This is a genomic window from Micromonospora radicis (assembly GCF_003583405.1).
GTDB lineage: Bacteria > Actinomycetota > Actinomycetes > Mycobacteriales > Micromonosporaceae > Micromonospora > Micromonospora radicis.
Map to the genome: position 1 here is coordinate 1 of NZ_QXEC01000022.1, position 57,671 is coordinate 57,671.

The window sequence follows — 57,671 nt, forward strand, 5'->3', positions numbered from 1 at the left end:
GCCCCACGCGGAAGACCACGCCCCACGCGGAAGACCACGCCCCACGCGGGAGATCACGCCCCACGCGGGAGATCACGCCCCACGCGGGAGATCACGCTCGATCCGGGATCGAGTGGCTACCGAAGCACGGTGAGGCCACTCGATCCCGGATCGAGCGTGATCATGGTGGGGCGCCTCCCGGTGATCGTGGTGGGGCACCTCCCGGTGATCATGGTGGGGCACCTCCCCCGTAGAGAATGGTGGGGCACCCCCCCCGGTGGAGAGCAGACGGGTGACGCCCTACGAAAGTCGCCGGCATCAGCGGCTGGTCAGAGCTGCCAGGTGACCGGGGTGGCCGGCAGGTACCGGCAGGCGGCCCCGGTGGACACGGTCTCCCGCAGGTGGGCGGCGAGGGCCGGATGCCGCTGGTCGAGGCGCCGCAGGGTGTCCCGGATCCGGGCGGTGACCGTCTTGCGGGCCCGTTCGGCCTCGTCACCGAGGCGGCGGGTACGCCCGGCCAGCCCGGCGGCCGAGCGCAGTTGGTCGAGCAGGGCGCGCCGCTCGGCGTCGAGCGCCGCCACCTTCGCCTCGTCGGCGCGGGTGGCCGCCCGGTCGATCTCGTCGTCGAGCCGCGCGAGGTGCCGCCGGTAGCGGAGCTTCGCCTCGTCGTCGAGGATCTCGTCGCCGCCGAGCCGCCGGGCGGCGACGAGTTGCGGCCCGGCGGCTGGGTCGAGCAACTCCACCGCGGGCACGTCGACACCGGGACGACCGAGCAGTAGGCGCAGGTCGTTCAGCCCCTTCGCATCGGGCAGGTACGCGGTGGTACCGGCATAGGTGAGCCGCCAGACCGCGCCGTCGCGGCAGAACTCGTACGCCGCAGGAGCAGCGCCCACCGACCGACCGACCACCGGCTGAACACCATTCACCGGCCCACCGACCGCCGACGGATCACCGACCACCAACGGCCCACCGACCGCCGAGGGATCACCGACCACCGACGGATCACCGACCACCGGCCTATCGGGCGCCGTCGTAACCGAGGCCGACCCAGCCGGCCCCGCCGCACCGCCGGCCACCTCCGCCAGCCCCGACCCCGACGGCAACAGCGAAGGCGAGCCCGAACCCGAAGACGAACCCGAAGACGAACCGGACCACGGAGGCGAGCCCGACCCCGAAGACGATGCCGACCCCGAAGACGAACCCGACCCTGAAGACGACAGCGGCCGAGACCCGTGCGTCGACGGCGATGCCGGGCCGAGCGACGTTTCGGCGAGGCGGGCGAGTACCTGGCGCAGGTCGAGGGCGCGGGCCTCGGGCTCGGCCTCGGCGCGTAGGGCCGCCGCGGTCGCCGCGTCGCCCGGTCGGTCGCGGGCCGTGAGGGCGTCCGCGAGTGCGGTGCGGGCCAGCAGGGACCAGGGCCGGGAACCCATCCGGTCGGCGTTGGCGCGGGCGGCGGAGAAGCCGGCGACGGCGTCGTCCCAGCGCTGCTCGGCGGCGTCCACCACGGCCAGCCAGTGGTCGACCGGGCCGCTGACGTCACAGCCGAACATGGCGACGAGCCACTGGCCCCGGTACGGCAGCAGGGCCTGTCGGACGGCGGCACAGCGGGTCGGGTCGGCGACGGTGGCCTGGGCTCGCAGGCGCAGCCAGAGCGGGCTGATCGGCGTTGGGTACGTGGTGCCGGCGGCTTCCAGCCGGGCGACGGTCCGGGCGGCGGTGGCGTGGTCGCCGCGTTCGGCGGCGGTGACCGCGTGCAGCAGGTCGAGGAACTGGTGCTCGGCCGGGTCTAGCCCGTCGAGCAGCGCCTGTGCCTCGGCGAACCGCCCGCGCAGCAGTTCCAGCGCCCAGCGCAGGTGATGCCCCATGAACAGGTGGTCCTCGTGCTCCCACTCGTCGAGGCCGCTCAGTCGGAAGTAGCAGGAGTCGGCGGCGGCGAAGTCGCCCCGGAAGGCGCTGACGATCCCGTTGTCGATCTCGGCGCCCATCTGGTGCCGGGGTTTGCCGGTGCGCCGGCCGGCGGTCACGAAGGCGGTGTGCTCGTCCAGGTAGCGGGGGTCGCCGATCTCCAGCAGCGCGACCCAGCGCAGCGAGGTGGCCCACAGCTCGGTTTCCTGGTCGGCGCCGCGCCGGGCCAGGTCGCGCAGCTCGGCGGTGAGCGCCACCCGGTCGGCCGCCGTGCCGAGGCCCCAGTGGCTGTCGTGGCGGGCCCACAGGCTGAGGCTGAGCGCCTCGTCGTCCCGCTCGCGTCGGGCCAGCTCCTCGGTGGCGGCGATCAGGCCGGCTTCCAGGGTGTCGATCGCGGCGTCGGCGGCGGGCTCGCCGATGAGCCGCCGGTACGCCTCCCGCACCAGCGCCTCGGTGTCGATGCTGAGCCGGGCGTTGAGTTGGCAGTGCCGGTGGACGCTGAGGGCGAACCGGGCCAGCAGGGCCGGTTCGTCGACCGCCAGCGCCTGCACGGTGGTCTCGGCGAGCAACTGCCGCGCCTCGGCCCGGTCGCCGGTGTGGAAGAGCCGGTCGGCCAGCTCGATCATGATGCGGACGCGTTGCGTCTCGTCCCGGCTGACCACCAGGGCGCGGCGCAGGTGCACCGCCGACTCCTCGATCGCCAGCCGGCAACTGGCGTCCCGGGCGGCGGCCTGCAACAGGTTGGCGCGGCGGTAGGCGTCGAGCCGGTCACCGGCGAGCCAGGCGTGCCGGGCCAGGTCGGCGGGGATCAGCCGGTCGGCGAGCGCGGCGTGTTCGTCGACGGCACGGACGACGGTGGCGTGGTGCTCCCGGCGGTCGTCGGCGGCGAGGCCGTCGTAGAGCGTCTCCCGGACCAGGTCGTGCGCGAAGGCGTACCGGCCGTCGCCGTGGCCGAGCACCAACCGCGCGCCCACCGCGACGTCGAGGAGTTGGTCGACCCGACCCGGCGGCAGACCGGCGCCGGCCGCGAGGACCGCCCCGTGGAACTCCCGCCCGAGTACGGCGGCGACCCGCAGCGCGTCGACCACGGCGGCAGGCAGATGGTCGAGGCGCTTGCGCACCACCTCCCGTACGCCGGGAGCGATGCTGCTGACCTTGCCGTCGATGTGCCAGAGCCGGGCGGTCTGCTCGACGAAGAACGGGTTGCCGCCGGTGCGCCGGTGGACGTCGTCGACGATCTCGGCGGTGGGCTCCGCCCCGGTGGTGCGGGCCATCAGCACGCCGACGTCGTCCCGGGACAGGCCACCGAGGGTGATCGTGGTGGCCTTGGCCACCAGCGACATCAGCAACGGCCGGAGCGGATGCTCACCCGCCTCGACCTCGGCGTCGCGGTAGGTGCCGACGAACAGCAACCGTTCGAACCAGGTGTGCTGGGCGACGAACTGCAACAACCGCATCGACTCCGCGTCGGCCCAGTGCAGGTCTTCCAGGAGCACCACGACCGGCCGGCGCTGGGAGACGGCGACCAGTGCGGTGGTGACCGCGTCGTAGAGGCCGAACGCCTCCTGCTCGGCCGGGTCACCCACGTCGGTCGGGCTCTCCGCGCCGTGCCGGGTGAGGGCGCTGGGCTTGCCGTGCAGCAGGGTGAGCGCCGGTTCGGCGGTGTCCCGCGCCACCGCCCAGTCGTCGGGCGACCGGCGCAGCCCGCGCAGCACCTGGAACCACGGCCAGTAACCGGGTGCGCTGGCCGAGTCCCAGCAGGCGGCGCCGAGCACCAGCGCGCCCTGCCGGCGTGCCTCGTCGGCCGCGGCGGTGACCAGGGTGGTCTTGCCGATCCCCGGCTCGCCGGTGACCAGCACGAGGCCGCCGTGGCTGGCCGCGGCCCGCTCGACCTCCGCGGCCAGCAACCCGGTGGGATGCGCTCGCCCGATCATGGCTTCCCGGGATCGCGCGCTCATGGCAACCGACGGTAGCCGACCGGGCCGACAGTCTCAGCCGGGTATCGCGGGAACGGGGTGGAATCGGGCCGGTGCTGGCCGGGGCGGACCGCCGTGGCCGCGAGGTGGGCGAGGATGGCCTGGTTGGCCTCCCAGCCGTCGGGGAAGCGTACCGGCACGTCCAGCTGCGGCACGTCGGTCGAGGGGTGGGCGTCGAGCAGCTCGCCGATGCCGGCCCGGGCCACCACGACGCAGGCCTGCCGGTGCCGGGAGGCGAGCACGCAGAGCCGCCCCGACTCCAGGTGGAAGGCGGTCGCGTCGCGCCGGCCGGAGAGCGGGTGCAGCACGATCGTCACGTCGTACTCCCGGCCCTGGAGCCGGTTGGCAGTGTCCACCGTGACGCCCGCGCCCACCTCGCCCAGCTGGGCCCGGATGGCCGCCACCTGGTCACGGTGCGCGGCACCGACGGCGATCCGCGCCGCGCTCACCGGCGCGCCGTCCGGCGCCTGCTCGCAGACCGCGACCAGGCCGCGGGCCAGCACCCGCAGCGCGAGCGCGGCGCACGCGGCGGTGGCTTCGCCGTCGGTACGCGGGGTGTGCCGGGCCGGCAGTTCGTAGAGCGCCCAGCCGGTCTCCGTCGCCAACTCCACCGCCCGGTCCACGGCGTCACCGCGCCCGGCGCCGGTGATCCGCAGTACCCGGTCGGCGGGCGCGGTGCCGGCCCGGAAGCCGGTGAACGGGTAGAACGCCCGGGAGACCAGCGGGGCGGCCGAGGCGGGCAGCCGCCAGGACACCGGCAGCCGGTGCACCGGCAACTGCGGGTTGTGCCGCAGCAGCACCGACACCGCCGACTGCATCGGATCCCAGGTCAGCCCGGCCCAGCGACCCACGTCGACGGTGGAGAACGGGTCGAGCTGCCCCGGATCCCCGACGAACAGGGCCCGCTCGAACCTGCCGGCCACCCGCAGCAGGGCGTCCGAACGCATCTGGTACGCCTCGTCCACGATCGCCCACGGCCAGCGTCCCTCGGTGACCGTGGCCCACTTGGCGGCCGTACCGATGACGACGGCCGAGGCGGCGAGGTCGGTGACCTTCGCGGCGACCCGGACCTGCTGGTGTGCCCGGACCCGAGGCGAGGGCCGGTAGTCGCTCGCGGAGAGCCGGCCGACGCGCAGCTCCGGCGCCTTGCGGGCGAGCCGGTCGATCAGGTCGTCCACCTGCTCGTTGGTCTGCGCGATGACGATCAGCGGCTCACCGGTGCCGGCCAGCTCGACGGCGGCCCGGACCACCAGCGTCGACTTGCCCGCGCCGGGCGGCGAGTCGACCACCACTCCGCGATGGTCACCGGAGCGCAGGTCGGCCAGCACGGCGGTGATCACCCGATCCGCCTCGACCCCTGGCGGCACCGCCAACTCGGTCCGCATCGCCCACCCCTCGCCCGACGGTCCCCGCACCCTACTGCGCGGCTATGTCAGTTCCGCGCTCGCGCTGCGCTGGGCGGCGGTGATCGTGTCGATCGGCAGGTCCAACACCCACAGCACCGCCGCCAGGTAGTCCAGCACCCGCCAGTGCTGCTCCTCGGTCAACCCCAACCGCCGCCATCCGCCGCCGCCCGGTCGGTGTGCCCCGGCCGGACCGCCCAGGGCCGTGGTCAGCTGGGCCGCGAGGTGGGTGGCGAGTCGGGGCCGGTCGATCCCGAGCAGGTACGGCGCCAGTTCCGCGTCGGCGGCGACCAGGCGCATCCAGCGGTGCACCACGCCACGTACCCCGGCCGGTCCGAGCCAGTCGAACGCGTCGCGCGGGCAGGTCACCAACTCTGTCGTCCGCATGGCCATGGATACGGACCCGGCTACTTGATCAGTTCAGCACCGCGCGCCGACCGTGACCGGGCTCCGGCCGCGCTACCCGCCGGGTCGCTGCCCCGCCACCTCGTGCCGGAAGTACGCCTCGTAGGGCTCGGCCTCCTGGAGCAGCGACTCGACCTGCACCCGGCAGGCCCGCACCACGCCCGGCTCGACCACCTTCCGGGCGCCCACCGGGGTACCCGCCGGGTCGTACATCACCTCGTAGAGCACCCGATCGCCGAGCACCATCAGCTCGGGGATCCGGCCGTGCTTGTCCTCGAAGCCGGTCAGCCGTTCCGCCCCGAGCACCCGGATCCGCTCACCGGCCTGCGCCCGGTGCCGCAACACGTGCAGCTCCCACAGCAGGTACGCGCTGAGCGGACGCTCCACCACCCGCAGCCGACGCAGCCCCGAACCGGCCTTGTCGAGCTGGTCGAAGAACCGGACCGTCTCCGGGTCCGGCTCGGCCGCGAGCCGCAACGCCTCGTCCCAGCGCCCCTCGGTGAACGCCTCCCAGGCCGGATTACCCGGTTCGCGCAGCGTCTGCAACCGCTGCGTACGCAGGATCGGGCCGTCGACCGTAGCCACCGCCGCGGCGAAGTCCGCGTCGTACGCGACGAGCCCCAACCGCTCCCCCGCCGCCGATCTGAGCAGGTCACGCATTCGCTCTGCACCCAACCCTCGCCGTCCGGCCTGATCGAGCAATCAGGATATGACAACTTTCCGCGCACGGCCCGTCACGCCACGCCACGTATGATCGCGCCGACAACGGGTAGCCGCGGTCCGGCGACCGAGGTGACACCCAGGCGGAAGGCGGTCCCGGGATGGCGAAGTTCCTGCTCTCCTCGACCTACACGATCGAGGGCCTCAAGGGGCTGGACAAGGACGGCGGCAGCGTACGCTCCGAGATCGTCCGCTCGCTGGTGGAGAACCTCGGTGGCCAGGTGGACGCCTTCTACTTCGCCTTCGGCGAGTTCGACACGTACGTGATCTGCGAACTGCCCGACCACGTCACCGCCGCCGCCATCGCGATCACCGTACGGGCCACCGGCGCGGTCAACCTCCAGGTCACCCCGCTGCTCACCCCGGAGCAGGTCGACGCCGCCACCCGGACCACGATGACCTACCAACCGCCCGGCCGCTGACGTGCCCGAGCGCCTCGCGTAACGCCACCCCCAGTTCGACGGCCTCGTCCAGGCTGGTCAGCGTCGTCGGCGGGTGAACGATCCAGCGCTGCGCCGGCACCGCGACCACCGACCGTCGCGCCCCCCGGCGGGAAGTCCTCCACCTGCGCCGGGTCCAACCCACGCCGGTCGAGCACCCGACGCCCCTACCGGTGCAGCCGGCACGGATGCGGCGCCCGGCCGTTGCGGCAACGCGGCCCCTCCGGCCACTGCTCGGCGGCGTGCACACTCAACGCCCACACGGCGAAGCCGAATCCCAACGCCGCTAGGCGCTCGGGTACAGCCAGGAACGTCTGGCCGACCTTCTCGGTATGGTGTGATCCACTGTGGTGCGCTGGGAGAATGCGGATACCGATCCGCAGCCGTGGCATCGGAACCGGATTGCCGCCGCGTTGGGAGTTGCGCTCGAACAACTCGACGACATGCTCGTCGACGTGGCGGTGGCAGCACACCGAGGGCAGGCCGTGAAGGACATGGAGCGTGATCCCGTCTCCCCCGCCGCCCGGCCTGATCTCTTGGCCGGCCTCCGAACCTTCCTCACCAGCTATCTCGTGGACGCCGCACCGGCACCCTCGCTCGTCGAGGTGCGGCGCGCCGTGGGCCGGGTGCACAACCTCTACCAGCGGGCGAGCTATACAACGGCTGCCCGCTTGATGCCGGATGTGCTCGCCCAAGCAACGGACCTGAGCCGCAACGCCCCCGGTGCACATCGCAGCAGTGTGTGGACAGGCTTCGGTCCGACGAACGTCGTCATCCACGCGGTGTCGGCGGCCATGCGAGGAGGCCACGCGGAACAGGCCATGGAGATCGGGACTCGGCTCGACACGGCACGGCTGCCCACCGTGCTGGTCGGCCGGAGGGCCCAGGTGCACGTCGACCTGGCCGCAGCGGCCGTGATGTCGTCCGGTGACAGGTCGGTCGCCGTGCTGCACCTACTCGAAGCGGAACGGGTGGCTGCCGAGATGAGGTACGCGAACCGGCAAGCCCGCGAGCTACTGCTCGACCTGTTGGCGAAGGAGCGCCGGGCCGCGACGCCGGGGCTGCGACCGCTCGCGGAGCGCGCCGGGCTACCGGCACGACCCACCAACGAGTTCTCGCCCTGGTCGTCTGCGCGGCGCGCGGATCCATGAGCTGATCGATCTGCTGCAGGAAGGCGGCTGGACCGTGTGTCTCACCGCCACACCGACCGCCGCAACCTGGATCGGCCGGGAATCGCTTGCCGCCCAGACCGGCTACCCGGTACGGGTGAGACGGCGAACTGTACGGCCACCAGGAGCCCGGCGTCTTCGTACCAAGTCGGCGAGACTTCCGAGAAGCGCGGACGAGGGGGCTACTTGTATACGGGTCGACGGTTGCCGCCGTGGTGGGAGCAGGATCCGGGGCGCCCGCCGGACATGCTGACCATGCCGTCGTTGCACTGGATCATGTAGCCCTTGCCGTTGCTGAAGTTGCCAATGCAGGAGAAGTACTGGCAGACGCCAGCTGCGGGCGCATAGATGTATGAGCCGCCACAGAAGTTGTAGCCGAACGGATTCTGCGGTGCGCCACAGAGGTCGACCTTCTTCGGGGCGGGCGACTTCGTGGTCGGTTTGGGCTTGGGCGGTGTGGTGGTCGGGGCGGGTCGGGCGGTGGTCGGCGTGGGCCGTGGCGTGGCGGTGGTCGGCTTGACCGCTGGAGCCCGGGTCGGTTTCGGACTCGACCCCGACGTCCGTGGCGCCTCGGACGTCGACGGCGAGGCCGACGCCGAGGATTCCGTCACCCCGGCGCCCGCCGCCGAGGCCGAGGGAGCGGCGGTCCGCGCCTCCTCCCCCACGTCCCCGGACGGCGGTGACGGGTTACCCGTACCCGGCGCGGACGAGACTTCGGGTAGGCCGCTCGCCGCCGGGCTCACCTCCGCGACCTGCCTCGCCGGGGGATCGGAGACGACCTGGATCAAGCCGCCGAAGGCGCACAGCGCGAACAGCAGCATCACCGCGATGCTGAACATCCCACCGGGCACCCGCGCCGTCACCGGCGCGTCGGCGGCGGCGACGCGGGCGGGCGGCACCGGCTGCGCCCGGTGATGTTCCGCCAGCATGCCGTCGAGCTGGGCGACCAGGGCGGGCCGTTGCATTCGGGCATCGGCCAACGCCAGGGCCAGGTTGAAGCGGAAACCCGGCGCGCTCGCCGACGGAAGGTAGAGGCCGGAGATCCGCTGCCGGTTGACGACGTGCATGAGGGTGTACGGCGAACTGCGGTCATGCAGCAATCCGACCAGCTTGGGGTACGCCCATTCACGTTTACCCCGGGCGCCGAGAAAGACCACCCGACGGTCCGTGATCACCACGGTGCCGGCGTCCATCACCCGAAAGCCCTCCGGCAGCGGTCGGCGGAGGGCCTCGGCCGGACTCGCCACCAGGTCGGGCGTGATCGCCGGCAGGTTGGCGAGCTGCGGCGCCTCGATCATCTGAGCGGCGGGGGTGGTGTGGTACACCGTCTCGCCCCGACGAAGGTCGATCAGTACCCCCGCAGGCGCGTGCGACAGCGGTCGATAGTTCGCCGCCGCCGCACGCATGCTCGTAAGATCGGTGTTCCGCCGGTCCCATGCCTGCGCCATCGTGTGATGGGCGCTCTGCCGCCGGGCGTTCTCCCGTTCCGCCCAGCGCGATCGCCAACCTGGTGCCGTGTTCGGCCGCTCGGTCATCCGCAGTCCCCTCCAACGAACCCGCCCGATGTCCCGCGATCGTGGCGGCCTTTGGCACAATGCCGCACCTGAGCTGGCCGGGGGTTCGGCTGAATGGTCCGGAAGGTGGCCGGGTTTCGGATGGGCCACCGACAACGGACGAGGTTTCATCGATCGGACGGGTCCGGTTATGGCCCGGTCGGCGCATAGACGCGAGCCGAACAGGGAGAGCGCGAATCGCTCGACTGCCGGTCGAGCACCGCACGCGACAGATCCCAAGCGCGACATTCACGGACGCCAACTCAGCAAACGGCTTGTCAGCCGAGCTGACGGCGCTCCCCGTACCGGTTCGACCGACCGTGCCGCCCGGTCGGGTGACCGGGCGGCGCGGCGACGTGCTCAGTTGCCGGTCAACCGGTACGCCCGGATGACCCTCTGATCGACGGTGTTGCCCTGCTTGTCGGTGGCCGAGGTACGCAGCGAGACGTACCCACCGCCCCGGGAGTGCTGGACCGTCGCGGTCCAGCTCTTCCCCATCGCCTGCACCTTCGCCGGCTGCCAGGTCCTCGATCCGCGCCGCGCTGCCCCCGGGGTCCGCAGCAGCGCCGGCCCGAGCGGTGCGACGTTCCAGGTGTCCTGGTAGGAACTTGTCAGCAACCGGTACCGAGAGCGCGGAGGTCCACCCGTACACGCCGTCGAACTCGGCGGCGACGTCGCGCTCCACGTAGTTGTCGAGCCGCTCGCCACGGATCTCGTGCCGGACGGTCGCCAACTCGGCACGCTTGACGTTCCGGTGGTATCCGGTGGGCAGCCGGCCCGGGAACCCCTCGCCCAGGTGGTAGACGTACGGGATGCCGGTGAAGCCGCCGTCGCCGTCCGGCCTGCCCCACTGGTGCGACACGTAGCCGTTGACGTGTTCGGCGGCCCCACCGCCACCGAGCTGGCCCGAGTAGAGAGTCCCGAAGTCGCCGGCGGTGATGTCGAACTTGCCCGGTGGGCTGTCGAAGATGTCGGACAGCACCCCCACCTCGACCTTCATCGGTCGCGCGGTGCGATCCGGCGCGGTCGCCTTGATCGGCTTGGCCTTCCGGGCGTCCACGCTGATCGTCAGATCCCGGGTCACCGCGATCTCCGGCCGGTTCAGCAGGCTGCTGCGCTCCCGCTCGCCGAACTCGTCGACGACACTGCTCACGGCGTAGCGGCCGGTGGGCAGCCGGACGGTGGCGGTGCCGCCGGCCGCGCTGTCGACGGCCTCGATGGCCGGGCCGTCGATACCGGTGAGCACGGTGAAGTGCGTGTCGCTCGGCGCGCCCATCGAGTCGAGGTGCTCGACCGTCACGTCGTAGCTCTCCACCTCACGGTGCACCCCGATCGGTACCACCGTGCGGAACTCACCAGCGGTGGCGACCAGGTCCCACTGAAGTAGCCGTCCACGGCGTCGACGCGGGTGTCCACGGTCGCCGCCACCTCGGCGGTGCCGCCGGCCGGCACGGTGAGCCGGGTGACGGAGGTGCGGAACATGCCCTCCGGCGCCGGCCGGCCAGCGGCGGACCGTCACGGCGTGCGGCGACCCCGTCCGGGTACGCCACGATCAGCGGCAGCCGATCGCTGGCCGCGTCGTGGTAGCCGTACTCGATCAGCTTGTCGATGTTGAACAGCCGCCGGTCCAGCACACCGGAGCCGATCAGCGGCACCGCGTCCACGGGCACCACGTGCAACTCGCCGTTGATCTCTTAGCTGCTGAACCGGACCTTCGCTCGGTCCGTCGCCGGGCGGATCGTCACCCGGCCGCCCCGATCGCGGGTGATCCGTCCCCGGTGACGAGCGTGACCGTGACGGCCTGGTCGGCGGCGCCCACCGGGACCGCCGCGCCCCGATCGACCCCACTACCGCCGCCGGGTGTGGCCCAGCCGGGTTGCCCCAGGCCCAGGACCAGAGCAGCGGCCAGCCCGGCCGCACCGACCCGTTTGTGTTTCCTCACCAGACCTCCCATGGATGATCAAGCACTACGAGCATCATCCGGAGACCCTCTGAGGATCCTGTTAGGACTCGCATCGGACGGCACATCTCGCTTCGGGTCCAGCGGCGAGTCGCCGTAGACGACATTCATCCAGATCTTGGACAGTTTCCGTCAGCGGCTGACGGGAACTGTCCAAGATCTCCAGACGCTCGCGCAGCCGCCGCCCGGCCGCGCAGGGAACCGGCCGCGCTGGCTAGCGAGAGGGACAGCACGATCGACGACCGCCTCACCGGGCACGGTGACCGCCGGTGCCGCGATCCGCGGTGTTTGTAGAAGCCCTATCGCGGGTGGGAGGCTGCCCGGGGTGCCGGAGCACCACCAAGCGCGCCACGGGGTCAGCCTCGCCCACGGCCGGTAGGTGTTGACGGTGGCGCCTCCGCCGGTGCTGCCGCCGTGCGGCACGGGGTCGACCTGATGCGTACCGAGATCGAGCTCTACCGGCGCCCCTGAGGTCGGGACGAGCCGACCGGTCGGGAACGCGGCCGGATGCGGCCGGGACGAGCCGACCGGTCGGGCCCTGGCCCTGCTCACCGGGGATGCTACCCGCGGGCTACCCGGTCGAGGAGTACGAGCCGGTCCAGCAGGTGGCCGCTGCGCACCTGGACACCGCGCGCTGGCCATGGCCGGCGCCCACGGGCCGGCACGGATCGACATCCCGATGGACTTCGCGGCCAGAAACGTCCGGCGGCCCCGCCCCGTCCGCCTGTGACCACCTGCCGAGTCTCAAGGCGCGGGCCGAAGTAGACCACACGCAGCCACCACATTCTCTTCGTCACCTGGCAGGCGTCGCACCTCGACCAGGCCGATATGCGGTGCAGTGACGTGAACTTCGTCTGATCGACGAAGTTCGACGCGCTCGACGCGCCGCCGGCCCAGGACCTTGGCCTCCTGGGCCGGTGGCGTGTTCTCGCGTAGCCCGTGTCGACCAGCGCGGGACGCGTGCCCCTTGCCTGATCGATGTCGGTGTGTTGAGGTCACGATTACGCTCAATCAGCGTGCGTAGATCCACCGATGCCTGCTCGACCTCGATCGGGTGCCGGTCGGATCTTCCATCGATGAGGAGGTTCCATGGCACGTCGCCGCTTTGCGGGGATAGCAGCAAGCGCCATCGTCCTACCCTTGCTCTACGTCGTCGCCCAGCCGGTGACCGCGTCAGCTGCCCCCGGCCCGGCTTCGGCATCGACCGCCGCCGCCCCGGACACCGGACTCGCCAGCGACATCCGCGAGCTGACCCGTAAGGACTTCACCTTCAACGGCAAACCCGTCGAGGTGCCGACCCAGTACCAGCCGCAGGCGCAGGCCCGCCGGACGCAGGCCGCCGCCGAGACGCCGCCGGTCGGGACGGTACGCAACTGGCTGGCGCTCGACGACTACCAGGGCATCATCTACCTGAAGCCGTACACGCTGCGGGGGGTGGGCGACAACATCGAGGTGTGGGTCGCCAACGACACCGAGTTCCCGGAGGGTGACTGCCGCCGGCAGATCCCGAACTCGACAACCGTCACCAACGAGCAGGTGGCGCACCTGGTCAACGAGTTCGACACGAACATGTACCCGAAGTCGATCGCCGCGTTCAGCACTCCGCCGGAGCGGGACGGCAGCAACGCGCAGATCGCCGGTGACTACACCGGTTCCGGCAACCGGACGGTCACCCTGGTCGACAACGTCCGGGACGACAACTTCTACGACTTCCCGGCCGCGCCCAGCTACATCGCCGGGTTCCACTTCTCGCTCTTCAACGAGCTGCTCGACCGCAACATCATGACGGTCGACGCGTACGACTGGGCGCACCGTACCGGCGCGAACCCGCCGAACGAGCCGACCGACGACCTGTGCACCACCCGGCCGGCGCGCCCGAACCTGTACGAGGGCACGTTCATCCACGAGTGGCAGCACCTGGCGCACTACTACGCCGACCCGTTCGAGACCACCTGGCTGAACGAGGGCCTGTCGGACTTCGTGCAGACGCTCGCCGGTTACGTCGACGCCCGCGCCCGGGTCGACCAGCCCGGCACGGACAGCCACATCCACTGCTTCCAGGGCTTCGGTACGGTCCAGACGGACTACAACACCAATCCACGTGACTGTGGCGGCCCGGAGAACTCGATCAACCTGTGGAACGAGGGCAGCACGTCGAGTGGGGTGCTCGCCGACTACGGCAACGTCTACTCGTTGATGCTCTTCCTCTACGACCGCTACGGCCTGGACTTCATCTCCCGGCTGCACCGCGACGGTGAGCTGCAGGGGCTGGCCAGCCTGGAGGCGGCGCTCAAGGACGAGGGCGTCAAGGACATGTACAAGGTGATCCACGACTACCAGACGATGAACCTGGTCGACCGGGTCGTCGGCAACTCGAAGCTCGGCATCATGCTCGGTGTCGACAAGCGTCGGGTCACCTCGGCCAGCCTGAACGCCACGGTCAACCTGGCCAACCCGGCCTCGTACGCGGCGCCGGGCGCGGCACCCAACGGCGCCGACTACGTCCAGCTGCGCAAGGCCAACGGCACCCCGCTGGGCCGGGGTGACCTGCGGACGGTGAAGTTCGCCGGCGCGAAGACGCTGCCGGCGATCCCGCTGGCCTGGCGTACGGTGACCGACGACCCGGACCGTCCGGGCAACTCGGTGCTGTGGTCCGGCAACGGCAACAGCCTGGACGTCGCGGCCGTCACGCCGGTGACGGTGCCGGCCGCCGCCCCGACGCTGACCTTCCTCGCGAAGTACGGTGCCGAGGCCGGCTACGACTACGGCTACGTCAGTGTCTCCACCGACGGCGGTAAGTCGTACACGCCGATCGCCGGTGACAAGACCGTCGCCGGTCCGTTCGGCCCGGCGCTCAACGGCACCACCGCCGGGTTCGAGCCACACTCGTTCGACCTGTCCGCGTACGCCGGGCAGAGCATCCTGCTCAGCTTCCGGTACGTCAGCGACGGCGGGGTCAACGAGGGTGGCCTGCTGGTCGACGACATCACCGTCGGCGGCACGCTGGTCAGCGACGGGTCGAGCCTGGCTCCGTTCGACTCACCGTCGGAGATCTCCCCGACCCCGGTGGCGAACTGGAACGTCCGGTTCGTCGGCCTGGACGAGAAGAACAAGATCGCCTACCAGTACGAGGTGAACGGCAAGTCGAGCTTCACCCTCGGTGCGGCGCCGACCCTGGCGCTGCTGGCCTTCCCGAAGGTGGTCGCCATCGTCGCCTACGACGAGCCGACCGAGCAGGTGACGCAGTACGCGCCGTACACCCTGACGGTGAACAACGTGGTCCAGCCCGGCGGCGCCCCGCTGAGCTGACCCACGACCTGAGGTGGACTCCCGGTGCCGCGGTCGCGGCACCGGGAGTTCCCGTTCCGGGGACCGACGCCCGAACCGGCGGCGTGCGCCCGGCCCGCTGCCTACCCTGGTGGTCGAGGGCATCGTCGGGGGCAAGCTGCCGGAGGACACCATGACCAACGCGATCGGTGACGCGCTGTCGGGCGTACGCGAGGTCGAACTGACCGTGACCGGTCGCCGCAGCGGCCGGCAGATCGCCCGGCCGGTGTGGTTCGTGCTCGACGACGACAACGTGTTCCTGGTGCCGGTGACCGGCTCGGACACCCAGTGGTACAAGAACGTCCAGCAGACGCCGATGGTGCGGCTGGCGGTCGACGGCACCGCGTTGAGTTCGAGCGCCACCCCGATCACCGACGCCGGTCAGGTCCGGCACATCGTGGCGATGTTCCGCGACAAGTACGGCGCCGACCAGTTCGAGTCGTACTACCCGAAGCACGACGTCGCGGTCCAGGTGCCGCTCGGCTAGCTCTCCATGGGCGCTCGGTGCCACCTTCCTCCTCCTCGGCGCGGCGTTGCTGCGCACCGACGAACCGGGGCTCCTGACGGCCGTGGTCGCGGTGCTCGCGCTGGCGATGGGTGGCCGGATCGTCGCCCAGCGGCTCCGAGCGTTCCGGTCCGGATCGGTGCCGACGGGCTGGTGCTGCGGGTCGCCGGTCTCCGCCGGACGGTGCCGTGGGCCGAGATCGACACGATCGTGCTGGCCGGGCCGGCGGGTACCGGCCCGTCGGCGTCGGTGCTGCTGGTACCGGCGCCGGGGGTCGACCTCGGCCGTCCGCTGACCAGTCACAGCCCCGTCGACCTCGCCGGCCTGAGTCACCGGCGGCGGGCCAGGGTGAGCACCACCAGCAGCGATCCGGCGGCGGCCCCGGTCACCACCACGGCCATCGGCAGCGCGCTGCCCTCGCCGCCGATGCCGACCAGCGGCGCGGCTCCGGCCGCGACCACGGCCTGGATGCCGCCGAGCAGCGCCGCCGCGGTACCGGCCCGGTTGGCGTGCCGGTCCAGGGCCAGGGCGGTGCCGTTGGGCATCACCATGCCGAGCGAGCCGAGGAAGACCACGAGCGCGACGACGACCACTGGCAGGGCGTCGAGCAGTGCCCCGGTGACCAGGGCGAGGCCGGCGAGCAGGCTGATGCCGAGGCCGCCGACGAGCAGCGGGCGGGGGTCGTACCGGTCGAGCAGCCGGGCGTTGAGTTGGCCGACGGCGACGAAGGCGAGCGCGTTCACGCCGAAGACCAGGCTGAACGTGCCGACGGAGAGGCCGAAGACGTCCTGCAGGACGAACGACGAGCCGGAGAGGTAGCCGAACAGGGCGGCGAAGGCCAGGCCCTGGGTCAGCGCGTACCCGAGATAGACGCGGTCGGTGAGCAGGGCGTGGCCGGCGCGGGCGGTGGCGGCCGGGCCGCCGGTGTTGCGCCGCGCGGCGGGCAGCGTCTCCGGCAGCCGCCACGCGGCGGCGGCGGCGAGCACGACGCCGATGCCGGTGAGCGAGAGGAAGATGCTGCGCCAGCCGCCGATGCCCAGTACCAGGCTGCCGAGGGCGGGCGCGACCATCGGGGCCAGGCCGAAGATCAGTACGAGTCGGGAGAAGTACTTCGCGGCGGCGCGCCCGGCGTAGAGGTCGCGGACGACGGCGCGGGCGACCACGGTGCCCATGCCACCGGCGAAGCCCTGGAAGAACCGGGCCACGGCGAGGGCTTCGGCCGACGGCGCGAGCGCACAGAACACCGAGATCAGCGCGTACGCGCCGACCCCGATCAGCACCGGCCGGCGCCGGCCCCAGCGGTCGCTCAGTGGGCCGGTGACCAGTTGGCCGAAGGCGACGCCGATCAGGCAAGTGGTCAGGGAGAGCTGGATCTGTGCCTGGCTGGTGGCCAGGTCGCGGGTCATCTCGGGCAGCGCCGGCAGGTAGGTGTCCAGCGACAGCGGCCCGATCGCGGTGAGGCTGCCGAGCAGCACCAGCAGGCCGAGGGCGGCGCGGCCGGTGGGCGGGGCGACCCGGTCCGGCGCGGCGGCGGGGGACACGGCGGTCTGCGACATCCGGCTACGATAGCTCTGCTATCAGAGGCATTGGACCGGGAAGGGTCGCCCTGTGACGGACGAGACGCTCGGCGAACTCAGCACAGCCCTCGGCGACCTGCACCGGGTGCTGCGCCGCCGGGCCAGCCAGCGGTCGGGCCGGGTGGCGTTGCCGGACGCGCAGGTGGAGGTGCTGCGACTGGTGCAACGCCAGCCCGGGATCAGCGTCCGGGAAGCCGCCGAACGCCTCGGCACGGCCGCGAACACGGTGAGCACCCTGGTCGGCGAGCTGACCGCGGCGGGGCTGTTGAGCCGGGAGCGGGATCCGGCCGACCGGCGTACCGTCCGGCTGGGACTGACCGACGCGGCGCGGGAACGGATCACCGCGTACGGGCAGCACCGCCGCGACCTGCTCGGCGCGGCACTGGCCGAACTGGACGCCGGGGAACGGGAGCGGCTGCTCACCGCCGTGCCCGCACTGGCGCGCCTGGCGGACCGGGTCGCGCAGCGGCGCTGAGCGGGTCGCGCAGCGGCGCTGAGCGGGGTTGTCGCCCCCGGCCCATAGGCTCGGCGTAACCGGTCGGTCACCCGGCCCCGGGCAGTAGCCCGTCCGGTCAGTCACTTCGGCCAGTCAGTCACCCGTCCACGCGGAGGAACCAGTGCTCGACCATCTCGGCATCCAGGTCCGCGACCTCGACGCCAGCATCGCCTTCTACGACGCTGTCCTGGCCCCGCTCGGCGCCCGCCGGCTGCTGCAGTATCCGGAGGCTGTCGGCTACGGCGGCGACAAGCCGGACTTCTGGCTCAGCCCGGCCGGCGAGGGCGCCGGGCACGAGAGCCACATCGCGTTCACCGCCGACGACCGGGCAGCGGTCCGGGCGTTCCACGACGCGGCGGTGGCGGCGGGCGCCGAGGTGTTGCACGCCCCGCGGGTATGGCCGGAATACCACCCGGCCTACTTCGGCGCGTTCGTCCGCGACCCGGACGGCAACAACGTCGAGGCGGTCTGCCACGCACCGGGGTGAGCCCGGCACCTCGGTCAGCGCTGCGGTGACCCAGGCGGCACGCCGACAGGGCCGGGCGGACTGAGGCGGGCCTCGGCTCGTCGGCCAGCAGCAGCATCCTCGGCCGAGGTCAGCCCGAGACGGTGCGGCGGACGCCGCCGTGCAGGCCGCACGCCCGGGGACTGCCCCCGGCCCGGCTGAACTTGCCGTTCTCGCACTGCACCAGGTATCCCCGGCCCTCCCAGAAGCCGGGCACGCAGTCGAAGTGGTCGCACACCCCGGGGTCGGGTTCGCGGACCTTCTCCCCGCCGCAGAAGTCGTACCCCATCGGGTTGGCCGGGGCACCGCAGCGTCGCTCCGACGTCGGGCCGGCCCGGCCCGGCGCGGGCGAGTTCGCCGCCCGGGGGGCCTTGGTCGCGCCGGTGGCGGCAGCCGGTGCCGGGGTGGCGGCCACCGCGCTCTCCTGCCGGGTCGGGTCCGACGGGCCGGCGTTGACCAACGCCAGTGGCACCAGCACCGCCAGCGCCGCGGCGACCACCGCGGTACGCCGACCACCGGGGATCAGCGCCGACAGCCGGGCCTGCCCCGGCGTGGCGATGCTCGGCCGGGACGGTCGTTCCTGGGCGTGCTCCGCGATCAGCTCGTCGAGCTGGGCGACGACCGCCTCCCGCTGCTCGATGGCGTCGGCGAAGGCCAGGGTGAGCACGAACCGGAACTCGGCCGCCGCGTCGGCGGGCAGCAGCACCCCGGAGGTACGCCGCCGGTCCAGCGCCTGGATCAGGGTGACCGGCGACTGCGCATCGTGGGCCAGACCGCTGATCCGCCCGTACGCCCAGTCGCGCCGGCCCCGTCCGCCGAGCAGCACCAGCCGCCGGTTGGTGATCACCGCCATGCCTGCGTCGGTGACCCGTACCCCGTCCGGGAGGCGATGGCGCAGCCGACCGGTCGGGGCGCCGACGGTCAGGTCGGGCGCGGGCAGTACGGCGGTGTGCCGCACCTCCACCAACTGTGCGGCCGGCACCACCCGGAGCACGATCTCCTCCGGGGCCAGCTCCAGCAGCAGGCCGTCACCGGCCGCGGCCGAACCGTGACACTGCTCGGCGAGCGTACGCAGACGGCGCAGTTCGTCGTCGCGCCGCCGCCAGCTCCACTCGGCGCTGCGGAACAACCGCAGCCGGCGCTCGTTCTGCCGGCGCGCCCACCGGTACCGCCATGTCGAACCCGTCGATTCAGTCCTTGCCACGCCGACTCCTTCGCCGCGCATGTCACCAACCGCAGGCCACCAACCGGGGTGTCACAGTGTTAACGGCGCCGGGCCCCGAGATGGACACGGCCATCCCGGGACGAAATACCCGATCGGTGGACCAACAAGGACGAGAAGGTGGTTTCGCCGCTGGCCGCTGCCGGCTGGAGACCGACCCGTCCCCGGCCGCCCGTTACCCGGCGTGACGGATTCGAGGGCGGTGACGCCAATCAATCGAACGAGTCCACCAGTCCCGGCCGGGACCGGTGGACGACCTGCCCGGCTACGCCAAGGAACCCGAGATGAGGACCCCGCCACCCCCCCGGATCGACCGGGAGACCGCCGATCGGCTCCTCGACGGCGACCCGGTCGCGCTCGACCGGGCCGGGCGGCTCGCCGGGCCGCTGCGCGCGCTCCGCAGCCCGGCCCAGCCCGAGGAGATCGCTGGGGAACCGGCGGCGATGACGGCGTTCCGGGCGACCGCAGGAATCGGTGCCGAAGCTCGGACCGGCGGCCGACCCCGGCTCGGTGCCGCCCTGGCGAGACTGCTCACCGTCAAGGCCGCCGCGGTCGTCGCCGCCACCGGGCTCGGCGGGGTGGCGCTCGCCGCCGGTACCGGTGCGTTGTCCAACCCCCTGGTCGGTACCCCCGACACGCCGCCGGCCACCCACGCCCCGGGATCACCGTCCCCGGTACGGCCCGCACCGGCCGTGCCGGTGCCCACACCTTCGCATCCGGCCGGGGGCGACGGCACCGGCGGCGGGCCGCCCGCCGACCCGGCGGACGACAGCGCGTCCTCCGCCGACCCGGCCGGCACCGCGCGGGCCTCCCCCAACCCAGCCGGGACCACACCGCCCTCGGCCGACCCGGCCGGCACCGCCCGGGCCTCCCCCAACCCGGCTAGTTCCCCGCCCGCCGGCCACTGACCGCGAGGCCGGGCCGGTCCTCCCCGGCCGGCCCAGCCCCGCACCCCGCACGGAGACCGGCGGTCGGCCGGACACCGGGTAGCCGGGTCGGCCGGGCCGCTGCTCGGCCCGGCCGACCCGACGGTCAGGGTGACTCGACCGCGCTGATCCGGAACCGGTGGACCTCGGCGCCGACGAGCGCGACCTGTTGCTCCGGCTCCGGACCCGAGCCCCGGAAGTCCAACAGCTGCTCCTCGGACTCCCAGCGTTCGTAGACGTTGATCCGGCCCGGCTCGACCAGGTCCGGGCTGATGGCGAAGTCGACACACCCCGGCGCCGACCGCGCCGCCCGGACGATCTCGGCACAGGTGGCCAGGTAGTCGTCCCGCTCGGTCGGATCGACGTAGAGCGTCCCGGCGACTATCAACACGACGGACCTCCGCGGCTCAGGGCATCGACACCCCAGTCATATCAGGCGCGGGTGATCGCATTGGCGTGGATCGCCTCGTGCAGGTACGCCCCCAGGCCGGGCGCGATCGCCTCGTAGTACGCGAGGAACCGCTCGTCGGCCAGGTACATGTCGGCCAGCCCGGTGTGCATCTCGTACGAGCACTCGTAGAACCACCGGCTGATCTGCCGCCGGTGCTCCTCGGCCAGTTCCATCGCCGCCGGGCTGTCCGCCGGCGCACCCGAGGCCAGCACCGCGACGATCCGCCGACCCCAGTCCTCGTTCTCCGCCTTGTGCCGCAACCAGTCGTCCCTGGTGTAGCCCGCCGACCGCCGGTTCGACTCCCGGTACGCCTCGGTGCCACCCCAGCGCTGCTCCGCCTCCTCGGCGTGCGCGTCGGGATCGAAGTCACCGAACACCTCGAACCGCTCCTGCGGGGTGAGTGGGATGTTCAACTTGCTCGCCTCCATCGCGAACTCGATCGCCGCGACCATCTCCTGCAACTGCTTGATCCGTACCGTCAGCAACTCGTGCTGGCGGCGCAGGTGCACGCCCGGGCCGCTCGCCGGTTCGTCGAGGATCTCGGCGATCTGATCCAACGGGAACCCCAGCTCGCGGTAGTACCGGATCAGCTGCAACCGCTCCAGGTCCGCGTCGGAGTAGCGGCGGTAGCCGGCACCGGTGCGCCCGTTCGGCGACAACAGCCCGATCTCGTCGTAGTGGTGCAGCGTCCGCACGGTCACCCCGGCGAGCCCGGCCACCTGACCCACGGTGTACGCCATGGTTCCCTCCCTTCCGCCGAACCACGGTCCCGCCTGCCGTTACGTGAGGGTCAAGTCCGATTCTGCGACGCCGGTCACCCCGGGCGGGCCGGACCGGGCCAGTACGGTGCGCAGCTCGGCCAGGGCGGCGGGACGGCCGTACCGGTAGCCCTGCCCCTGTACGCAGCCGATGGCAGCCACCGCGTCGTGTTGCCGGTCGGTCTCCACCCCCTCGGCCACCACACCCAGGTCGAACGCGTCGGCCAGCCGGGTCACCATCTCCACCGTCGCGTACGCCCGGCTGTCCTCGCAGAGCCGGGCCACGAACGACCGGTCGATCTTCAACTCGGTGGCCGGGATCCGGTGCAGGTAGCTCAACGACGAGTAGCCGGTGCCGAAGTCGTCGATGGCGATCCGGATGCCCAGTTCCCGCAGCTGGCTCAACCGGTCGAGCACCGCGTCGCTGCCCTCGATCAGGGCCGACTCGGTCAGCTCCAGGGTCAACGCCCGGGGTGCCAGTCCGGCACCCGCGACAGCCGCGGTGACCGTGGCGATCAGATCCGGCCGGCGCAGGTGCGCCGCGGCGATGTTCACCGCCACGGTCGCCGTCGACGCCCGGCCCTGCCAGGTCGCCGCCGCCCGGCACGCCTCCCGGATCACCCACCGGTCGATCGGCAGGATCAGCCCGGTCTCCTCGGCCAGCGGCAGGAACCGTGCCGGGCTGAGCACACCCAGCCGGGGATGCCGCCACCGCACCAGCGCCTCGGCGCTGCGCACCTTACCGGTGGCCAGGTCGACGATCGGCTGGAACTCCAGGTGCAACTGCTCCTCGTCGACGGCCCGGCGCAGGTCGGCGATCAGTTCCGCCCGGCTCACCGCCGATTCCCGCAGCGCGGGCGTGCACCGCTGGTACGCGGACTTGCCGGCCGCCTTCGCCGCGTACATCGCGATATCGGCGTCGCGCAGCAGGTCGGTGTAGGTGATGTGCTGCGGCCCGTACTCTGCGATGCCGATGCTCGCCGACGGGTGCACCCCGACGACCTCCTCGCCGGCCGACGGGTGCAACGCCGCCAGCAGCCGCTCGGCCAGCCGCTCCGGCACCGCGGGCCGCTCCCCGGTGACCAGTACGGCGAACTCGTCGCCGCCGATCCGGGCGATCATGCCGTCGTCGGCGACGGCCCGACGCATCCGGCGGGCCAAGCCGGTGAGCAGGGTGTCCCCGGTGCTGTGCCCGAACCGGTCGTTGACCTGTTTGAACCCGTCCAGGTCCAGCAGCAGCACGGCGACCGGGTTCGCCCCGCGCAGGGCGGCCCGCAGCCGGCGGGTGAACGCCAGCCGGTTGGGCAGCCCGGTGAGCTGGTCGACGTAGGCGAGTTGCCGCAGCCGGGCGACCAGCCGCAGGTTCTCGTTGGCGGCCAGGCCCTGCCGCAACGCCAACGCCGCGAGCAGCGCCACCAGGGCCAGGAAGATCGGCAGCGGGGTGTGCCCGGTGGGGTCGCGGGCCAGCAGCACCGCCACGACGGCCCCGCCGACCGGCAGGTACGGCAACGCCACCCGCCAGCGGGGCGGCAGCGGTGACTCGCCCGCTTCGTCGGCACCCTGGTAGTACGGCGGCGGGGAGGGCCGGGCCGCCACGCCGATCAGCAGGTAACTCAGCGGCCAGAGCACGTCGACCAGGGTGCCCGGCTGGTAGCTGCCGGCGGCGACCAGCGACACGTAGGTCGCGTCGGCGACTGCCCGGATGCTCAGGCTCACCCCGAGCATCGCCATCGGTCGCCACACCGGTCGGGCCGGCCCGATCACCGCGACGAGGATGGTCAGCTGCATCAGGTCGAACATCGGGTAGAGCAACCCGGCGTAGCGCAGGGGCTCGTGCAGATCCGCCAGGGCGACGTTGCGGAACAACAGCAACCAGCCGATCGGGATCAGCGCCAACCCGACGATGACCCCGTCGAGCAGGGTCCGGGCCTGCCCCAGACGGGTACGCGGCGCGGTGACCGAACACAGCAGCGCGCCGGTGCCGGTGCACAGGCTGGCCGTGAAGATCAGCCCGATCGGCAGGGTGTGCGGCAGCTCCTGGCCGAACAGTCGCTCCCCCGTCCACAGTGCCCGACCGGCCAGCGAGAACACCATGGTGGCCGCGAGCAGCAGCCAGAACCGGCGTAGCGACGCCGTGTGGCGGCGGGCGGCACCGACGCAGGCCACCGCCGCCCAACCCGCCACGGTGATCGCGCCGAGGTCGCTGACCAGCGGCCCGGCCGGCAGATCGAGGGCCAGCCAGACGGTTTCGACGGCGACGACGGTGCCGGCGACGAACAGACCCAGCCGACCGGCCCGGGCCTGCCCGGACGACCGGGCGGCGGCCTGCTCGACGTCCGCTCGGGACACAGCGATCGCTCCGGATCTCTCTCGTTCGCGCACCCTTGACCGCGAGGACCGGCCCTGGCAAACCCGGAAAGCCTAGCCACGGTTACGACCACTTCGCCAGATCCACCCGGTTCGAGTCCACATCCCAACGGATCTTCCGTTCCCGAGCCCTCGTCAGCAGCGCGCCGACGACGGCGACGACGGGGGCGGGCGCACTCGACGCGACCGGGTCGCTACCGGCCGTCTACGCCACTTCCTCGCCGGTGGTCGGCGGCCCGCCGTGCGTCCACGGCGTCTGCTCCACCGCCGGAAACGACCCGCTCGGCAGGTACGCGTCGCTGAGCGTGGTGTAGCAGAGCCGCTCCCCCACCTCGGGCACGCTGCCCGGACTGGCGGTCAGTCCCCGGCCCATCCCGCCGGAGAGTTCCAGCACCACCTCGGTCTTGCCGTCGGCGGCCGGGGTCACGAACACCACCCGGGCCTTCTGCGCCGGTCGGGCCGGGCTGGACAGTCCCGCCCCGACCGTCAGCAGCACCGGATCGGTGGTGACCAGCTGGATCCGTGGACGCAGCACCGGCCGCCGGCCGGTGTCGTCGACCCGCGTCGGGTCGGCCAGCACCACCTCGCCGACGAACGCCTCACCGGTGAGCCGGTACTCCGCCATCACCAGCGGGTCGTCGTACGCACGCTGCACCGCGTACGACTGCGCGGCCCGTTCCAGGCGGTGCAGCCGGGCCGCCGCCGCCACCGCACCGTCCCGGCGGGGCTGCGGCATCCCGTCGGCGTCGACGTGCTCGGCGTACCCGGTGAAGGCGTCCCGGTCGCCGTCCCACCGGCCCGCCACCCGGGCGCCGGGCGGCAACGCCCGCAACAACCCCACCCCGCGCCACATCAGCTCCCAGGTGGGCGTCAACTGCTCGCGCAGCAACGCCGCCAGCTGCGCGTACGCCTGCGCGCGGGCCTCCGAGTCGGGGTCCGCGTCGGCGTACGCCGACATCGCCGGGGCGAGTCGGTCGTTGTCGAAGCCGGGATCGGTGGCCGGGCCGGCGGGCGGACACCGCGCCGGATCCTCGGCCCGGGCCGCCGCCTGCGCGCCGGTCAGTCCGGCCGGCGGCGCGATCCAGCCGAGCAGCGCCGGCAGGTGCAGGTCCTCGACCGCACTCTGCCCGGTCGCCCAGTGCAGGCTCAACGCCTGCGTCAGCGCCACCAACGCCGACGAGCCGGGGTGCTCGGCCCGCTCGGCGAAGAAGGTCAACCAGCGACCCAGCAGCGGCACCTGCGGCGGCACCGGATGGTCACCGTCGACCCGCCGGAACCGGGTGGACCGGCCCAACAGCCGCAGGAACGTCACCCCCGCCGGGTTCGGCACCAGCAGCTGCGGCGCGTCGAGATAGCGGTACCGCACGTCCCGTCCCCGGTCGACGGAGACCGCCTCGTTGGCGCCCCGGTGCGCGTCCACGTACGGCAGCACGGTCGCGGCCAGCTCGGCGGCGAACGCGAGCCGGTGCTCCCGGTTACGCGGCTGCGGCACGACCAGCAGCCGGGCCTCGCCCGGCGCCGCGCCGACCAGCGCCGCCAACGGCGCGTTCGCCTCGCCGGCCAGCGTCAGCGGCACCAGCACCAGCGGCCGCCGCGACAGGTGCAGATGCCGGACGGTGGCCACCGGTTGGGCCACCCCGGCCGCCACCGCCTGCGCCGCCGCCAACGCCCGCAACGTACTCACGCCGATGCGCCGAGGGCGTCGGCGCGCAGCCGGGCGGCGGTCCGCAGCAGCACGGCGGCCTCGTCGTGTCGTGGGTCGGCGGCGGGTTCCCCGGCGGCCAACGCGAGCACCTCGGCCACGCTGTCGACACCACCGAGCGCCTCGCGGACCGGGCGGCCGAGCGCGCTGGTCCGCCCGCCCGACTCGTGCCGGCAGAAGTACGCCAGCTCGCAGCTGGCCAGGCAGTCCGGGGCGTAGCGGGCCGGCACCTGGGACAACGCCCCGACCAGCGTCTGCGGGTCGGCCGCCGGATCGGCGGTGAAGTCCGCCGGTACGGCGGCCAGCAGCGCGTCGAGCCGGTCCATCCGGTCCAACTGCCGGCGCACCACCAGCAGTTGCTTGCGGACGTCGAGCAGATGCGCCACCGGCTGGTTGGTGAAGTCCCGCGGGCAGACCAGCACCACCTCGGGCGACACCAGTTGCGGATCAAGTCCCCGCGCGGCGAGCAGCTCCCGCAGGGCCAGCACGTACACGGCCGACTGGACGGCCGCCGCGGCCAGCTTGGCCGGGTCGGCCTGCCCGTCGATCACCGGGAACGACTTCACCTCGACCACGTGGAACCGCCCGCCCAGCCGGGCGGCCACCAGGTCCGGTTCCAGGTACACCCGCCGGCCGGCGACGTCGAGCCCGAGCAGCGGGTGGTCGAACAGCGCCGCCGAAGAGTCCGGCAACCCGCCCGGCCGACCGCCGGGTGCGGTCCCGTCGTCGGCCGTGGCCGTGGCCGTGGCGCCGTGGGCGGCGGTGGTGGTGGCGCCGTGGGCGGTGGTGGTGGCGTCGTGGGCGGTGGTGGTGGCGCCGTGGGCGGTGGTGGCGCCGTGGGCGGTGGTGGTGGCGCCGTGGGCGGTGGTGGTGGCGCCGTGGGCGGTGGTGGCGCCGTGGGCGGTGGTGGTGGCGGTGGGCAGGGCCGCAGTCAGGAGGGCGGCGGAGCGCTCCTCCCGGCCGGCGATCTCGTCGCCGGCGCCCAGGTCCGTCCAGCTCGCCGCCGCCGGGACTGGTACGCCGAGGCGCTCGGCCACGAGCCGGAGCAGCTCGACGCCACCGTCCGCCTTCACCTGTGCCTCGAAGGCGTTGCCGCGGGTGATGGCGAACCGGGACTGCCCGAAGCGGGCGGGGAAACCGATCCGCTCGGCCAGCGACGGCTTGTCCACCCCGGCGCCGTCCAGGATCGCCCGACGGGTACAGCCCGGGTTACCGGTCAGCGCCGCGATGGTGCGCGCGTTGTGCCGGCGCGGCGGCAGTCCGCCCCGGATCTCGGCAAGTCGCTGCTCGCTGCTCGTCACGACACGCCACGATAGCCGCGCCGGCCACCCGGATCACCACCCCGCCACGCGCGTCCCCGCCGCCCCGCACCCAATGCCCTGTCTCGAACAGTGTTCCCGCGGGTGCGTAGGCCCTCGATCCGGGTTCGAGTGGCTTCCTCAGCAACCGGAGACCACTCGATCCCGGATCGAGCATGATCTTGCAGGGGCGCGGCGGGCCACCACCCGCCCGCCATCGCCACCACCGCCCGCCATCGCCACCGCCGAGGAGGGCCGAAACGCGGGGCGCGGCGGGTGAGCCGCGCAGGGCGGGACGGGAGGACGGGCGCGGGTCAGGTGGGGATGTTCATCTCGGCGGGTAGCCAGATCGGCTGCCAGTCCAGCACCTCGTGGAAGCGGCGGAGTTCGGCCAGTCCGGCGACCCCTCCGGACCAGGCCGCGTACGGCGGGTTCTGCTCGTCGAAGCCGCTCTGCACGAAGGTGAGCCGGGTCTTCCCGCCGGACTCGGCCAGCTCCCAGCTGGCCACCCCGGACGGCCAGGTGGGCTTCCAGGTTGGCGATCGCCAACGACCAGTAGGTCTGGAGCACCCCCCGGATGCTGGTGCCGTTGACCACGTCGTTGAAGTCGAAGTACGTACAAGAAGATTTTGTCAATGGCAATCGTCGAAGGCCGCGCCGATCGGGCCGGCGCGGCCTTCGACGATCAGTGGATCAGCGGGTCAGGGCAGCCAGTCCGGGCGCAACGGATAGCCGCTGGCCGCATCCGGAGCGTTACGGGTCGCCAGCACCTGGTGCAGCTGGATGCCGTTGCGTTCGAAGGCCAGCCGCGACCCGGCCATGTAGAGCCCCCACACCCGGGCCGTGCCGGTGCCCACCTCCGAGACGCAGAAGTCCCAGTGCTCCACCAGGTTGCGGCACCAGGCGGCGAGGGTCAGTGCGTAGTGCTGGCGCAGGTTCTCCTCGTGGTGCACCTCCAGCCCGGCGTCGTGGATCTCGCTGATCACCCGGCCCGGACCGGCCAACTCGCCGTCCGGGAAGACGTACCGGTCGATGAACGCGCCGGAGCGGTGCGGCGCCCGGTTGTCCGCCCGGGTGATGCAGTGGTTCAGCAGCCGCCCCTGCGGGCGCAGCCGATCGCGGAGGAAGCCGAAGTAGCCCGGATAGTTGCGGACCCCGATGTGCTCGGTCAGGCCGATCGAGGAGACCGCGTCGAACTGCTCCCACGGCGCGTCGCGGTAGTCCAGGTGCCGCACCTCGGCCAGCCCGGTCAGCCCCTCGCGCTCGATCGCCGCCTGCGCCCACTGCGCCTGCGCCCGGGACAGGGTCACCCCGAGCGCCTTCACGCCGTACTCGCGGGCGGCGTGCCGGACCATGCCGCCCCAGCCACAGCCCACGTCCAGCAACCGCATCCCCTGCCGCAGCGCCAACTTGCCGGCGACCAGGTCGTACTTGGTCGCCTGGGCCTGCTCCAGCGAGTCGTCGGTACCGCGGAACACCGCGCAGGTGTACGTCATCGACGGGCCGAGCACCTTCTCGTAGAAGGCGTTCGACACGTCGTAGTGGTGCGAGATGGCGCTGCTGTCGCGGATCCGGGAGTGCCGCAGGCCGCCCATCATCCGCTTCCAGCGCGGCAACGCCTCCTGCGGTGGGGCCGGCGGCGGGAGCAGCCGCTCCCAGCCCAGCCCGCGCGCCAGCGCCAGCCCCTCGGCCAACGCCGGTGGGCGGACCCGCAGCTCGTCCTTGAGCACCCGCAGCGCCTCGTACGGGTCACCCGGGTGGACCCCCTCCAGGGCCAGGTCACCGCTGACGTACGCGCGCGCCATGCCCAGGTCACCCGGGGCGGTGAGCAGGTACGACAGCCCTCGTTCGGAACGGATCGCCAGGGTGATCCCGGCGTCGGTCGGGCCGATGGCGCTGCCGTCGTAGCCGGTGACCCGGATCGGTAGTGGGCCGTTGGTCACCGCCCGGACGACGTCCGCCACGGTGGGTCCACGCCGTCCGGATCCCGGAGGTGGCGTGGCGGGAGCGCCGGCCGCTCCCTGGTCTCGGTCGGTCAGGCTCATGCGCGTGCTACCGCCTTCTCGTACAGTCCGGTGAGCCGATGTTCCGGGTCGTACCGGTCCCGTACGGCACGCCACGTGTCGCCGCCGTAGAGCCGGTCGAACGAATCCCGGTCGTAGTACGCGTCGGAGTAGAGCGACTTGTGCCCACCCGCCTCCGACACCGCGCGCTCGATCTCCCGGTTGACGTCGCCGTCGGCGGCGCCCTCGGCGATCGGCACGCTCCCCCAGAACCCGATGTTGACGTAGTCCTGCCCCGGCCGTAGTGGGTACAGCGGCCAGGACCGGGCCGATCCGCTGCCCGCCGGCTCGCGCAGCCGCAACGGGCACAACCACACCGGCGTCATCCCCACCCGCCGGGCGAACCAGCGCAGGAAGTCCGCCGTCCGCTCCAGCGGGATCTCCACGTCCTGCACGACCCGCTCCCGGGCCGGCTGGCCGCGCCAGCGGTCGATCCGGGCGGCCACCTGGTGTCGGTGCTCCAGCCGCACGATGCGGTGGTAGACGTCGCTGCGCCGCCACCGCGCCGGCCACAACCGCCGCACCACCGGATGCTGTACCCCGAACGCCGCCGAGCACCAGAACCAGTCGGTGTCCCAGCGCCACAGGTAGTCGTACGCGGTCAGCGCGTCGTGCCGGCGGCGGCGCAACGAGCGGTAGTAGATGCCCTGCCCGGTGTAGTCGGAGGCCGCCGGCACGTCGTCGGTGAAGCTGCCGAGCACCAGGTACGCCTCGCCGGGGCTGAACATCACCCCGTCCATCACGTCGACCGGCTCGCCGTCCCAGCTACGGCTGACGGTGATCCGGCCGATCGCGGCGGTCAGCTCGGTCAGGTCGGTGAACCGCACGTTGCGCAGTGCCACGTACCGGCGGACCGGTTGCAGCTCGATGCGCAGCCGGGTGGCGTAGCCGAGACTGCCCAGCGAGTTGGGGAACCCGGCGAACAGGTCGGCGTGCTCACCCTCGGGGCGGGCGGTGACCACCTCACCGGCGCCGGTGAGCACGTCCAGCTCGGTCACCGACTCGTGCGGCAGACCGTTGCGGAACGAGGTCGACTCGATGCCGAGACCGGTCACCGCCCCGCCGAGCGTGATGGTGCGCAGCTGCGGCACCACCAGCGGCATCAGGCCGTGGGCGAGGGTCGCGTCGACCAGCCGCTCGTACGTGCACATGCCCTGCACCTCGGCGGTGCGGGTGGTCGGGTCCACGCCCAGCACCCCGCCGAGACCGCTGACGTCGAGGCCGACGCTGCGGGGGGCGTTGCGCGGGCGGAACAGGTTGGAGGTGCGCTTGGCCAGCCGGATCGGCTGATCGGGTGGCACCGCGGCATAGGACCGTCGCAGCTGGGCCACCGCCAGGTCATGATCACGCAGAGCGCGCATGGGCTCACTTTACGCGCCCGGGGTGACACGAGTGGGATGTCCACGGGAGACGTTTCGCACCCGGAATGGCGTGCCGGCCCGCCGTCGGTCAGGATGCCCGCATGCCGGAAACCGATGGATCGGGCACCGTCTACGGCACCCGCCGCCGCACCGGGCTGCCCCGTGACCCGGTACTGCTGGTGGCGCTGGCGGTCGGGCTGGCCGGCGTACTGGTCGGGGTGGGGTTCGCCACCGGCCTGCTCGGCGGCGGCGACCCGGCGCCGGCACCGACGGCGGCCGGGGCCAGCTCGACAGCGGCGGCGCCGACCCCGATCGAGGACGAGCCGGCACCCACCACGGCGGCGCCCGAGCCCAGCCCCAGCGCCGAACCGCCCGCCGGCCCCCGGGTCTTCCAGGGCGCGGGTTCCGGCCGCTGCCTCGGCCTCGACGGCGACGGCGAGCGGGCCCTGGCGGTACTGGCCGACTGTGCCGACGGGCCGGCGCAGCAGTGGGTGATCGCCCAGTTCGGCGCGGACACCGTCACGCTGACCAACGCCGCGCACAACCTGTGCCTGGACGTCGAGGGCGGCAGCGGCGACGACGGGGCCCGGACGTTGCAGTACGGCTGCCACGGCGAGGCCAACCAACAGTGGCGGCTGCAGCCGGTCGGCGACGGCACCACCCTGCTCGTCGCCGGGCACAGCGGCAAGTGCGCGCAGGCCCGCGACGGTGGCGCCGACCCCGGCACCGAGATCGTCCAGGCGCCCTGCGACGGCAACCCGGCTCAGCGCTGGACCCTGCGGTAGTACCGGGACAGCGCGACCGGCCGGTCCGCCGCTACGGTCTACCGATGGATGCGCTCTTCGGCGGATTGATCATGCTGTTCATGTACGGGCTGGCAGTGCTGGTCCTCTACGCCGTCGTCCGGCGGGCGGTGCACCACGGCATCCGCGACGCCGACCGGGAGCGGCGCGAGGATCAGTCGCGGTAGCTCCACGCCTTCGGGGCGGCGGCGACCGGCTCGGCGACGGCGGCACCGCGTCGACGCAACAGCAGCAACGACAGCACTGCCGCGCCCACCGACAGCATCCCGGCCACGTACCAGGCCAGGTGGTAGGTGCCGAGCTGGTCTCGGACGAGACCGGCCCCGGTCGCCGCGACCGCCGCGCCGAACTGGTGGGCGGCAAACACCCAGCCGAAGACCACCGCGCCGGAGGTGCCGAAGTACTCCCGGCACAGCGCCACGGTCGGCGGCACGGTGGCCACCCAGTCCAGTCCGTAGAAGATGACGAAGACCAGCATGCTCGGCTCGGTGGTGGCCGCGAACAGGCCGGGCAGGAGCAGCAGCGACCCGCCACGCAGCGCGTAGTACGCGCCGAGCAGCAGCCGGGGGTCGTACCGGTCGGTCAGCCAACCGGAGGCGATCGTGCCGACGATGTCGAAGAGGCCGACCAGGGCGAGCAGGCTGGCGGCGGTGGTCTGCGGCATGCCGTGGTCGTGCGCGGCCGGGATGAAGTGCGTACCGACCAGCCCGTTGGTGGTCGCCCCGCAGATCGCGAAGCCCGCCGCCAGCAGCCAGAACGGCCGGGTCCGGGCCGCCTGCGCCAGCGCCCGTAGCGCCCGGGTGGCGGCGCCCCCGGCCGGGCGCGACGGCTCGACGATCTCGCTCGCCCCGTACGGGGGCAGCCCGAGATCCGCCGGGTGCTCGCGCAGCAGCCGCAGCACCAGCGGTACGACCAGCAGCGCCGACCCCGCGACGACCAGTGCCGCCGCCCGCCAGCCGTACCGGCCGACCAGCGTGGCCAGCAGCGGCAGGAAGACCAGTTGACCGGCGGCCGAACCGGCGGTGAGTACACCGGTGACCAGGCCCCGGCGGTGCACGAACCAGCGGCCGGTCACCGTGGCCACGAAGGCCAGGGCCATCGAGCCGGTGCCGAGCCCGACCAGCACCCCCCAGCACAGGATGAGCTGCCAGCTCGCGGTCATGAAGACGGTCAAGCCGCTGCCGGCGGCGACCAGCGCCAGCGCGGCGGCCACCACCCGGCGGATGCCGAAGCGGTCCATCAGCGCCGCCGCGAACGGCGCGGTCAGCCCGTACAGCAGCAGGTTCACCGAGACGGCCGCGGATATGGTGGCCAGCGGCCAGCGGAACTCGGCGTGCAGCGGGTACAGCAGCACCGACGGGGTGGCCCGGAAACCAGCGGCGCCGACCAGCGCGACGAACGCGACGGCGGCGACGATCCAGGCCGGATGCAGGCGGAAGGGTCGACTCACCAGAAGAGTCTGCGGAGTCCGGGCAGACCCGGACGAGTGGCCGGAAGGCCATGGTGCGCAATAATCGGGCCATGACTCCGCACCGCATCGCCGTGCTCGCCACGGACCATGTCGTCGGCCTCGACCTCGGCACCCCGTCCCAGGTCTTCGGTGCCGCGCGGGACGCCGACGCCCAGCGGCTCTACACCGTCGACACGTGCAGCGCGGGCGGGCGGGCGGTACGCAGCACCGCCGGCTTCCAGGTGCTGCCCGACCACGGGTTGGAGCTGGTCGAACGGGCCGACACGGTGATCGTGCCCGGCGTGCAGGGAGACGCCACCGAGCGCCATGGGGTGGTCGAACCGGAGGTGACCGAGGCGCTACGCGTCGCCTACGACCGGGGTGCGCGGATCATGTCGATCTGCACCGGGGCGTTCGTACTGGCCGCCGCCGGGCTGCTCGACGGCCGTCGGGCCACCACCCACTGGGCGCACGCCGACCGGTTCCGTCGGCTGCATCCCCGCGTCGACCTCGATGCGACGGTGCTCTTCGTCGCCGACGACCGGGTACTCACCTCCGCCGGGGTGGCCGCCGGAATCGACCTGTGCCTGCACGTGGTCCGCACCGACCACGGCAGCGAGGTCGCCAACCGGACGGCCCGCAGCTGCGTGATGCCGCCCTGGCGCGACGGCGGCCAGGCGCAGTACATCGAACGCCCGGTGCCGCCGGCCCCGGACAGCAGCACCGCCGGCGCACGGGAGTGGGCCCGTGGCCGGCTGCACGAACCGGTCACCCTGCGCGACCTGGCCGAGCGGTCCCGGATGAGCGTCCGTACGTTCACCCGGCGGTTCCGGGCCGAGACCGGACTCAGCCCGACCCAGTGGCTGCTGAACGAACGCACCGACCACGCCCGGCTGCTGCTGGAGAGCACCGAGCTGAGCGTCGACCAGATCGCCCGCCGCAGCGGCTTCGGCACCACCGCCGCCCTACGCCAGCAACTGCACCTGCGCATCGGCGTCGCGCCGTCCGCCTACCGCCGCACCTTCAAGGGAACGGCACCCCGTTGACGACCTGTCCCGCTGGTCGACCGTCTCGGCCGACCGATGACGGCGCCGGACGACGGGCCTCAGCGCCGACCGCGACGGGCCCGCAGGTAGTCGCTGACCACGTACTCGCCGAGATCCTCGGTGTCCGGGGTGAAGACCCGACCGCCGCTGCGCCGGGCCACCGCCTCCACGAACCGGCGCAACCCGGGCTCGTCACCGAGCATGAACAGGTTCGGCGTCGCCCCGTACCGGCCGAGCCGATCCACCTCGCGGATCGTCGCCTCGATCGTCTCCGGCAGTGACGGCCAGCTGAACACCGCCTCTCCGTCCGCCGGGTCGAGGTGGGCGGTGGGTTCCCCGTCGGTCACCACCAGCACCACCGGCTCGGCGTCCGGATGCCGGCGCAGATGCCGCCCGGCCAGCCGCAACGCGTGCTCCAGGTTGGTGCCCTGGGCCAGGTCCGGCTCCACCGCGGCCAACTCCTGCTGGGTCAGCGTCGCCGCCGTCCGGCCGAATCCGATGATCTGCAACGCGTCCTGCGGGAACCGGGTCGCCATCAGGTGCGCCAGGGCCAGCGCGGTCTGCTTCATCGGCCCCCACCGGCCCTGCGAGATCATCGAGTACGACAGGTCCACGCAGAGGGCCACCGCCGCTGATGCCCGACGCTCCGTCTCGACCACCTCGAAGTCCGCCACGGCGAGCTGCACCGGCACCGTCGGCCCGGCCCGACGAATCGCCCGGGTCAGCGTACGCACCACGTCGATGGGCTGTTCGTCGCCGTACTCCCAGGGCCGAGACGCGCCGCTGACCTCGCCGGCCGCTCCGGCCGTACGCAGGTCGTGCTGCCCGCGCGGGCCGGCGGTCAGCTCGGCGAAGACCCGGCGCAGCGCGGTCCCTCCGAGCCGGCGCAACGCCTTCGGGCTCAGCGTCAGCCCCGCGGCGTCGCGCGTCACCCAGCCCTGCCGGCGCAGTTCCCGTTCCAGCTCCCGCAGCCGGCGTACGTCGTCCGCGGCGTCGCGGCCCAGCGTCCGGGCGACCGCCTCGACATCGATGTCGTCCAGGGTGGCGCCGGGATGTGCCTGGCCCAACTGGTCGAGCAGGTCGTCCAGCTCGGCCACCTCGTCGAGCGCGCCGGTCGCGTCCCCGTAGCCCAGCGGCCGACCGCCCTGCATCCGCTCACCCCGACCCCAACGCAGCTCGGGACGCAGCGTCCGGAGGTTCTGTTCCAGGGCGCTCAGCTCACCGGCGAGCCGGTCGCCGAGCGACTGGCTCATCAGTTCGGCCAGTTCCGTACGCTGCCGCTCCGACAGCGAGTTCATCAGCCGCTGCCCGGCGGCGGCCCGCCGGGCCAGCAGGTCGATCAGCTCGTCGACGTCGGCCGGCCGGTCCGGGAAGAACTCGCCGTGCCGGCGCATGAACTCGGCGAACGCGTCGGTGGTGTCCTCGGCGCGGGCGTGCCGGGCGAGCAGGGCGTTGAGGTCCCGCATCAGCTCGGCGAGCCGCTCCTGCACCGCCGGGTCGGCGGCCAGTTGGGCGGAGGAGCGCAGCCCGGCGAAGCGTTGACCGAGCACCTCCTCGCGGAGACCGTCGAGGATCCGCTGGTAGTTCTGCCGGGCCTCGTCGCTGGCCCACTGGTAGCCGGACAGCTCCCGGACCGCCTGCGCGGTGGCGCGGGGCAGGTTGTCCAGCGTGGTCTCGGCGAACCGGGCCGCCCCGTCCTGGCGGCCGGCCAACTCGTCCCGCTCGGCGGCGAGGGCCTGGTCCAGCAGGGCCCGGGCCCGGGTCACCGCGCCGTCGGCGTCGCCGCGGCGCAGCGCCTCCCGCCGCAGCCGGCGGGCCCGGGCGGTCAGCTCGTCCAGCCCGCCGCGCCCCTGCGGCCCCCGGCGCAGCAGATCCCGCAGCGCCTGGCGCAGGCTGCCACCGGCCAGCACCTCCTGACCGACCTGGTCCACCGCGGCCTGCACGTCGTACGGCGGGGCCAGCGGGTCGGGGCCGCCGCGCCACTGGCCGTACCGGAACCGGTTGCCGGCCATGCTCAGTCCCGACCGGCGTAGCGGGTGCGCCCCGAGTCGGTGACCTCCTTGCCGAGCCGGCGGCTCAGGTGCAGCCCCTCCAGCACGAACTCGACGGCCGCGGCGGCCTGCCCGGGTGTCGGCGCGTCACCGATGCCGAGCCGGTCGAGCACCTTGGCCAGCCCGGGCACGGTGCCCACCTGGCGCAGCAGCTCGGCCGACGGCACCAGCTCGCCGGTCTCGATCGCCCGGCCCTGCTCGACCAGGGCGGTGAAGCCGGAGAGGTCCAGCCCCGCCAACCGGGCCCGGAACGTCTCGGCGGTGGCGGTACGCAGCAGGTGACCGAGGATCTCGACCTCCCGGCCCTCCTCGCCGCTCTCGAACTCCACCTTGCCGCGCAGCGTCGACGTCACCGGCACCGCGTCACCCACCCGCGCCACGGGGACGGGGTGGGACTCCGCGGGCGCGTCGGCCGGGTCGGCCGACCCGGGACGCGGTGACCGTTCGGCGGCGGTGAGGCCGGCGCGGCGCAGTGCGGCGGCGGCGACCGTCTCCGCCGCGGCGATGGCGAACCGGGCGGAGACCCCGGAGCGGGGGTCCACCGACGGTGACTCCCGCACCGCGCGGGCGAACCGGGCCAGCACCTCCAGGACGTGCTCCGGCACCTCGGCGACCAGGTCGGCCTCCTGCCGGATCAGCGCCAGCTCCAACTCCAGCTCGGTCGGATAGTGGGTACGGATCTCGGCACCGAACCGGTCCTTGAGCGGGGTGATGATCCGGCCCCGGTTGGTGTAGTCCTCCGGGTTGGCGCTGGCCACCAGGAGCAGGTCCAGCGGCAGCCGCAGCTGGTAGCCGCGGACCTGGATGTCCCGTTCCTCCAGCACGTTGAGCAGCGCCACCTGGATCCGTTCGGCCAGGTCTGGCAGTTCGTTGACCGCGAAGATGCCCCGGTTGGTACGCGGCACCAACCCGAAGTGGATCGTCTCGGGGTCGCCGAGCGTGCGGCCCTGGGCCAGCCGGATCGGGTCGACGTCACCGATCAGGTCGCCGACGCTGGTGTCCGGGGTGGCGAGCTTCTCGCCGTAGCGCATCGAGCGGTGCAGCCAGCCGATCGGAAGGTCGTCGCCGGCCTCGGCGAGCAGGGCCCGCGACGCCGGGGTGACCGGGTGCAGCGGGTGCTCGTTCAGCACCGATCCGGCGATCACCGGCGTCCACTCGTCCAGCAACGTCACCAGTGACCGGATGAGCCGGGTCTTGCCCTGGCCGCGCTCGCCGAGCAGCACCATGTCGTGCCCGGCGAGCAGGGCCCGTTCCACCTCGGGCAGCACGGTGTCGTCGTACCCGACGATGCCGGCGAAGCGGGGCTCGCCGCCGCGCATCCGGGCCAGCAGGTTGTCACGCAGTTCCTGTTTGACGGTGCGGTACCGGTGGCCGGCCGCGCGCAGCGCCCCGAGCGTGCCGGGCAGTCCAGCCGGGGCGCGCAGCGCACCCGCCGCGCCGGGCAGCTCAGCCGGGGCGCGCAGCGCACCCGGCCTGCCGGGCAGCTCAGCCGGTGGGACCGGGGTTACCGGGGAGTCAGTCACCGGACCAACGCTAGCTCAACCCCAGGCGCGGCAACGTCGCTCGCCCGAGTCCTCACCCCGACACCGTTGCGGTCCGCACCCCGACACTGTGTCGCCGATCAGGCGTTCGCCGCCGGCTCGGGCGGTTCGAGGCGGGCCAGCGCGCCGTCGAGGGCGGCCCGCTGGGCGTGGTCGGAGTAGACGGCGGCGTCGACGGCGGCCAGGGCGTTGAGCCCTTCGACGAGGGCGACCAGGCTGGTCGCGGTGGTGGCGCGGTCGGCCGGCGACCAGTCCGGGCGGACCGCCGCGACCAGGGTGGCGACCCGGTCGACGAACCGGCGGTTGTAGGACCGGTGCAGGTCGGCCAGGACCGGGTCGGCCAGCGCGGCGGCGAGGAAGCCGACCCACACCCGGGCCTCCTCCCGCTTCTCCTCGGTCGGGGAGGCGGCCTGCAACAGCAGGGCGCGCAGCGCGGCGGTGGGCGTCGCGGCCGCGGCCTGCGCGGCGTCGGCCCGCTCGCCGGTGCGGCGGTGCAGCAACTCGCGGGCATGCACCAGCAGCGCCTGCTTGTCGGCGAAGGCGTGCAACACCATGCCGGTGGTGCAGCCCGCCCGCTCGGCGACCGCGCGCAGGGTGAGACCGGGTAGGCCGCGCTCGGCCAGCACCGACCAGGTCGCCGCCGACAGGCGCCGCTGCTGGTCGGCCACGTCGCGGCGTCTGGCCATGCCGGTCCTCCGTCCCTCGACCGATACCGTAGCGTACGTTACGGTAACGCTTGTTACGGAAACCGGAGGACCGCGCGATGATCAGCATCGAGCACGAACCGTGGGGGTCCAGCGACGGCACCCGACTACGCGACGCACAGCGCGCCGAACTCGACGCCCGCTACGGCTCCGACGACCACGAGCCGGGCGCGCCACCCACCGCCGAGAGCGTGACCGTCTTCCTGGTCGCCCGCGACCCCGCCGGCACCGCCGTGGGCTGCGGCGGGCTCCGGCACCTCACCCCCGGCACCGCGGAGATCAAACGGATGTACGTCACCCCGACCGCCCGGGGAACCGGCGTGGCGACCGCCATCCTGCGCGCCCTGGAAGAGGCCGCCCGCGACACCGGCGTACGCACCCTGCTGCTGGAGACCGGCACCGCCCAGCCCGACGCGATGCGCTTCTACGAACGCGAGGGCTACCGGCGGATCGCGAACTTCGGCCCGTACCGGGGCGAAGCTCTCTCCGTCTGCTACGCCCGCGACCTTCCGTGACCTCGACGGCCGGCGTCCCCGCTCACTGCCGCAGTCGGGACTTCACCATTCGCGGTACGGCGGCGAGGCCGGTGACCGGGCGGAACGCCCGCGCCGCGTTGACCAGGGCGGCGTACTCGTCCTCGGTGAGGTCGATCTCGGCGGCGGCGACGTTGCGCTCCAACTGCTCCACCGTGGACGCGCCGGGAATGGCCACCACGTTCGGGTGACGCAGCACGTACGCCAGCGCGATCTGGCTCGGCGTGGCATCGTGTGCGGCGGCCACCTGGCGCAGCGTCTCGATCAGGGCCGTGCCCCGGGCCAGGTTCTCCGGCAGGAAGTACGGGTTGGCCCGACGCACCGCCCCGACCGGCGGGTGGTGCACGTCGTACCGGCCGGAGAGGAACCCCTGGGCCAGCGGGCTGTACGCGATGACCAGCCGACCGGCCTGCTCCGCGTACGGAAGCAGATCCTCTTCCGGCCGGCGGTCGAGCATGCTGTACCGGACCTGGTTGCTCAGCACCCGGCGACCCAGCGCGGCCTCGGCGACCTGCCAGCGACGCAGGCTGTAGTTGCTCACCCCGACCTCGTCGACCAGGCCGACGTCCTGCAACGCCCGCATGCCGCGCATGGTGGCCTGGTCACCGACCACCGGGTTGGGCTGGTGCACCTGGTACAGGTCGATGCCGGTGACGCCGAGCCGGGCCGCCGAGGCGACCGCCCGCTGCTGCACCACGGACGCGACCGGCAACACCGGGAAGATCTTGGTGGCTACGTTCACCTTGTCCCGGTCGCCGGCCAGCGCCGCACCGAGGATCCGTTCACTGCGGCCGAAGCCATACAGTTCGGCGGTGTCGAAGACGGTGACGCCCAACTCGACGGCGCGGCGGACGATGTCCCCCGCCAACCGCTCGTAGTCCGGGCCGTAGCCCCACTCCCGCGAGCCGAACTGCCAGGTGCCGAGCCCGATCCTGGACAGGGGCTTCGCGGTGTCGAGCTGCACGTGGCGCATAACCCCTGACGGTACCCGCCCACACCCCGCAACCTCACCACTCTCCACTCCCCCACCCCCGCTCCCCCCACGCCCACGCCCACGCCCGCGCCCGCGCGGGGTGGCGCGGGGTGGGTGGGTTACCAGGTGCGGGGGTTGGCGCGGTGGTTGCGGACGGTGCAGGGGCGGCCAGGTGGGGGGCCGCTGCGGGAGCCGCGCAGACGCATCCCGAGCAGCAGGAGCAGCAGCGCGGCCAGGGCACCGCCGGCCAGCAGCGGCCAGCGCCGGCCGTCCAGGTAGGTCACCGCCGCCACCGGGACATTCGGCCGTACCGCCGCCGCCACCTCGGCACCGCCAACCTCGGCACCGCCCGCCGCAGCGCCTTGGGACGGCACGTCGGGAGACGGCACGTCGGGAGACGGCACGTCGGGAGACGGCACGTCGGGAGACGGCACGTCGGGGGACGGGGCGTCGGGAGACGGGGCGTCGATCTCGTCCGCCGTCGGGGCACCCTGGTCAGTGGCCTGCCCCGCCGGTCGGATGTCCACGTCGGAGCAGGAGTAGTAGGTGTCGGCGGTGTCGGAGTTCCGCCAGATCGTGTAGATCAGGTGCCGGCCGGTACGGTCCGCCGGCAGCCGCGCCGACATCTGGTACGCCCCGTCGCGTACCGGCGGGTCAGTGGCCCGCAGGAACGGCAGCACGTCCAGATCCGCCCAGGTCAGTTTCCGGGTCGGCGAGTAGCCGTCCCGGGTCAGGTAGAGCCGGAAGGTGCCCTTGTGCGGGATCGTGGTCCGGTAGCGGATCGGGAACTCCACACCGGCCGTCAACGGGGTCGCCGGCCAGTCGGACCGTGGCAGGTCCAGCCCCCGGTACGCCGACAGCCCACCGCTGCACAGCTCGGTGTCGGGGATCCGTTCCCGGTCCCGGCCCTGTACCCCGAAGACCCGGATGTTGTCCCACTCGCGCAGCGCGGCGCCGTCCGCGACCGCCGCCCGGCAGGCCGGAGTGTCCACGTGCGGACCGTCCGGAGCGCAGCCGAGGGTACGACTGACCGGGTAGGCCGGTGCGCCGTGCGCGGCGGCGGGCGGCGCGCCGGCCGTCACCGCGACGAGGGCGAACAGCAGGGCAACGGCACCTCGACGTACGGTCATGGCGTTCGGACCTCCCGCGCACTAGTACGGATGCGGGGGCCGAACAGTTCGACCGGCCGGAGCCGGGCTACGGGCGGCGGTGGGCGCGGGGGGACTGGCCGGTGACCCGCTTCACGGCGACGCTCAGGGCGCTCTCGGAGCCGTAGCCGACGGCGTGGGCGATGCCGGCCAGGGTCTCCTCACCACGCCGGAGCCGGTCGACGGCCAGCTCGACCCGCCAGTGGGTGAGGTACTCCAGCGGCCCACTGCCGACCACCTCCTTGAACCGGGCGGCCAGCGTCGACCGGGAGACCGAGGCCGCGCGCGCCAGTTCCGCCACGCTCCACGGCCGGGCCGGCTGCCGGTGCATCTCGCGCAGTGCCGCCGCGACCACCGGGTCGGCCAGCCCGGCCAGCCACCCGGAGGTGAGTTGCGGTTCGTGTGCCAACTGGTGCCGGATGACCTGGATGAGCATCATGGCGGCGAGGTGCTCGGCGACCAGCGCCGCACCGGCCCGCTGGTGCCGCAGCTCGGTGTCGATCTGGGCGATCGCCCAACCGATGGCGGTGGCCTCGGCGGTGGCGGCGGGCACGTGGATCACCGGCGGCAGGCCGTCGAGCAGCAGCGCGCGGGCCCGCGTACCGAAGTGGAAGGCGCCGCCGACGGCGGCGAAGTCGTCGCCGACTCCGGTGCGCGCCACGCCGTCGGTGGCCGCCTCGAAGATCGGCCGGGCCGGCACCGCGACCGCCGCCGGGTCGCTGAGGAGCAGGTACGGCAGCGGACGGGTGAGCAGGAAGCAGTCGCCCGCGGCGAGTGGGAGTGGTTCGGGGCGGCCGCCGAGGCGCAGCAAGCAGGTGCCGCGCCGGACGGCGTTGAACTTGATCCCGTCCGGTGCGTCGAAACGGAGCGCCCAGCTGCCGCCCGCCACCATACTGGCGGAGACCTGACTGGTGGTGCCGAGCAGCGTCAGCACGTCGTGCAGCGGGTCCACCATCACCCCATTGGACGATTGCTAAAGAATCCCGGACGGGAAGCAATAGTACGTCCAGGTCCGCTGTCTTACGGTGGCCTCATGGATGCCAACACCAACACCCGACCGCGGGTGGTCACCCCGTTCGGGCCCCGGACCACGGCCGCGGAGGTGCTGGCCGGAGTCGACCTCACCGGCCGCCGGGTCATCGTCACCGGCGGCGCCTCCGGCCTCGGCACCGAGACGGTGCGCGCACTGGCCGGCGCCGGTGCGGAGGTGACCATCGCGGTACGCCGGCCGGCTGCCGCCGCGGAACTGGTCGAAGAACTCGCCGCCGCGCCGGGCTCGGCCCGCGCCGCCCGACTCGACCTGTCCGACCTGACCTCGGTGGCCGCCTTCCTGGCCGACTGGCAGGGCCCGGTCGACGCCGTCGTGGGCAACGCCGGGGTGATGGCCGTGCCGCAGCGGCAGCTGAGCGCGCAGGGCTGGGAGGCCCAGCTCGCCACCAACCACCTGGGGCACTTCGCGCTGGTGACCGGCCTGTACGACAACCTGCGCGCGGCCGGTTCGGCCCGGGTGGTGGTGGTCAGTTCGGGTGCCCACCTGCGGGCACCCTTCGACTTCGCCGACCCGCACTTCGCCCAGCGCCCGTACGACCGCTGGTCGGCGTACGGCCAGTCGAAGACCGCCACGGTGCTGTTCACCGTCGGCATCGCCAACCGCTGGGCGGACCAGGGCATCACCGCCAACGCCGCCAACCCCGGCTACATCCTGACCAACCTTCAGCGGCACCTGGACGACGAGACGATGCGGGCCTTCGGGGTACTCGACGAGGCCGGCAACCGCGTCCCGCTGGACTACTACAAGACGCCGGAGCAGGGCGCCTCGACCTCGGTGCTGCTGGCCGCCTCGCCCCTGGTCGAGGGCGTCACCGGGCGGTACTTCGAGGACAACCAGGAGGCCGAGGTGGCACCGGATCCCGCGGCGGCCGAGGCGGGTGTCGCCCCGCACGCCCTCGACCCGGCGGCGGCCGAACGCCTGTGGGCGTACTCGGAGCAGGCCGTCGCCGCCTGAGACCCGCAGCGCCACTTCCGGTCGGGCCGTGGCCCGACCGACGGTCGGGCCGGGAGGAACGGTCCCTCCCGGCCCCGACTCGCTCAGCGCTGGATGGCCTTGGTCTCCAGGAACTCCGCCAGGCCGGCGCTGCCGAACTCACGGCCGTTGCCGGACTGCTTGTAGCCGCCGAAGGGCGCCAGCGGGTTCCACTGGCCGCCGTTGACGTCGACCTGCCCGGCCCGCAGCCGCCGGGCGACGGCGAGGGCGTGCTCTGGCTCGCCGAAGACGCCGGAGGTGAGGCCGTACACGGTGCCGTTGGCGATCTCCACGGCCTCGTCCTCGTCGGCGTACGGGATGATCGTCAGCACCGGGCCGAAGATCTCCTCCTGCGCGATGGCCGAGTTCGGGTCGACCCCGGCGAAGATCGTCGGCCGGATGTAGGCGCCCTTCTCCAGCCCCTCCGGCCGGCCGGGCCCGCCGTACACCAGCGTCGCGCCGTCGGCGATGCCGCGCCGGATGTAGCCGTCGACCTTCTCCCGGTGCGCCTCGTACGCCATCGGGCCGATCCGGGTGGTCTCGTCGGTCGGGTCGCCGACGGTGTACTGGGCGGCGGCGGCCACCGCCAGCCGGACCACCTCGTCGTGCCGCGCGGCCGGCACCAGCATCCGCGGCCACGCGCCGCAGACCTGGCCACTGTTGGCGAACGCCATCATCACCCCGGTCTCGACCGCCTTCGGCAGGTCGGCGTCGTCGAGGATCACGTTGGCGCCCTTGCCGCCCAGTTCGAGCGCGACCCGCTTGACGGTCCCGGCCGCCACCGCGGAGATCCGCCGGCCGGCCCGGGTCGAGCCGGTGAAGGAGATCATGTCGATGTCCGGATGCGCCGAGATCGCCTCGCCGACGACCGCACCGGTGCCGTACACCACGTTGAACACCCCGGCCGGCAGCCCCGCCTCGGCGGTGACCTCCGCGAGGAACTGCGCGTTCAGCGGCGCGACCTCGGACGGCTTGAGCACCAGGGTGTTGCCGGCGAGCAGCGCGGGTGCCAACTTCGACATGATCTGCTGCACCGGGAAGTTCCACGGCGTGATCGCGCCGACCACTCCGATCGGCTCCCGGACGATCAGGGACGTGCCGATCTCCTCGGTCCAGGCGAAGTCCTCGGCCACCGCGGCGAACGCCTCGACGATCGCGACCGGGAAGCCGATCTGGGCGGCCCGGGACATGGTCAGCGGGGAGCCCATCTCGGCGGTGATGGTGGCCGCGAGCTCCTCGCTCCGCTCGCGTAGTCCCGCGCCGACGCGCCGCAGCAGCGCCACTCGCTCGGCGGGCGGGGTCGCCGCCCAGCCGGGGAAGGCGGCGCGGGCGGCGGCGACGGCCCGGTCCACGTCGGCGGCGGTGCCGGCGGGCACCTCGGCGACGATCTCACCGGTGGCGGGGTTGACGACGGCGGTGGTTTCGACCGATCCGGCGGGGACCACCTCGCCGTTGATCCAGTGGCCGGTCGGGGTGTGGGTGTTGGTAGTCATGGGTCGGAAGTCTTGGCCGGTCACGCGGGGCTAACCAGGCCCTCCCCGTCCCCGGTTGGCCGGCCCGCTCCCGGCCGGTTCGGAGCCCCGGACCACCGGAACATGGCTGGGAGCGCCGGGCGCTGTCAGGGTGACGGTGGGCCGGAAACAGCACCGGTCGGCGGGTTGTTGACGGTGACGGGCACCGCGACGGCTGCCCCCCGCCGGGCAGCAGCGCCGTCGGGCGACACGCCACCGGCCGGAGGAGGCGATCATGGACCGCGCACGACTGGCCGAGTTTCTCCGTACCCGGCGCGAGGCGCTGCAACCGGAGGACGTCGGGCTCCCCCGTGGGCATCGCCGGCGGCGTACCGGCGGGCTCCGCCGCGAGGAGGTGGCGGCGCTCAGCGACATGTCGGTCGACTACTACGGCCGGATCGAGCAGCAGCGCGGGCCACACCCCTCGGAGCAGATGCTCGCCTCGATCGCCCGTGGGTTGCGGCTCTCCGTCGAAGAACGGGACCATCTGTTCCATCTCGGCGGATACCCGGCACCGCGACGGGGCCGCCGCAACGACCACGTCAACCCGGGCATGATGCGCGTCTTCGACGGCCTCGGCGACGTCGCCGCCCAGGTGGTCAGCGACCTCGGCGAGACACTGGCACAGACCCGGCTGGCCAGCGCCCTGCTCGGTGACGAGACCGGGCACACCGGGCTGGCCCGCAGCCTGCACTACCGGTGGTTCACCGATCCGGACAGCCGACGCATCCATGCCGAGGAGGACCATCCCCGGCAGAGCCGGCTCATCGCCTCGGACCTGCACCGGGCGTACACGCGGGACGGGCGGGGCTCGCGGGCGGCGGAGATCGTGGACGCGCTGCTCGCCGCGAGTCCGGAGTTCGCCCGGCTGTGGCGGGAGCACCCGGTGACCGGCCCGTACTGCGCGCCGAAGCGCATCCGGCACCCGCAGGTCGGGCTGCTGGAACTGCACTGCCAGGTGCTCGTCGACCCCGACCAGTCGCAGTTGCTGCAGGTCTTCACCGCCACACCGGGCAGCGACAGCCACGAGAAGCTCCAACTTCTCTCGGTCGTCGCCGGGCTCTGACCCGGCACCGGATCCTCCCCCGCCACCCGGACACGTCTACACGACAGGTGATCTGTCCGAAACTGACGGTGATGATGTCGATGGACAGACAGAGACGAGTCCGGATCAATCGGGCCGGGTTAGCTTCCCCATCGAAAGCACCAACCTTCGATGAGGAGTACCACGTGAGCCCCACACCGTCCACCGTCATCCGCCTGCAGATCCTGCTGGCGGCCGGTCTGACCGCCGTGCTGACCTCGACCGCGGTCGCACCGGCCGCCGCCGCGACGACCACGGGCACGCCGGCCAGCACGGCCGCGTCGGGCACGGTCGCCAAACCCGACGCGCACGGCGCGGTCGCCGACTCCGGCGCCGTACCGGCCGCCGCCGCCTCGACCGCGCTGCGCGGCACCGACAGCACCCGTGGTGCCGGCAGCCCCGGCGGCGCCGGCAACGGCAAGGCCGGGCCGGGCGGCCTCCGGTCCGACGCCGGCTTCGCCCGCACCCCGGACAACCGCACCTCGCCCGGCATCCAGAGCGTCATCGGCACCGACAACCGGGTCCGCGTCAACCCGACCACCGTGTACCCGTCCTCGGCCATCGTGCAGATCGTCCGCACCACCAACGGCTCCACCTGGGGCTGCACCGGCTGGCTGTACGGGCCGAGCATCATCGCCACCGCCGGGCACTGCGTGCACCCGGGCGGCGGCGCCAACGGTGGCGGCGGCAACGGCTTCTACCCGCGCGGCGACTTCCAGATCATCCCCGGCCGCAACGGGGCCGCCACGCCGTACGGCACCTGCACGGCGACCCAGCTGCTCTCGGTCACCAACTGGACCCAGTCCGGCGACGAGACCAACGACTACGGGGCCATCCGGCTCAGCTGCGCCGCCGGCAACACCACCGGCTGGTTCGGCCTCTGGTGGCAGAGCGCCACGCTCACCGGCACCGCCACCACGGTGAGCGGCTACCCCTGCGACAAGCCCTTCGGCGAGCAGTGGCGGCACGCCGGGCAGACCGTCCAGGTCACCCATGACCGGCAGGTCTTCTACCAGAACGACACCTTCGGCTGCCAGAGCGGCAGCCCGGTCTACCAGACCCGGGCCGCCGGCAGCGCCTTCTGCACCGGCCAGTGCGTGATGGCCATCCACGCGTACGGCGTGCACGGTTCGGCGCCGCACTCCACGAACAACCACGGCACCCGGATCACCGAGTCCGTCTTCAACAACCTGATCACCTGGCGGAACAGCTGATCCGACCGTGGGGTGGGCCCGCACCGGTGCTCACCCCACGGAACCCTGGACAGCCGTCGTACGTCCCAGTAACTGTCCGTCACCACCAGATAGAGGAGCAGTCATCATGCACCAGCGAACCGGACCAGGGTCGTGAACAAGGGTCGCCTCGGTGCGCTCGCCCTGCTGATCGTCGCGCCGCTACTGATCGGCGCGGGGCTGCTGGTGTTCCACGACCAGTCGGTCTCCGACGACGGCCCCGCCCCGCCGCCCCGGCCCGACACCATGGGTGTCGTGACCGGCACCGCCGCCACCGCCGCCGGTGCGCCGGTACGGGACGCCGCGGTGCTGGTCAGGCCGCTCGACGAGCCGGCGCCCGCCGTACCGGAGATCGGCGTACGCACCGGCGACGCCGGCCGGTACGAATGGCGGCTGCCGCCCGGCCGGTACGAGATCGTGGTCCGTGCCGACTCCCGCGACAGCGCGCCGCGGACCGCCACCGTGACCGCCGGGGCGGTCACCCGGCTCGACTTCACCCTGCCCTGAGTCAGCGGGCCTGCTGGAAGGCGCGGCCGACGGCGGTGGCCTCGCGGCCGGTACGGAACAGGCCGGTCTGGTCCTTGTCGGTGGCGGGCAGGCCGAACCAGGCGTACCGGTGCAGCCACGGCAGCCCGCCCAGCATCCGGGCCGCCGCGGTGAGGAACGCCGCCTGCTGCGCCTGGCTCGGGAACCGCACCCCGTTCGAGAAGTCGATCAACGCGAACTCGGTGAGCCAGATCGGCAGCCGATACCGGTCGTACACCGCCTGTAGGTAGGACCGGAGCTGGTCCACCGCGTTGGCGGTGCGGAAGTCGCCGCCGTACCAGTGCAGGGCGATGAAGTCGACCCGGTGACCGCGCTGCTTCACCCCGGCCATGAACCGGTCGAGCCACTCGCCGGGACGGTCGCCGCCCCAGGCCACCGCCGGGCTGCCCAGCAGCAGGCCGGTCGCCTCCAGTTGCGGCCACAGGTCCAGCGCCTGCTCCACGCTCATCTCCGCCTGGCCGGCCAGGTCCGGCTCGTTGAAGCCGAGCAGGTACCGCCCGTTCTGTTTGGCCTGCCGCAGCCGGCTCGGGGTGACGCTGCCCGCGCCCCAGATCATCGGCACGAACTCAGCGCCCTTCGGCGTGGCCACGTCCGGGTGCGCGACGTCCCAGGTGTAGTACCAGCTCGCCCCGGAGTTGGCGAGCGCCTGGTCGACGCCGTCGAACTTCCACACCCCGACGCCCTTCTTCTTCGAGGTGACGGCCGGCGGTGCGGCGGCCGGACGGGCCGTCGTCGGGGTGGCCCGGGCCGTCGGGCCGGTCGTCGGTGACGTGGCGGTGCTCGGCGACGGGCCGACGGTCGGCGGCAGGCTCGCCGTGGGCGTCGGCGACTCCCCCACCGCGGCCGGTACCGGGGCCGCCGCCGGAGCCGCGACGGGAGCCTCGGCCGCGCCGCCGCGCTGGGCGACCACCACCGCCCCGACCGCCAGGACGGCCACCGCGACGGCGGCGGCCACCGGGCCGACGACCTTGGCCGATCCCGCCGGCAGCAGGCCGCCCGGCCCGCGGGGGCGTGGTGGGTGGGCGCCCCCGGGCGCACCGCCGCCGGTCTGCACGGCGGCGGTGCGCCCGAACGCCGCGACCGCCGTCGGGTCTGGCGACGCGGCGTGGGGGCTCCCCGCGCCGGCCCGTGGGGTGACCGGCGCGAGGTTCTGGGTGGCACTGGGCAGGGCGGCCGGCTGCGGCAGGCCGGCCAGGATGCCCTCGGCGGTCCCGGGCGGGACGGGCAGCAGCGCAAGCCCGGCCAGCAGCCGGTCGACGGGGACCAGCTCGCCGGTGCACCGGACGCATCGCACACACTCGCGGACGTGGCGGGCCAACCGCTTGCGCCACAACGGGCTGGGCCGACCGTCCCAGCCCCGGGCCGCCTCGCCCAACGCCGGGCAGTCGGCGCCGGCCAGGGCCCGGACGATTCCCCGGGCCGTCTGCAACTGTTCCTTCATCCGCTGGATCCGCACCGCCGCATGGCCCTGGGGCAACCCCAGCGCCCCGGCGAGTTCGGCCCGGTCCAGCTCCCCGGCGGCCTCCAGCCACCAGAGGGCCAGCAACGTCTGGTCGTCCTCGTCCAGCCAACGGGTCGCCTCGGCGACCTCACGGCGCTGGTCGGTCAGGCCGAGCCGGAGAATGGTCAGGCCGGCGAAGTCGGCGGCCGGATCGGGTACCCCGTACGCGACGTCGAGGTCGGCGGTGTGGTCGAGCGCGACGCGGCGGGCCTGCTCGCGGTCGCGCACCTGACGTACCGCGATGGCCACCAGCCACGACCGGTACGCCGCCGGATCACGCAGCTCCGCCAGGTGGCGGACGACCCGCAGCAGGGTCTCCTGGACCACGTCGTCGACGTCGGCGTGCCCCCGCATCGCCCGGCCGACCACGTTGTACACCAGCGGCAGGGAGGCGGCCACCAGGGCGTCGAGCGCCCGTTGGTCACCGGCACGGGCGGCGGCAACCAGCCCGGCATCCGCCCCACCCCGATCGGCGACTCGCATGCCGGCACCCTCCACCTGTTCGCGTCGCTGACTGTCGAAGCGTCGGCAGCACCGCCGACCGACCCCTCCCAACAGGAGACGCCCGCCCCCGACCGGGATAACAGTTTCCGCGAACAAGGTTGCCGGCGCGGTACCGGAGGCGGGGGGCCGCGTTCTGAGCACTCGACGTTCACTGTCCGGAAACATCGACTGTGCGGCCATGGCGGACGACTCCCGTACGCCCCTATGGTGGGGCCATGTCCCTCCCCCGGGCGACACAGCTGGCCGGTCGTGTCCACGAACTGTCCATAATGGACGACTTGGTACGGCAGGTCACCGACGGCCGCGGGAACGTGGTCTGGGTCGAGGGCGAGTCGGGCATCGGCAAGTCCACCCTTCTGGGCGCGGTCATGCACCGCCTGGGCGAGGCCGGCTGCACCGTGCTCGGCGCCGCCGGGGACGAGTTCATGACCGACTTCCCGCTCCGCCTGATGGCGGAGTGCCTCGGCGTCTCCACCCGGTCCACCGATGCCGACCGGGCGGAACTCGCCCGCATGTTGCAGGGCGACGCCGCCGGTGTGCTCTCGCTCGGCGCCGTCGGCGAACGGATGATCGCCCTGATCGACCGGCTCTGCGCCAGCGGACCGGTCGTCCTCACGCTCGACGATCTCCAGTGGGCCGACGAGGCCAGCGTCGGACTGTGGCACCGGCTGGCCCGGTCGGTCGACCAGATCCCGCTGCTGGTGATGGCCGGCTGCCGCCCGACACCCGCGCACCGGGCGCTGCGCCGACTGCGTACCGTCGTCGCCGACCTCGGTGCCCGCGTCATCGACCTCGGGCCGCTCGACCAGGCCGCGGCGTCCGCCCTGGCAACCATGACGCTGGGCGCCCGCCCCGGCCCGCGGCTGACCGCCGAACTCGACCGCGCCGCCGGCAACCCGCTCTACCTGCGCGAACTGACCGAGGCGCTGTCCCGCGACGCGCTGCTGCGGATCGCCGCGGGCGAGGCGGAACTGGTCGGCGAGGCGGGCACCACACCGGAGTCGCTGGTGGCCGCCGTCGCCCGACGGTTGGACTTCCTGTCCGAGTTCGCCCACCGCACGCTACGGGTGGCCGCCCTGCTCGGCACCGAGTTCGACGTCGCCGAGTGCGCGGTGGTGACCGGCCGGTCCACCCACCAACTGGCGGAGATGGTCGACGAGGCGATCGCCACCGGCGTCCTGCGCAACGAGGGGCGGCGACTGCGGTTCCGGCACGAGTTGATCCGGCAGGTACTGGTCGAGCAGTCCCCACCGGCGGTACGGGAGGAGTTCCACCGGGGCATGGCCCGGGCGCTCGCCGAGGCCGACTACGACCGCGACGTGGTGGCCAGGCACCTGCTGGCCGGCGGGCGGCTGGACGCCTGGGCGGCGAACTGGCTCGCCGGCATCCCGGAGACGATGGTGCGGACCACCCCGGCGGTCTCCGCCGAGCTGCTCACCCGCGCGGTCGCCGAGGCCGGCTCGGGCGGCGCCAACCTGCCGACGCTGCGGTGCCGACTCGCGCAGGCCCAGTTCTGGCTCGGCCGCTTCGAGGAGTCGGCAAGCAACGCCGAGGCGGTGTTCCGCGCCGAACCGGGCGGCGAGGTGGAAGGGGTGGCGCGGGTGCAGTTCGTCCGCGCGGCCGGACGGCTCGGGCGGTTCACCGACGCGCTCGCCGTGGTCACCTCCGGCCTGGCCAACCCGGACGTGCCGCCCCGCTGGCGGGCACGGTTGGCCGCGCTCTCCACGCTGCTGCTGGTCGACCTCGAACAGGAGCAGGAGGCCCGGGCGCGCGCCGAGGAGGCGTTCGCGATGGCCCGACAGTGCGACGACGCGTTCGCCGCTGCCTTCCCATACCACGCGCTGGCCATACTGGATCCCGACGCACAGTATGAGCTGCGCGACAAGGCGATGGCCGTGCTCGGTACCGCGGACACCGACCCGGAGGTCGTCGACCTCCGCCTGGTGCTGCTGGCCCGCGAGCTGTCGGAGCTGGTGACCGACGCGCGGTGGAGCGAGTACGACGCCGAACTGCCCCGGGCGCTGGTGATGGCCGAACGGGCCGGCACGGTTCGCGGGTCGTGGATCGCCGGAGAGGCGACCTTCGCCAGCTTCCTGCGGGGCCGGTGGGACGAGGCGATCGCGCACGTCGCCGGCATCCCCGAGCAGATGAACGGCAACCCCCTGGCCTACCTGCACGGCTTCGTGGCCACCATCGCGTACTCCCGGGAACAGCGCGCCCTCGCCGAGGAACACCTCCGGCTGGCCGGCTACGTCGACGGCGTGGAGCTGGCGGACCTGCCGTTCCACCAACGCACGGTGGTCGGTGACGCGCTCGCCCACGCCGCCGAGGCCCACGGCGACCCGGTCCGGGCACTCGCGCTGCGAACGGCATGGTTGGCACTGACGCCCGCCCGGCAGGCCGAGTGCGTCGAGCTGGCGCCGGACATCGTGCGACTGGCCCTCGACGTCGGCGACCGGGACCTGGCCGCCACCACGACCGCCTGCCTCACCGCGACCCTCGCGCCGAGCCGGTTCGACATGGTGATCACCGGCTGCTGTCAGGCGATGCTCGCCGACGACGCGGAGGGCCTGCTGGCCCAGGCGGAGCTGTGCCGACGGTACGGCTGGCTGCCGTTCCAGGCCTTCGCGCTGGAGGAGGCCGCCGTCCGGCTGGCGCGGACTGGCCAGGTCAAGGCCGCCCGCACCGCGTTGACCACCGCGGTACGCGGCTACGCCGAGTTCGACGCCAGCTGGCGGATCCGGCGGGCCGAGGCCCGGTTGCGCCCGCTCGGCGTACGACGCGGCCCCGGCGGCGTACGCCAGCGGGCCAGCCACGGCTGGGCCGCGTTGACCCGCAGTGAGCAGCGGATCGTTCGGATGATCGCGGCCGGCATGTCCAACCCGGACATCGCCGCCGAGCTGTACCTCTCCCGCAACACGGTGCAGACCCACGTGTCGCACATCCTGGCCAAGCTCGGCATGCGGTCCCGGATCGAGGTGGTCCGGGAGTATCCGCGTCATGCCGAGCGGCTGGGCGGATCCGGGTAGTCGCGTCCTCACCCACGCGCTCCGGTGGCGATGTCGGCGCACTGGAGGGTCTTCAGCTCCTCGACCGACGGATCGGTACGCCCCCGCAGCCGGCTGGCCTGCCGGGTGATCGCCTCGTCGAGCAGTTGCCGGGCGTACCGGGCGTTGCCGAACGAGCGCCCGCGCGGCACCGCGTCGAAGTGGGCGCGCAGCGCGTCGAGCACCTCCCACGGGCAGTCGTACCCGTTCGCCCCGGCCAGGTTCTGGAAGATCACGACCAGCTCGTCGGTGTTGTAGTGGGTGAAGTGGATGTGCCGGGTGAACCGGGACTGCAGTCCCGCGTTGGCGTCGAGGAAGGTGGTCATCTCCTCGTCGTAGCCGGCCACGATCACGATCACCTCGTCGCGGTGGTCCTCCATCAGCTTCACCAGCGTGTCGATCGCCTCCCGACCGAAGTCGTTGCGGGCGTCGGGCGGGCTGAGCGTGTACGCCTCGTCGATGAAGAGCACCCCGCCCCGGGCCTTGTCGAACGCCTCCCGGGTCCGGTGCGCGGTGTGCCCGATGTACTCACCGACCAGGTCGGCCCGGGCCACCTCGACGACCTGCCCGGAGCTGATCACGCCGAGCGCGGCCAGCAGCCGGCCGTAGAGCCGGGCGACCGTGGTCTTGCCGGTACCGGGCGGCCCGGAGAAGACCAGGTGCCGGGAGATCGCCGGTGCCGGCAGTCCGGCCCGCACCCGGGTACGCGCGTTGGCGATCAGGTCGACCAGGTCGGAGACCTCACGTTTGACGGCGGCCAGGCCGATCATGCCGTTCAGGCTGGCGAGCAGCGCGTCGTTCTCGGCGGCCCGGCCACCGTCGGTGGCCTCGGCCGCGGTGCCCGACCCGTTCCCGGCGACGCCCACGTCCTCCGGGAGCAACTGCGCCAGTTCCACCCCGTCGCCCGTGCCGTCGGCCGAGAGCCGGAACGCCTGCCGGCCGATCATCTCCTCGAAGACCTGCCGGGCGACCCGGGCGTTGCCGAACGACTCGGTCCGCGGCATCGCGTCGAAGAGCTGGGCCAGCGCGGCCCGGGTGTCGTACTCCAGCGAGTAGTGGTGGGTGCTGCACAGCCGCTCCACGATCGTCACCAACTCGTCGGTGCGGTAGCTGTCGAACTCGACGGTGCGGGAGAAGCGTGAGGCGAGGCCGGGGTTACCGGCCATGAACTGCCGCATCTGCGGTGAGTAGCCGGCCACCACGACCACCACCTCGTCGCGGTGGTCCTCCATCAGCTTCACCAGCGTGTCGACGGCCTCCCGACCGAAGTCGTGTCCACCGCCCCCGTCCACCGGGTTCAGGGTGTACGCCTCGTCGATGAAGAGCACCCCGCCGAGCGCCTCGGTGAACTTCTGGGTGGTCTTCACCGCGGTACCGCCGATGTGTTCGGCGACCAGGTCGGCCCGGGACGCCTCGACCAGTTGACCGGAGGTGAGCACCCCGAGGGCGGTGAGGATCTGCCCGTAGAGCCGCGCGACCGTGGTCTTGCCCGTACCCGGGGCACCGGCGAAGACCAGATGCCGCGACATCGGCGGGCGGGGCAGACCCGCCGCGGCGCGCCGCTGGGCGATGCGGTGCAGCCCGACGAGGGTGGCCACCTCCTGTTTCACCGCGGCCAGGCCGACCAGTTCGTGCAGCTGGGTCAGGAGCGGGGTCACCGGGTCTCCGGCGTCCGCCGTGGCGACGGCGGCCGGGCCCGCCACCCTCAGCTCGCCGGCCTCGACGCCGTCGCCCGAGCGGGACGGCGCCTCGCCGGACTCGGGCGCCACCTCACCGGCCCGGGACGGACCGGTCGGATCGCCGGGCACCGGCGCCGGGTCGACCCCCGGCCCGGCCGACGGGTGCTGGGCGGCGCCCGACCGGCGGACCTGTTCCCGGCGGTTGCCGGAGACCGCGGCGGTGGCCAGGTCCACCGGCTCGGCGGTCTCCACCAGTACCCCGTCGGTGCCGTTGTCGAAGACCTCGGACTGCATGAGGGCGCCCCGCGAACCGGGCGCGAACCGGACCCCGAGCCCAGCCCCGTCGCGTACCCGGCTGCGCCGCAGCACCAGGTCACCGGCCGCCTCCACCATGATCCCGGCCTCGCTGGCGCCGCCGATCTCCGACGAGATCACCGTCGCCGTCGCGGATCCGCCCACGACCAGCCCGAAGCGCCCGCCCCGCAGCCGCGAGTCGGTCAGGGCCAACCGGCCACCGGTGGCGAGCCGCACCCCGGCCACCCCGCAGTCCTCGACGCTGGTGTTGCGCAGCGCACCCTGGCCACCGTCGGTGCACTGGACGCCGTACTCGGCGCAGCCGACGATTGTGGTGTCGACCACGGTCGGCGCGGCCTCGGCCCGGATGACCAGCCCGCTGCGTCCACCGTCGATGTCGCAGCCGGCGAGCGACCCACGGCCCGCCCCGTCGAAGAGCGCGGTCACCTCGCCGGTACCGGTGATCCGGCACTGCCGCAGGGTGGGCGCGGCCGTACCGGTGACCGCCAGGACCGGCCCGGTTCCGACGAGCCGGCAGTCGGTGAGGCTGCCGGTGCCGGACTCCAACACGTACACGGCATGGCCACCGGTACCGGCGACCTGGCAGCGCAACAGGCGCGGCTCGGCGTCTCCGGCGATCACCACACCGTGCCCGGCGGCCTTGTCCACCGAACAGTCCTCGAAGGACGGTGCGCCGCCGATCGCCACGATCGCGGGTCCGCTGGTGTCGTGGAACGTCGTGTGCCGTACGTCGATGGCACCGCCCTCCTCGACGGCGACCGCCGGACCGGTGATCGCGCTGAGATCACTGTCCACCAAGCTGCCCCGCCCGTTACGGGTGGAGAGCAGGCCCGGCCCACGGACCTCGGTGATCACACAGTCGACGAGCCGGGGATCGGCGTCGCTGGCCACGACCACACCGGCCCCGCCGACGTCGCGTACCGTCGTGGCCCGGATCGTGCCGGTGGTGCCCCCTTCGAGCAGCGCACCCGCGCCCGACTCGTTGCGCAACACGCAGTTGCGCAGGTCCAGCACGCTGCCGCGGGCGTGCAGGCCGAGCAGACCGTCCGCACGTACCTCACAGTCGATCATCCGCAGTATCCCGCCGGTCACCTGCACCGCGGGGTAGTCCGGACCGCCCCCGACGACGGCGATGCCGCGCAGGGTGACCGTGCCCGCGCCGACGAAGAGGGCGAGGGCGTTCGGGGCCCGGAGGGTCACCGTGCCGGGGCCGTCCTCGGCGACGAGCGTGACGTCTCCGATGATCCGCAGTTCCTCCTGGTACACCCCCGGTTGCAGCATCACGGTCGTGCTGGCCCCGGCGACGGCCAAGGCGTCGCCGATGCGCGGCAGCCCGCCGGGTTCGTTGTGCGACACCGATACGACGGCCTGGTTCATGGTCACGACCCTCCGCTGCTGGCTGGTGTCCGTGCCGTAAAGGGGTGCCCGTGCGGGTCGAGGCCGAGGGCGAAGTCGAGGCAGGACGGGCCTTCGACGACGGCCGATTCGTGCCGCCGAAGCCGGCGTAACGTCTCCTCCCGCCAGGTGCCGCCGCCGCTCCGCCGCTCGCCGGTCCGGTCCCGCAACAGCACCCGTAGCGGCCGGTCGTCGGCGGGCTCGTCGACCGCCAGTACCGCGAACCGGCTGCCCGGCGGGAACGTCGCCGCCGGGCGCACGGCGGCAGTGAACTGGTCGACCCGGCGGGCGCTGACCGACCAGATGACGTACTCGACCTCCACCGCGGGGCCGACCCCGCAGTTGAATCCGACGTCGACGAAGGCCGGCTCGACGAGTTCGTCACCGGCCCGGTAACCGGCGGCGGACCTCGCCGAGCTGGTGGCGTAGACCGGACCGATCACGGTGGGAAGTCGCCGCAGGCCGCTCACCGCACCCCGGGCGATCAGGCGGTGCAGCTCACTGCCGCCGTCCGCACCGCGCAGGACCTGGTTCACCGCGTCCCGCTCGGCCCCGTACGCGCAGAGGGCGACCAGGTCGCCGACCAGGTGGGCGCCGCCGGCGGCCCGCAGCCCGGGTTCCTCGGCAAGGGTGCGGATCACCACCCGGGCGTACGCGTCGTAGCGTTCGGTCAACACGCGGCGCAGCCGGGCCCGGTCGTCCGCCCCCCACGGGTCGGCGTCCACCCACCTCGGTCGGGCGGGCTCCGGCAGCACCTCACGGGCCGGCGGTGGCGGCGGCTGTTCGGGTGGTGGCGACGACGGCTGCTCGGGCGGCGGCGCGGCGGCCACGCTCAGCGCCGGGGTAGGCGGCACGGCCAGCGCGGAGGACCGCGGGAACCGATCGGCCCACCGGCCGGCGGCCAGTACCCCGGTGTGGCCACTCAGGACCTCGGGTGTGTCGTTGGGGGGTGACGCCGGGACGGCCGGCAGGACCGGGGCGGTACTGGCTTTCGTCGGGCTGGTCACGCGCTCCCCCTCTCGGCCGACCGTCTGGGACGAAGACGTGTCCCGGAGACAACGGCCGCAGCGGTACCCGGGTTCATCCGGCGCCGCCACCCTGCCGATCCGGTCCCGCCGACGCCCCGACCTCCCGCCTGCGGGTCGGCAGGTAGTGCTCGTTGACCAGGACGATCACGTTCATCTCCGGGTCCGAAAGCCGCCCCGAATCCAGCGGGTTCCCGGTCAGCACCTCGAAGTCGACGTCGAGATCGTGGCCGGCGTCCCGCCCGAGTCGGCGCCCCCAGCGGAGGAACTGGCCGATCAGGTTGGCGAAGTGCAGCCCTGCCTCGTCGCCGTAGCTGCCGTGCCGTCGCAGCTCGCTTGCGAAGGTCGCCACGTCGAGCTGGCCCGGCTCCGCGTCGAGCACCACGCCCCAGTCCGTCAGGCCCAGCTCATGGTGCACGTCGGGATTGGTCCGCGCTTGTTCGAGGAGCAGGGCGAGGAAGTCACGCAGTGCGGCGGCGTCCGTGAGCGAGCCCGGCGGCGTCACCCCGGCCGCGTTCGCGACAAGCGTGGCCGCGGTGCCGACCCGTTCGGCGGTGAGGGTCTCCAGGACCGCGGCGAAGGCGCAGTCGCCGTTCGCCTCGACCCAGCCGACCGTCCGGTCGTGCACGGTGAGCCAGTCCTGCTGGCCCTCGTTCGGCGCGTACACCTCGCCGGGACGGTTGCGGTCGCCCTGGTGCCACCAGTCCGGCGAGCCGGCCAGCCGGAGCACCGACGGGCGCTGCGGGCGGTCCTCCGCCTGGTAGGTCTCCAACAGGCGGCGCAGCACGCTGATCGACTCGCTGGTGGTGACGACACTCTGGGCGGCCGGCACCGCGGTGTGCAACTCGATGGTCCGCAGCCGGGCCGCCCGGTTCGGGTGGTCCGCCACGTAGTCGCGCAGCTGCTGCTCGAGCCGGTCCCGTTGGCGCTCCAACTCCAGGCCGGCCAGGGAGCGGCTCAACGGCGCGCTGGCCGGCGCCGCGGTCAGCTGCGCCGCGGTCAGCTGCGCCGCGGTCAGCTGCGCCGCGGTCAGCTGCGCCGCGGTCAGCTGCGCCGGCGCCTCGACGGCCGGACCCTCGACGGTCTGCCGGTCGGCCGGTGCTCGCACCGGCAGCGCGCCCGACGACCGAGCGGGTGCGGGCGGAGTGGGGCCCTCCAGGGTCAGGCTCAGGCGCCGCGGCGTGGCCGGCACCGAGGCGGCCGCCAGCAGCTCCGCCGTCTGCTGCGACGCGGGCACCGGCTGGTGCTGCGACTCGCGCACCCGCCCATGGGACGGCTCCCGCACCGGCTCGTGGCTCGGGACGTGGGTCGGCTCGTGGGTCGGCTCCCGCACCGGCTCGCGCTCCGGCTCGTGGGTCGGGACGTGGGGTGCCTCCCGCACCGGCTCGTCGGTCGCCTCGTGCTCCGGGTCCGGTACCGATCTGTGCGGTGGCGGGGGCGGCGGAGTCGGGGTCGTCCGGTCGGGGCCGGTCGGGCGGTGATCCGGCGAGAG

The 57,671-nt window shown here is 73.2% G+C and carries 47 protein-coding genes (1 of these 47 running past the window's edge); 17 read left to right on the plus strand and 30 right to left on the minus strand.

Going from position 1 to position 57,671, the window contains the following annotated elements:
* Positions 1-308: 308 nt before the first annotated feature.
* The 4 genes from D2L64_RS20435 to D2L64_RS20450 all read right to left on the minus strand — a co-directional run bounded on the left by D2L64_RS20435 (position 309) and on the right by D2L64_RS20450 (position 6,328).
* On the minus strand, positions 309-3,842 hold the full coding sequence (locus tag D2L64_RS20435; RefSeq protein ID WP_119578827.1) for an ATP-binding protein: 3,534 nt from the start codon (positions 3,840-3,842) through the stop codon (positions 309-311).
* The gene (locus D2L64_RS20440) at positions 3,839-5,245 is read right to left on the minus strand and encodes an AAA domain-containing protein (RefSeq protein WP_233559061.1); all 1,407 of its coding nucleotides are present in this window, start codon (positions 5,243-5,245) and stop codon (positions 3,839-3,841) included. The genes D2L64_RS20435 and D2L64_RS20440 overlap by 4 nt, the downstream gene beginning before the upstream one ends.
* A 42-nt stretch (positions 5,246-5,287) precedes the next feature.
* Positions 5,288-5,656 (minus strand): globin family protein, encoded by a 369-nt coding sequence (locus tag D2L64_RS20445; protein WP_233559062.1) that lies wholly within the window; start codon positions 5,654-5,656, stop codon positions 5,288-5,290.
* Positions 5,657-5,722: 66 nt separating this feature from the next.
* Entirely contained in the window at positions 5,723-6,328 is a 606-nt protein-coding gene (locus tag D2L64_RS20450) for a DUF6879 family protein (RefSeq protein ID WP_119578828.1), read from the minus strand.
* 161 nt (positions 6,329-6,489) lie between these two features.
* Between D2L64_RS20450 and D2L64_RS20455 the strand changes: the two genes are divergently transcribed.
* Positions 6,490-6,810 carry a GYD domain-containing protein gene (locus tag D2L64_RS20455; RefSeq protein WP_119578829.1) on the plus strand — a complete coding sequence of 107 codons (321 nt, stop codon included), beginning with the start codon at positions 6,490-6,492 and terminating at the stop codon, positions 6,808-6,810.
* Positions 6,811-7,175: 365 nt separating this feature from the next.
* Positions 7,176-7,979 carry a hypothetical protein gene (locus D2L64_RS20460; protein ID WP_147376265.1) on the plus strand — a complete coding sequence of 268 codons (804 nt, stop codon included), beginning with the start codon at positions 7,176-7,178 and terminating at the stop codon, positions 7,977-7,979.
* 200 nt (positions 7,980-8,179) lie between these two features.
* Here D2L64_RS20460 and D2L64_RS20465 read toward each other — a convergent pair whose 3' ends face one another.
* The gene (locus D2L64_RS20465) at positions 8,180-9,403 is read right to left on the minus strand and encodes a hypothetical protein (RefSeq protein WP_119578831.1); all 1,224 of its coding nucleotides are present in this window, start codon (positions 9,401-9,403) and stop codon (positions 8,180-8,182) included.
* Between the two features lie 507 nt (positions 9,404-9,910).
* Complete coding sequence (locus D2L64_RS27325; protein ID WP_158603519.1) at positions 9,911-10,048, minus strand: hypothetical protein; 138 nt, start codon at positions 10,046-10,048, stop codon at positions 9,911-9,913.
* Between the two features lie 470 nt (positions 10,049-10,518).
* Between D2L64_RS27325 and D2L64_RS20470 the strand changes: the two genes are divergently transcribed.
* On the plus strand, positions 10,519-10,710 hold the full coding sequence (locus D2L64_RS20470; protein ID WP_147376266.1) for a hypothetical protein: 192 nt from the start codon (positions 10,519-10,521) through the stop codon (positions 10,708-10,710).
* 192 nt (positions 10,711-10,902) lie between these two features.
* Here the strand turns inward: D2L64_RS20470 and D2L64_RS27120 are convergent, their stop codons facing one another.
* Together D2L64_RS27120 and D2L64_RS20480 are read right to left on the minus strand one after the other, a co-directional pair.
* Positions 10,903-11,223 (minus strand): hypothetical protein, encoded by a 321-nt coding sequence (locus D2L64_RS27120; protein WP_147376267.1) that lies wholly within the window; start codon positions 11,221-11,223, stop codon positions 10,903-10,905.
* A 68-nt stretch (positions 11,224-11,291) separates the two neighbouring features.
* Complete coding sequence (locus D2L64_RS20480) at positions 11,292-11,492, minus strand: hypothetical protein (protein WP_147376268.1); 201 nt, start codon at positions 11,490-11,492, stop codon at positions 11,292-11,294.
* Positions 11,493-12,650: 1,158 nt separating this feature from the next.
* Here D2L64_RS20480 and D2L64_RS20490 point away from each other — a divergent pair.
* Together D2L64_RS20490 and D2L64_RS20495 are read left to right on the plus strand one after the other, a co-directional pair.
* The gene (locus tag D2L64_RS20490; protein ID WP_233559063.1) at positions 12,651-14,819 is read left to right on the plus strand and encodes a M6 family metallopeptidase; all 2,169 of its coding nucleotides are present in this window, start codon (positions 12,651-12,653) and stop codon (positions 14,817-14,819) included.
* A 109-nt stretch (positions 14,820-14,928) separates the two neighbouring features.
* On the plus strand, positions 14,929-15,324 hold the full coding sequence (locus D2L64_RS20495; RefSeq protein WP_233559064.1) for a nitroreductase/quinone reductase family protein: 396 nt from the start codon (positions 14,929-14,931) through the stop codon (positions 15,322-15,324).
* Between the two features lie 347 nt (positions 15,325-15,671).
* Here D2L64_RS20495 and D2L64_RS20500 read toward each other — a convergent pair whose 3' ends face one another.
* On the minus strand, positions 15,672-16,898 hold the full coding sequence (locus tag D2L64_RS20500) for a multidrug effflux MFS transporter (protein ID WP_119578836.1): 1,227 nt from the start codon (positions 16,896-16,898) through the stop codon (positions 15,672-15,674).
* A gap of 52 nt (positions 16,899-16,950) precedes the next feature.
* Here D2L64_RS20500 and D2L64_RS20505 point away from each other — a divergent pair, with 52 nt between their 5' ends.
* Together D2L64_RS20505 and D2L64_RS20510 are read left to right on the plus strand one after the other, a co-directional pair.
* On the plus strand, positions 16,951-17,394 hold the full coding sequence (locus tag D2L64_RS20505) for a MarR family winged helix-turn-helix transcriptional regulator (RefSeq protein ID WP_119578837.1): 444 nt from the start codon (positions 16,951-16,953) through the stop codon (positions 17,392-17,394).
* A gap of 142 nt (positions 17,395-17,536) precedes the next feature.
* Positions 17,537-17,902, plus strand: coding sequence for a VOC family protein (locus tag D2L64_RS20510; protein WP_119578838.1), 366 nt, complete (start codon positions 17,537-17,539; stop codon positions 17,900-17,902).
* 109 nt (positions 17,903-18,011) lie between these two features.
* On the opposite strand, the gene D2L64_RS20515 is transcribed toward D2L64_RS20510, so the two are convergent.
* Positions 18,012-19,124, minus strand: a complete 1,113-nt coding sequence (locus D2L64_RS20515) for a hypothetical protein (protein WP_119578839.1) — start codon at positions 19,122-19,124, stop codon at positions 18,012-18,014.
* A 302-nt stretch (positions 19,125-19,426) separates the two neighbouring features.
* Here D2L64_RS20515 and D2L64_RS20520 point away from each other — a divergent pair, with 302 nt between their 5' ends.
* On the plus strand, positions 19,427-20,050 hold the full coding sequence (locus D2L64_RS20520) for a hypothetical protein (protein ID WP_147376269.1): 624 nt from the start codon (positions 19,427-19,429) through the stop codon (positions 20,048-20,050).
* Positions 20,051-20,174: 124 nt separating this feature from the next.
* Here D2L64_RS20520 and D2L64_RS20525 read toward each other — a convergent pair whose 3' ends face one another.
* The 8 genes from D2L64_RS20525 to D2L64_RS20565 all read right to left on the minus strand — a co-directional run bounded on the left by D2L64_RS20525 (position 20,175) and on the right by D2L64_RS20565 (position 30,068).
* Positions 20,175-20,459, minus strand: a complete 285-nt coding sequence (locus D2L64_RS20525) for a putative quinol monooxygenase (RefSeq protein WP_119578841.1) — start codon at positions 20,457-20,459, stop codon at positions 20,175-20,177.
* Positions 20,460-20,500: 41 nt separating this feature from the next.
* Positions 20,501-21,259, minus strand: a complete 759-nt coding sequence (locus D2L64_RS20530) for a MerR family transcriptional regulator (RefSeq protein WP_119578842.1) — start codon at positions 21,257-21,259, stop codon at positions 20,501-20,503.
* A 39-nt stretch (positions 21,260-21,298) separates the two neighbouring features.
* Positions 21,299-23,626 carry a putative bifunctional diguanylate cyclase/phosphodiesterase gene (locus tag D2L64_RS20535; RefSeq protein WP_119578843.1) on the minus strand — a complete coding sequence of 776 codons (2,328 nt, stop codon included), beginning with the start codon at positions 23,624-23,626 and terminating at the stop codon, positions 21,299-21,301.
* A gap of 223 nt (positions 23,627-23,849) precedes the next feature.
* Positions 23,850-25,328 carry a hypothetical protein gene (locus D2L64_RS20540; protein WP_119578844.1) on the minus strand — a complete coding sequence of 493 codons (1,479 nt, stop codon included), beginning with the start codon at positions 25,326-25,328 and terminating at the stop codon, positions 23,850-23,852.
* Positions 25,325-26,647, minus strand: a complete 1,323-nt coding sequence (locus tag D2L64_RS27640) for a hypothetical protein (protein ID WP_199714659.1) — start codon at positions 26,645-26,647, stop codon at positions 25,325-25,327. Before D2L64_RS27640 ends, D2L64_RS20540 begins: the two co-directional genes overlap by 4 nt.
* A gap of 311 nt (positions 26,648-26,958) precedes the next feature.
* Entirely contained in the window at positions 26,959-27,153 is a 195-nt protein-coding gene (locus D2L64_RS27990) for an SRPBCC family protein (protein ID WP_233559065.1), read from the minus strand.
* Positions 27,154-27,345: 192 nt separating this feature from the next.
* Positions 27,346-28,689 carry a class I SAM-dependent methyltransferase gene (locus D2L64_RS20560; RefSeq protein WP_119578845.1) on the minus strand — a complete coding sequence of 448 codons (1,344 nt, stop codon included), beginning with the start codon at positions 28,687-28,689 and terminating at the stop codon, positions 27,346-27,348.
* On the minus strand, positions 28,686-30,068 hold the full coding sequence (locus D2L64_RS20565) for an FAD-binding oxidoreductase (protein WP_119578846.1): 1,383 nt from the start codon (positions 30,066-30,068) through the stop codon (positions 28,686-28,688). Before D2L64_RS20565 ends, D2L64_RS20560 begins: the two co-directional genes overlap by 4 nt.
* A 101-nt stretch (positions 30,069-30,169) precedes the next feature.
* Here D2L64_RS20565 and D2L64_RS20570 point away from each other — a divergent pair, with 101 nt between their 5' ends.
* On the plus strand, positions 30,170-30,853 hold the full coding sequence (locus tag D2L64_RS20570; RefSeq protein ID WP_119578847.1) for an RICIN domain-containing protein: 684 nt from the start codon (positions 30,170-30,172) through the stop codon (positions 30,851-30,853).
* 44 nt (positions 30,854-30,897) lie between these two features.
* Positions 30,898-31,038 (plus strand): hypothetical protein, encoded by a 141-nt coding sequence (locus tag D2L64_RS27330; RefSeq protein ID WP_158603520.1) that lies wholly within the window; start codon positions 30,898-30,900, stop codon positions 31,036-31,038.
* Here D2L64_RS27330 and D2L64_RS20575 read toward each other — a convergent pair.
* On the minus strand, positions 31,026-32,321 hold the full coding sequence (locus D2L64_RS20575; RefSeq protein ID WP_119578848.1) for an MFS transporter: 1,296 nt from the start codon (positions 32,319-32,321) through the stop codon (positions 31,026-31,028). The genes D2L64_RS27330 and D2L64_RS20575 overlap by 13 nt on opposite strands.
* Before the next feature lie 71 nt (positions 32,322-32,392).
* Here D2L64_RS20575 and D2L64_RS20580 point away from each other — a divergent pair, with 71 nt between their 5' ends.
* Complete coding sequence (locus D2L64_RS20580) at positions 32,393-33,367, plus strand: GlxA family transcriptional regulator (protein ID WP_199714661.1); 975 nt, start codon at positions 32,393-32,395, stop codon at positions 33,365-33,367.
* Between the two features lie 59 nt (positions 33,368-33,426).
* Here D2L64_RS20580 and D2L64_RS20585 read toward each other — a convergent pair whose 3' ends face one another.
* The 3 genes from D2L64_RS20585 to D2L64_RS20595 all read right to left on the minus strand — a co-directional run bounded on the left by D2L64_RS20585 (position 33,427) and on the right by D2L64_RS20595 (position 37,645).
* On the minus strand, positions 33,427-35,379 hold the full coding sequence (locus tag D2L64_RS20585) for a vWA domain-containing protein (protein ID WP_119578849.1): 1,953 nt from the start codon (positions 35,377-35,379) through the stop codon (positions 33,427-33,429).
* A gap of 2 nt (positions 35,380-35,381) precedes the next feature.
* Positions 35,382-36,863 carry a sigma 54-interacting transcriptional regulator gene (locus D2L64_RS20590; protein ID WP_119578883.1) on the minus strand — a complete coding sequence of 494 codons (1,482 nt, stop codon included), beginning with the start codon at positions 36,861-36,863 and terminating at the stop codon, positions 35,382-35,384.
* A gap of 176 nt (positions 36,864-37,039) precedes the next feature.
* Positions 37,040-37,645 (minus strand): TetR/AcrR family transcriptional regulator, encoded by a 606-nt coding sequence (locus D2L64_RS20595; RefSeq protein ID WP_119578850.1) that lies wholly within the window; start codon positions 37,643-37,645, stop codon positions 37,040-37,042.
* Positions 37,646-37,722: 77 nt separating this feature from the next.
* On the opposite strand from D2L64_RS20595, the gene D2L64_RS20600 reads away from it, so the two are divergent.
* A complete protein-coding gene (locus tag D2L64_RS20600; RefSeq protein ID WP_119578851.1) occupies positions 37,723-38,178 on the plus strand; it encodes a GNAT family N-acetyltransferase in 456 nt (151 codons plus the stop codon).
* Between the two features lie 22 nt (positions 38,179-38,200).
* Here the strand turns inward: D2L64_RS20600 and D2L64_RS20605 are convergent, their stop codons facing one another.
* From D2L64_RS20605 to D2L64_RS20615, 3 genes are all read right to left on the minus strand, one after another.
* A complete protein-coding gene (locus D2L64_RS20605) occupies positions 38,201-39,169 on the minus strand; it encodes an aldo/keto reductase (protein ID WP_119578852.1) in 969 nt (322 codons plus the stop codon).
* A gap of 119 nt (positions 39,170-39,288) precedes the next feature.
* Entirely contained in the window at positions 39,289-40,299 is a 1,011-nt protein-coding gene (locus D2L64_RS20610; RefSeq protein WP_119578853.1) for a lytic polysaccharide monooxygenase auxiliary activity family 9 protein, read from the minus strand.
* A 67-nt stretch (positions 40,300-40,366) separates the two neighbouring features.
* Entirely contained in the window at positions 40,367-41,269 is a 903-nt protein-coding gene (locus D2L64_RS20615) for an AraC family transcriptional regulator (RefSeq protein WP_119578884.1), read from the minus strand.
* A gap of 81 nt (positions 41,270-41,350) precedes the next feature.
* Between D2L64_RS20615 and D2L64_RS20620 the strand changes: the two genes are divergently transcribed.
* On the plus strand, positions 41,351-42,322 hold the full coding sequence (locus tag D2L64_RS20620) for an SDR family NAD(P)-dependent oxidoreductase (protein ID WP_119578854.1): 972 nt from the start codon (positions 41,351-41,353) through the stop codon (positions 42,320-42,322).
* A gap of 83 nt (positions 42,323-42,405) precedes the next feature.
* On the opposite strand, the gene D2L64_RS20625 is transcribed toward D2L64_RS20620, so the two are convergent.
* Positions 42,406-43,833 carry an aldehyde dehydrogenase family protein gene (locus tag D2L64_RS20625; RefSeq protein ID WP_119578855.1) on the minus strand — a complete coding sequence of 476 codons (1,428 nt, stop codon included), beginning with the start codon at positions 43,831-43,833 and terminating at the stop codon, positions 42,406-42,408.
* A 253-nt stretch (positions 43,834-44,086) separates the two neighbouring features.
* Between D2L64_RS20625 and D2L64_RS20630 the strand changes: the two genes are divergently transcribed.
* From D2L64_RS20630 to D2L64_RS20640, 3 genes are all read left to right on the plus strand, one after another.
* Entirely contained in the window at positions 44,087-44,917 is an 831-nt protein-coding gene (locus tag D2L64_RS20630; RefSeq protein ID WP_119578856.1) for a helix-turn-helix transcriptional regulator, read from the plus strand.
* Between the two features lie 164 nt (positions 44,918-45,081).
* Positions 45,082-46,149 (plus strand): trypsin-like serine peptidase, encoded by a 1,068-nt coding sequence (locus D2L64_RS20635; RefSeq protein WP_119578857.1) that lies wholly within the window; start codon positions 45,082-45,084, stop codon positions 46,147-46,149.
* A 132-nt stretch (positions 46,150-46,281) separates the two neighbouring features.
* Positions 46,282-46,674 (plus strand): carboxypeptidase-like regulatory domain-containing protein, encoded by a 393-nt coding sequence (locus D2L64_RS20640; RefSeq protein ID WP_119578858.1) that lies wholly within the window; start codon positions 46,282-46,284, stop codon positions 46,672-46,674.
* A gap of 1 nt (position 46,675) precedes the next feature.
* Here the strand turns inward: D2L64_RS20640 and D2L64_RS20645 are convergent, their stop codons facing one another.
* Positions 46,676-48,697 (minus strand): sigma-70 family RNA polymerase sigma factor, encoded by a 2,022-nt coding sequence (locus D2L64_RS20645; protein WP_119578885.1) that lies wholly within the window; start codon positions 48,695-48,697, stop codon positions 46,676-46,678.
* 236 nt (positions 48,698-48,933) lie between these two features.
* On the opposite strand from D2L64_RS20645, the gene D2L64_RS20650 reads away from it, so the two are divergent.
* Positions 48,934-51,747 carry a helix-turn-helix transcriptional regulator gene (locus tag D2L64_RS20650; RefSeq protein WP_119578859.1) on the plus strand — a complete coding sequence of 938 codons (2,814 nt, stop codon included), beginning with the start codon at positions 48,934-48,936 and terminating at the stop codon, positions 51,745-51,747.
* Positions 51,748-51,755: 8 nt separating this feature from the next.
* Here D2L64_RS20650 and D2L64_RS20655 read toward each other — a convergent pair whose 3' ends face one another.
* The 3 genes from D2L64_RS20655 to D2L64_RS20665 all read right to left on the minus strand — a co-directional run.
* Positions 51,756-55,136: a right-handed parallel beta-helix repeat-containing protein gene (locus D2L64_RS20655; RefSeq protein ID WP_119578860.1), complete on the minus strand. Its 3,381-nt coding sequence runs from the start codon at positions 55,134-55,136 to the stop codon at positions 51,756-51,758.
* Positions 55,137-55,138: 2 nt separating this feature from the next.
* Entirely contained in the window at positions 55,139-56,161 is a 1,023-nt protein-coding gene (locus D2L64_RS20660; protein ID WP_119578861.1) for a hypothetical protein, read from the minus strand.
* Positions 56,162-56,234: 73 nt separating this feature from the next.
* A protein-coding gene (locus tag D2L64_RS20665; protein ID WP_147376270.1) for a WXG100-like domain-containing protein crosses the window boundary here: on the minus strand, positions 56,235-57,671 show its final stretch. 10,989 nt of this gene lie beyond the right edge of the window; the window shows 1,437 of its 12,426 coding nt (coding positions 10,990-12,426); its start codon lies off the right edge, out of view — the gene reads right to left on this strand; its stop codon occupies positions 56,235-56,237.

Excerpts from the sequence above, each read along its gene's own strand:
- D2L64_RS20435 (WP_119578827.1), bottom strand. The coding sequence starts at position 3,842 with ATGAGCGCGCGATCCCGGGAAGCCATGATCGGGCGAGCGCATCCCACC.
- D2L64_RS20440 (WP_233559061.1), bottom strand. The coding sequence starts at position 5,245 with ATGCGGACCGAGTTGGCGGTGCCGCCAGGGGTCGAGGCGGATCGGGTG.
- D2L64_RS20445 (WP_233559062.1), bottom strand. The coding sequence starts at position 5,656 with ATGGCCATGCGGACGACAGAGTTGGTGACCTGCCCGCGCGACGCGTTC.
- D2L64_RS20450 (WP_119578828.1), bottom strand. The coding sequence starts at position 6,328 with ATGCGTGACCTGCTCAGATCGGCGGCGGGGGAGCGGTTGGGGCTCGTC.
- D2L64_RS20455 (WP_119578829.1), top strand. The coding sequence starts at position 6,490 with ATGGCGAAGTTCCTGCTCTCCTCGACCTACACGATCGAGGGCCTCAAG.
- D2L64_RS20465 (WP_119578831.1), bottom strand. The coding sequence starts at position 9,403 with ATGCGTGCGGCGGCGGCGAACTATCGACCGCTGTCGCACGCGCCTGCG.
- D2L64_RS27325 (WP_158603519.1), bottom strand. The coding sequence starts at position 10,048 with ATGGGGAAGAGCTGGACCGCGACGGTCCAGCACTCCCGGGGCGGTGGG.
- D2L64_RS20470 (WP_147376266.1), top strand. The coding sequence starts at position 10,519 with ATGTCGGACAGCACCCCCACCTCGACCTTCATCGGTCGCGCGGTGCGA.
- D2L64_RS20500 (WP_119578836.1), bottom strand. The coding sequence starts at position 16,898 with ATGTCGCAGACCGCCGTGTCCCCCGCCGCCGCGCCGGACCGGGTCGCC.
- D2L64_RS20520 (WP_147376269.1), top strand. The coding sequence starts at position 19,427 with ATGAGGACCCCGCCACCCCCCCGGATCGACCGGGAGACCGCCGATCGG.
- D2L64_RS20530 (WP_119578842.1), bottom strand. The coding sequence starts at position 21,259 with ATGGCGTACACCGTGGGTCAGGTGGCCGGGCTCGCCGGGGTGACCGTG.
- D2L64_RS20560 (WP_119578845.1), bottom strand. The coding sequence starts at position 28,689 with ATGAGCCTGACCGACCGAGACCAGGGAGCGGCCGGCGCTCCCGCCACG.
- D2L64_RS20565 (WP_119578846.1), bottom strand. The coding sequence starts at position 30,068 with ATGCGCGCTCTGCGTGATCATGACCTGGCGGTGGCCCAGCTGCGACGG.
- D2L64_RS20570 (WP_119578847.1), top strand. The coding sequence starts at position 30,170 with ATGCCGGAAACCGATGGATCGGGCACCGTCTACGGCACCCGCCGCCGC.
- D2L64_RS27330 (WP_158603520.1), top strand. The coding sequence starts at position 30,898 with ATGGATGCGCTCTTCGGCGGATTGATCATGCTGTTCATGTACGGGCTG.
- D2L64_RS20580 (WP_199714661.1), top strand. The coding sequence starts at position 32,393 with ATGACTCCGCACCGCATCGCCGTGCTCGCCACGGACCATGTCGTCGGC.
- D2L64_RS20585 (WP_119578849.1), bottom strand. The coding sequence starts at position 35,379 with ATGGCCGGCAACCGGTTCCGGTACGGCCAGTGGCGCGGCGGCCCCGAC.
- D2L64_RS20595 (WP_119578850.1), bottom strand. The coding sequence starts at position 37,645 with ATGGCCAGACGCCGCGACGTGGCCGACCAGCAGCGGCGCCTGTCGGCG.
- D2L64_RS20600 (WP_119578851.1), top strand. The coding sequence starts at position 37,723 with ATGATCAGCATCGAGCACGAACCGTGGGGGTCCAGCGACGGCACCCGA.
- D2L64_RS20605 (WP_119578852.1), bottom strand. The coding sequence starts at position 39,169 with ATGCGCCACGTGCAGCTCGACACCGCGAAGCCCCTGTCCAGGATCGGG.
- D2L64_RS20610 (WP_119578853.1), bottom strand. The coding sequence starts at position 40,299 with ATGACCGTACGTCGAGGTGCCGTTGCCCTGCTGTTCGCCCTCGTCGCG.
- D2L64_RS20620 (WP_119578854.1), top strand. The coding sequence starts at position 41,351 with ATGGATGCCAACACCAACACCCGACCGCGGGTGGTCACCCCGTTCGGG.
- D2L64_RS20625 (WP_119578855.1), bottom strand. The coding sequence starts at position 43,833 with ATGACTACCAACACCCACACCCCGACCGGCCACTGGATCAACGGCGAG.
- D2L64_RS20630 (WP_119578856.1), top strand. The coding sequence starts at position 44,087 with ATGGACCGCGCACGACTGGCCGAGTTTCTCCGTACCCGGCGCGAGGCG.
- D2L64_RS20645 (WP_119578885.1), bottom strand. The coding sequence starts at position 48,697 with ATGCGAGTCGCCGATCGGGGTGGGGCGGATGCCGGGCTGGTTGCCGCC.
- D2L64_RS20650 (WP_119578859.1), top strand. The coding sequence starts at position 48,934 with ATGTCCCTCCCCCGGGCGACACAGCTGGCCGGTCGTGTCCACGAACTG.
- D2L64_RS20655 (WP_119578860.1), bottom strand. The coding sequence starts at position 55,136 with ATGAACCAGGCCGTCGTATCGGTGTCGCACAACGAACCCGGCGGGCTG.